The organism is Bordetella tumulicola, from assembly GCF_054779135.1.
This window is the reverse complement of record NZ_BAAGYU010000006.1, coordinates 282,638-339,356: the sequence shown is the minus strand read 5'-3', so window position 1 is coordinate 339,356 and position 56,719 is coordinate 282,638. Positions and strand designations below refer to the sequence as shown.

Annotated in this window: 53 protein-coding genes and 1 tRNA gene (2 of these 54 cut by a window edge); 37 read left to right on the top strand and 17 right to left on the bottom strand. The window is 59.3% G+C overall.

The window, feature by feature from the left end; all coding sequences use genetic code 11:
* From ACYVDM_RS05565 to ACYVDM_RS05545, 5 genes are all read left to right on the top strand, one after another.
* Nucleotides 1-47, top strand: partial view of a hypothetical protein gene (locus ACYVDM_RS05565; RefSeq protein ID WP_415789391.1) — the end only. It extends 349 nt beyond the left edge of the window; only the last 47 of its 396 coding nucleotides appear in the window; the start codon falls outside the window, past its left edge; its stop codon occupies nt 45-47.
* A 65-nt stretch (nt 48-112) separates the two neighbouring features.
* Nucleotides 113-541 carry a hypothetical protein gene (locus ACYVDM_RS05560; RefSeq protein WP_415789389.1) on the top strand — a complete coding sequence of 143 codons (429 nt, stop codon included), beginning with the start codon at nt 113-115 and terminating at the stop codon, nt 539-541.
* A 71-nt stretch (nt 542-612) separates the two neighbouring features.
* Nucleotides 613-927 carry a DUF1153 domain-containing protein gene (locus ACYVDM_RS05555; RefSeq protein ID WP_415789387.1) on the top strand — a complete coding sequence of 105 codons (315 nt, stop codon included), beginning with the start codon at nt 613-615 and terminating at the stop codon, nt 925-927.
* Between the two features lie 229 nt (nt 928-1,156).
* A complete protein-coding gene (locus tag ACYVDM_RS05550; protein WP_415789385.1) occupies nt 1,157-1,723 on the top strand; it encodes a hypothetical protein in 567 nt (188 codons plus the stop codon).
* A 116-nt stretch (nt 1,724-1,839) separates the two neighbouring features.
* On the top strand, nt 1,840-2,244 hold the full coding sequence (locus ACYVDM_RS05545; protein ID WP_415789384.1) for a nuclear transport factor 2 family protein: 405 nt from the start codon (nt 1,840-1,842) through the stop codon (nt 2,242-2,244).
* Between the two features lie 128 nt (nt 2,245-2,372).
* Here ACYVDM_RS05545 and ACYVDM_RS05540 read toward each other — a convergent pair.
* The 3 genes from ACYVDM_RS05540 to ACYVDM_RS05530 all read right to left on the bottom strand — a co-directional run bounded on the left by ACYVDM_RS05540 (nt 2,373) and on the right by ACYVDM_RS05530 (nt 4,188).
* Nucleotides 2,373-2,446 (bottom strand) — tRNA-Cys (locus ACYVDM_RS05540).
* Nucleotides 2,447-2,497: 51 nt separating this feature from the next.
* On the bottom strand, nt 2,498-3,487 hold the full coding sequence (locus ACYVDM_RS05535; RefSeq protein ID WP_415789382.1) for a Bug family tripartite tricarboxylate transporter substrate binding protein: 990 nt from the start codon (nt 3,485-3,487) through the stop codon (nt 2,498-2,500).
* A gap of 23 nt (nt 3,488-3,510) precedes the next feature.
* Nucleotides 3,511-4,188: a Sua5/YciO/YrdC/YwlC family protein gene (locus ACYVDM_RS05530; RefSeq protein ID WP_415789380.1), complete on the bottom strand. Its 678-nt coding sequence runs from the start codon at nt 4,186-4,188 to the stop codon at nt 3,511-3,513.
* Nucleotides 4,189-4,308: 120 nt separating this feature from the next.
* Here ACYVDM_RS05530 and ACYVDM_RS05525 point away from each other — a divergent pair, with 120 nt between their 5' ends.
* Nucleotides 4,309-5,208, top strand: coding sequence for a LysR family transcriptional regulator (locus ACYVDM_RS05525; protein WP_415789378.1), 900 nt, complete (start codon nt 4,309-4,311; stop codon nt 5,206-5,208).
* Here the strand turns inward: ACYVDM_RS05525 and ACYVDM_RS05520 are convergent.
* A complete protein-coding gene (locus ACYVDM_RS05520; protein WP_415789376.1) occupies nt 5,200-5,787 on the bottom strand; it encodes a DUF6097 family protein in 588 nt (195 codons plus the stop codon). The two genes, ACYVDM_RS05525 and ACYVDM_RS05520, sit on opposite strands and share 9 nt — an antisense overlap.
* Before the next feature lie 341 nt (nt 5,788-6,128).
* Here ACYVDM_RS05520 and ACYVDM_RS05515 point away from each other — a divergent pair, with 341 nt between their 5' ends.
* On the top strand, nt 6,129-13,358 hold the full coding sequence (locus tag ACYVDM_RS05515) for a hypothetical protein (RefSeq protein WP_415789374.1): 7,230 nt from the start codon (nt 6,129-6,131) through the stop codon (nt 13,356-13,358).
* 4 nt (nt 13,359-13,362) lie between these two features.
* On the opposite strand, the gene ACYVDM_RS05510 is transcribed toward ACYVDM_RS05515, so the two are convergent.
* Nucleotides 13,363-14,283, bottom strand: a complete 921-nt coding sequence (locus tag ACYVDM_RS05510; protein WP_415789372.1) for a LysR family transcriptional regulator — start codon at nt 14,281-14,283, stop codon at nt 13,363-13,365.
* A 351-nt stretch (nt 14,284-14,634) separates the two neighbouring features.
* Between ACYVDM_RS05510 and ACYVDM_RS05505 the strand changes: the two genes are divergently transcribed.
* The 8 genes from ACYVDM_RS05505 to ACYVDM_RS05470 all read left to right on the top strand — a co-directional run bounded on the left by ACYVDM_RS05505 (nt 14,635) and on the right by ACYVDM_RS05470 (nt 23,049).
* Nucleotides 14,635-16,068 (top strand): alginate export family protein, encoded by a 1,434-nt coding sequence (locus ACYVDM_RS05505; RefSeq protein WP_415789370.1) that lies wholly within the window; start codon nt 14,635-14,637, stop codon nt 16,066-16,068.
* A 224-nt stretch (nt 16,069-16,292) separates the two neighbouring features.
* Entirely contained in the window at nt 16,293-16,976 is a 684-nt protein-coding gene (locus ACYVDM_RS05500; protein WP_415789368.1) for a hydrolase, read from the top strand.
* 120 nt (nt 16,977-17,096) lie between these two features.
* The gene (locus tag ACYVDM_RS05495) at nt 17,097-17,369 is read left to right on the top strand and encodes a XapX domain-containing protein (RefSeq protein ID WP_415789366.1); all 273 of its coding nucleotides are present in this window, start codon (nt 17,097-17,099) and stop codon (nt 17,367-17,369) included.
* A 214-nt stretch (nt 17,370-17,583) separates the two neighbouring features.
* Nucleotides 17,584-19,479: an amidohydrolase gene (locus tag ACYVDM_RS05490; RefSeq protein WP_415789364.1), complete on the top strand. Its 1,896-nt coding sequence runs from the start codon at nt 17,584-17,586 to the stop codon at nt 19,477-19,479.
* Between the two features lie 14 nt (nt 19,480-19,493).
* Nucleotides 19,494-19,934, top strand: coding sequence for a DoxX family protein (locus ACYVDM_RS05485; RefSeq protein ID WP_415789362.1), 441 nt, complete (start codon nt 19,494-19,496; stop codon nt 19,932-19,934).
* On the top strand, nt 19,931-21,547 hold the full coding sequence (locus ACYVDM_RS05480; RefSeq protein ID WP_415789360.1) for an MFS transporter: 1,617 nt from the start codon (nt 19,931-19,933) through the stop codon (nt 21,545-21,547). Before ACYVDM_RS05485 ends, ACYVDM_RS05480 begins: the two co-directional genes overlap by 4 nt.
* A 157-nt stretch (nt 21,548-21,704) precedes the next feature.
* Nucleotides 21,705-22,688, top strand: coding sequence for a LysR family transcriptional regulator (locus tag ACYVDM_RS05475; protein WP_415789358.1), 984 nt, complete (start codon nt 21,705-21,707; stop codon nt 22,686-22,688).
* A 55-nt stretch (nt 22,689-22,743) separates the two neighbouring features.
* Nucleotides 22,744-23,049, top strand: a complete 306-nt coding sequence (locus ACYVDM_RS05470; protein WP_415789356.1) for a DUF4148 domain-containing protein — start codon at nt 22,744-22,746, stop codon at nt 23,047-23,049.
* A 59-nt stretch (nt 23,050-23,108) separates the two neighbouring features.
* On the opposite strand, the gene ACYVDM_RS05465 is transcribed toward ACYVDM_RS05470, so the two are convergent.
* The 3 genes from ACYVDM_RS05465 to ACYVDM_RS05455 all read right to left on the bottom strand — a co-directional run bounded on the left by ACYVDM_RS05465 (nt 23,109) and on the right by ACYVDM_RS05455 (nt 25,480).
* Nucleotides 23,109-23,612, bottom strand: coding sequence for a DoxX family protein (locus ACYVDM_RS05465; protein WP_415789354.1), 504 nt, complete (start codon nt 23,610-23,612; stop codon nt 23,109-23,111).
* A 104-nt stretch (nt 23,613-23,716) separates the two neighbouring features.
* Nucleotides 23,717-24,223: a DUF1097 domain-containing protein gene (locus ACYVDM_RS05460; protein WP_415789352.1), complete on the bottom strand. Its 507-nt coding sequence runs from the start codon at nt 24,221-24,223 to the stop codon at nt 23,717-23,719.
* Nucleotides 24,224-24,493: 270 nt separating this feature from the next.
* The gene (locus tag ACYVDM_RS05455) at nt 24,494-25,480 is read right to left on the bottom strand and encodes a GlxA family transcriptional regulator (RefSeq protein WP_415789350.1); all 987 of its coding nucleotides are present in this window, start codon (nt 25,478-25,480) and stop codon (nt 24,494-24,496) included.
* 86 nt (nt 25,481-25,566) lie between these two features.
* On the opposite strand from ACYVDM_RS05455, the gene ACYVDM_RS05450 reads away from it, so the two are divergent.
* The 6 genes from ACYVDM_RS05450 to ACYVDM_RS05425 all read left to right on the top strand — a co-directional run bounded on the left by ACYVDM_RS05450 (nt 25,567) and on the right by ACYVDM_RS05425 (nt 31,672).
* On the top strand, nt 25,567-26,250 hold the full coding sequence (locus ACYVDM_RS05450) for a DJ-1/PfpI family protein (RefSeq protein ID WP_415789348.1): 684 nt from the start codon (nt 25,567-25,569) through the stop codon (nt 26,248-26,250).
* 50 nt (nt 26,251-26,300) lie between these two features.
* Nucleotides 26,301-27,527: an ABC transporter substrate-binding protein gene (locus ACYVDM_RS05445; protein ID WP_415789346.1), complete on the top strand. Its 1,227-nt coding sequence runs from the start codon at nt 26,301-26,303 to the stop codon at nt 27,525-27,527.
* Nucleotides 27,524-28,288, top strand: a complete 765-nt coding sequence (locus ACYVDM_RS05440; protein ID WP_415789344.1) for an ABC transporter ATP-binding protein — start codon at nt 27,524-27,526, stop codon at nt 28,286-28,288. The genes ACYVDM_RS05445 and ACYVDM_RS05440 overlap by 4 nt, the downstream gene beginning before the upstream one ends.
* Nucleotides 28,289-28,290: 2 nt before the next feature.
* A complete protein-coding gene (locus ACYVDM_RS05435) occupies nt 28,291-29,001 on the top strand; it encodes an ABC transporter ATP-binding protein (protein WP_415789342.1) in 711 nt (236 codons plus the stop codon).
* Nucleotide 29,002: 1 nt separating this feature from the next.
* Nucleotides 29,003-30,913, top strand: a complete 1,911-nt coding sequence (locus ACYVDM_RS05430) for an ABC transporter permease (protein ID WP_415789340.1) — start codon at nt 29,003-29,005, stop codon at nt 30,911-30,913.
* Nucleotides 30,914-30,976: 63 nt separating this feature from the next.
* Entirely contained in the window at nt 30,977-31,672 is a 696-nt protein-coding gene (locus ACYVDM_RS05425) for a DJ-1/PfpI family protein (protein ID WP_415789338.1), read from the top strand.
* 77 nt (nt 31,673-31,749) lie between these two features.
* Here the strand turns inward: ACYVDM_RS05425 and ACYVDM_RS05420 are convergent, their stop codons facing one another.
* From ACYVDM_RS05420 to ACYVDM_RS05400, 5 genes are all read right to left on the bottom strand, one after another.
* Nucleotides 31,750-32,337 carry a DJ-1/PfpI family protein gene (locus tag ACYVDM_RS05420; RefSeq protein WP_415789336.1) on the bottom strand — a complete coding sequence of 196 codons (588 nt, stop codon included), beginning with the start codon at nt 32,335-32,337 and terminating at the stop codon, nt 31,750-31,752.
* 56 nt (nt 32,338-32,393) lie between these two features.
* A complete protein-coding gene (locus ACYVDM_RS05415) occupies nt 32,394-33,353 on the bottom strand; it encodes a substrate-binding domain-containing protein (protein WP_415789334.1) in 960 nt (319 codons plus the stop codon).
* A gap of 68 nt (nt 33,354-33,421) precedes the next feature.
* Nucleotides 33,422-34,411: an ABC transporter permease gene (locus ACYVDM_RS05410; protein WP_415789332.1), complete on the bottom strand. Its 990-nt coding sequence runs from the start codon at nt 34,409-34,411 to the stop codon at nt 33,422-33,424.
* The gene (locus tag ACYVDM_RS05405; RefSeq protein ID WP_415789330.1) at nt 34,377-36,011 is read right to left on the bottom strand and encodes a sugar ABC transporter ATP-binding protein; all 1,635 of its coding nucleotides are present in this window, start codon (nt 36,009-36,011) and stop codon (nt 34,377-34,379) included. The genes ACYVDM_RS05410 and ACYVDM_RS05405 overlap by 35 nt, the downstream gene beginning before the upstream one ends.
* Nucleotides 36,008-36,691 (bottom strand): GntR family transcriptional regulator, encoded by a 684-nt coding sequence (locus ACYVDM_RS05400; RefSeq protein WP_415789328.1) that lies wholly within the window; start codon nt 36,689-36,691, stop codon nt 36,008-36,010. The genes ACYVDM_RS05405 and ACYVDM_RS05400 overlap by 4 nt, the downstream gene beginning before the upstream one ends.
* A gap of 172 nt (nt 36,692-36,863) precedes the next feature.
* Between ACYVDM_RS05400 and ACYVDM_RS05395 the strand changes: the two genes are divergently transcribed.
* Together ACYVDM_RS05395 and ACYVDM_RS05390 are read left to right on the top strand one after the other, a co-directional pair.
* Nucleotides 36,864-38,078, top strand: a complete 1,215-nt coding sequence (locus ACYVDM_RS05395; RefSeq protein ID WP_415789326.1) for an iron-containing alcohol dehydrogenase — start codon at nt 36,864-36,866, stop codon at nt 38,076-38,078.
* Between the two features lie 52 nt (nt 38,079-38,130).
* A complete protein-coding gene (locus ACYVDM_RS05390; RefSeq protein ID WP_415789324.1) occupies nt 38,131-38,967 on the top strand; it encodes an alpha/beta hydrolase in 837 nt (278 codons plus the stop codon).
* A 95-nt stretch (nt 38,968-39,062) separates the two neighbouring features.
* On the opposite strand, the gene ACYVDM_RS05385 is transcribed toward ACYVDM_RS05390, so the two are convergent.
* Together ACYVDM_RS05385 and ACYVDM_RS05380 are read right to left on the bottom strand one after the other, a co-directional pair.
* Nucleotides 39,063-39,551, bottom strand: a complete 489-nt coding sequence (locus ACYVDM_RS05385) for an isochorismatase family protein (RefSeq protein WP_415789322.1) — start codon at nt 39,549-39,551, stop codon at nt 39,063-39,065.
* Between the two features lie 141 nt (nt 39,552-39,692).
* The gene (locus ACYVDM_RS05380) at nt 39,693-40,580 is read right to left on the bottom strand and encodes an MBL fold metallo-hydrolase (protein ID WP_415789320.1); all 888 of its coding nucleotides are present in this window, start codon (nt 40,578-40,580) and stop codon (nt 39,693-39,695) included.
* A gap of 117 nt (nt 40,581-40,697) precedes the next feature.
* Between ACYVDM_RS05380 and ACYVDM_RS05375 the strand changes: the two genes are divergently transcribed.
* From ACYVDM_RS05375 to ACYVDM_RS05365, 3 genes are all read left to right on the top strand, one after another.
* Nucleotides 40,698-41,660 carry a GlxA family transcriptional regulator gene (locus ACYVDM_RS05375; protein ID WP_415789318.1) on the top strand — a complete coding sequence of 321 codons (963 nt, stop codon included), beginning with the start codon at nt 40,698-40,700 and terminating at the stop codon, nt 41,658-41,660.
* Between the two features lie 199 nt (nt 41,661-41,859).
* Nucleotides 41,860-43,542, top strand: coding sequence for a flavin monoamine oxidase family protein (locus tag ACYVDM_RS05370; RefSeq protein WP_415789316.1), 1,683 nt, complete (start codon nt 41,860-41,862; stop codon nt 43,540-43,542).
* 11 nt (nt 43,543-43,553) lie between these two features.
* Nucleotides 43,554-44,357 carry a carbon-nitrogen hydrolase family protein gene (locus tag ACYVDM_RS05365; protein ID WP_415789314.1) on the top strand — a complete coding sequence of 268 codons (804 nt, stop codon included), beginning with the start codon at nt 43,554-43,556 and terminating at the stop codon, nt 44,355-44,357.
* A 169-nt stretch (nt 44,358-44,526) separates the two neighbouring features.
* On the opposite strand, the gene ACYVDM_RS05360 is transcribed toward ACYVDM_RS05365, so the two are convergent.
* Entirely contained in the window at nt 44,527-46,770 is a 2,244-nt protein-coding gene (locus ACYVDM_RS05360; protein WP_415789312.1) for a DUF6351 family protein, read from the bottom strand.
* Nucleotides 46,771-47,089: 319 nt separating this feature from the next.
* On the opposite strand from ACYVDM_RS05360, the gene ACYVDM_RS05355 reads away from it, so the two are divergent.
* Complete coding sequence (locus ACYVDM_RS05355) at nt 47,090-48,016, top strand: LysR family transcriptional regulator (protein ID WP_415789310.1); 927 nt, start codon at nt 47,090-47,092, stop codon at nt 48,014-48,016.
* Nucleotides 48,017-49,005: 989 nt separating this feature from the next.
* Here the strand turns inward: ACYVDM_RS05355 and ACYVDM_RS05350 are convergent.
* Nucleotides 49,006-49,161 (bottom strand): hypothetical protein, encoded by a 156-nt coding sequence (locus ACYVDM_RS05350; RefSeq protein WP_019726331.1) that lies wholly within the window; start codon nt 49,159-49,161, stop codon nt 49,006-49,008.
* 29 nt (nt 49,162-49,190) lie between these two features.
* Here ACYVDM_RS05350 and ACYVDM_RS05345 point away from each other — a divergent pair, with 29 nt between their 5' ends.
* The 10 genes from ACYVDM_RS05345 to ACYVDM_RS05300 all read left to right on the top strand — a co-directional run.
* Complete coding sequence (locus ACYVDM_RS05345; RefSeq protein ID WP_019726332.1) at nt 49,191-49,943, top strand: hypothetical protein; 753 nt, start codon at nt 49,191-49,193, stop codon at nt 49,941-49,943.
* Between the two features lie 118 nt (nt 49,944-50,061).
* On the top strand, nt 50,062-50,274 hold the full coding sequence (locus ACYVDM_RS05340) for an AlpA family transcriptional regulator (RefSeq protein WP_009459729.1): 213 nt from the start codon (nt 50,062-50,064) through the stop codon (nt 50,272-50,274).
* A gap of 42 nt (nt 50,275-50,316) precedes the next feature.
* Nucleotides 50,317-51,192 carry a ParA family protein gene (locus ACYVDM_RS05335; protein WP_009459727.1) on the top strand — a complete coding sequence of 292 codons (876 nt, stop codon included), beginning with the start codon at nt 50,317-50,319 and terminating at the stop codon, nt 51,190-51,192.
* Entirely contained in the window at nt 51,176-51,424 is a 249-nt protein-coding gene (locus ACYVDM_RS05330; RefSeq protein ID WP_019726333.1) for a hypothetical protein, read from the top strand. Before ACYVDM_RS05335 ends, ACYVDM_RS05330 begins: the two co-directional genes overlap by 17 nt.
* Nucleotides 51,417-53,066 (top strand): ParB family protein, encoded by a 1,650-nt coding sequence (locus ACYVDM_RS05325; protein WP_009459725.1) that lies wholly within the window; start codon nt 51,417-51,419, stop codon nt 53,064-53,066. The genes ACYVDM_RS05330 and ACYVDM_RS05325 overlap by 8 nt, the downstream gene beginning before the upstream one ends.
* Nucleotides 53,067-53,081: 15 nt before the next feature.
* A complete protein-coding gene (locus ACYVDM_RS05320) occupies nt 53,082-53,642 on the top strand; it encodes a DUF2857 domain-containing protein (protein ID WP_009459723.1) in 561 nt (186 codons plus the stop codon).
* A gap of 3 nt (nt 53,643-53,645) precedes the next feature.
* On the top strand, nt 53,646-54,872 hold the full coding sequence (locus ACYVDM_RS05315; RefSeq protein WP_009459721.1) for an STY4528 family pathogenicity island replication protein: 1,227 nt from the start codon (nt 53,646-53,648) through the stop codon (nt 54,870-54,872).
* A 318-nt stretch (nt 54,873-55,190) separates the two neighbouring features.
* Nucleotides 55,191-55,970, top strand: coding sequence for a PFL_4669 family integrating conjugative element protein (locus ACYVDM_RS05310; RefSeq protein WP_009459719.1), 780 nt, complete (start codon nt 55,191-55,193; stop codon nt 55,968-55,970).
* Nucleotides 55,967-56,494 (top strand): DUF3158 family protein, encoded by a 528-nt coding sequence (locus tag ACYVDM_RS05305; RefSeq protein WP_009459718.1) that lies wholly within the window; start codon nt 55,967-55,969, stop codon nt 56,492-56,494. The genes ACYVDM_RS05310 and ACYVDM_RS05305 overlap by 4 nt, the downstream gene beginning before the upstream one ends.
* 72 nt (nt 56,495-56,566) lie before the next feature.
* Nucleotides 56,567-56,719, top strand: the start of a protein-coding gene (locus ACYVDM_RS05300) for a single-stranded DNA-binding protein (protein WP_019726334.1). 288 nt of this gene lie beyond the right edge of the window; only the first 153 of its 441 coding nucleotides appear in the window; its start codon is at nt 56,567-56,569; its stop codon lies beyond the right edge, outside the window.

Sequence of the window (56,719 nt, the reverse complement as noted above, 5' to 3'; positions counted from 1 at the left end):
CCACCGGCAACGTGGGCACGATCGGCTTCGGTGGTTGGACCTGGTAAGTCTCCTCGTACCGAACCCTATTGTGCAGGGAGACGATTGTCTCCCTGCACATGGGAGAACCCCAGTGAAATATACGCTTTGTTCCCTCCTGTTGATCTGGGCCATCGGCCTGGTTTTGGTGAGTCATGATGCCCATGCTGCCAAGTCCCGTGCCAATGCGCAGGCGGTACCCGTAGTGGCTTATGTTGAGCCCGAATTGAGCTGCCCGCCGGGTTTCCCACGCGACAAGCCGTTCACGAATGCGTTTCCCGACCTAGCCGCAGATGAGCGGGACTTGTCGTTTGCCGATAGCGCTGGGCAGGGTGAATTTCCTGGCTATCGCGATGGCGCTGGTCGTGGCTTTACTTGCTTTATCTCGCAGGCAACAGATGCCGGCACTTGGGCGAGATCTCGCGATTATTGGCTGGATACATCGAGGCTCGTGCCTAGCTATCCGGTAATGGGAGGCCCGCTTTTTTTATCTACTGGATGGCAATGGATCGATTTTGATTGATATTGCCGTTACATCATTATTTTTAATCATAAAAAATAATGTAACACCAGGCGCATGTGGAGATTCCGAAAATGAATCCAAAACTTGATGAAGAAATCAAGCGGTGGACTGTTCGACGCAAAAGCGCACTGGTCATGGATATTATCCAGGGCAGGACGACGGTGCGCGAAGCCAGCGACGCGTTTGAGTTGCCTGTCTCAGAAATTGAGCGCTGGGTCGAGGAAGGTAGACGCGGAATGGAAAATGCGTTGAGATCCAATCCATTGAATATAAAAGAAATATATGAAAAACAGATAAAAACGCTGCAACAGGCGTACGGCGAGGCCATGCTGGAGCTACGCGTGAAATCCCGGCAAAATCCATCGCCAAACGATGAGGATAATTAGAGCATGGGGTATTTTTTGCTTTAAATCAACGATCTTATAAATATTAAATTTATTTCGCTATTTTTATAAAAAATCCATTTAAAAATCACAAAATGGTAAAGACAAATTTTAATGTAACCATAAAATAAAATTACCGTATTCGTAGTGTTACAGCGTCTTTATTTGGCGAACATACGGCAAAAAATAGTTTTTAACAATATATGGGTGGCTTATTTTCAGGAGAAAAAGCATGAAACGCCTAATATTGGTGACACTGGCCTTATGTAGCTTTGGCGCTAATAGCCAGACTATAAATACAAATGCCGGTGCTTCATCCAACGCAACAGGTAACGCAAATTCGTCGTCCCAGTCGGGCACCTCGCAAGTCGGAGTGAACGCCCAAATGGGAATGGGCAACATCACCTTCGAAGGCTCCTCGCAGCGCGAGCATCAAAGTATCTCGACAACGCCTAACGTCTATATCGCGCCCAGTATGTTTGGCGGTGCAAACAATTGCGGTCAGAGCAACACGATGGGAGTCGGGGTAACCGGATTCGGCATCGGTGGCTCGGTGGCGAGCGAGAGCGACGCATGTAATGCACGCGAAGACACTGCCACGGCCTATAAGCTCGGATACAAAGATGTGGCCGATATGCGGTTTTTCTGCTTTGGCGAAGACGCAAACCGACTCGCCTGGGAGGCAACGGGACGAGCGTGCCCCTCAACCGCGGAGCCCTCCGCACAGATCGTGAGCCGTTATTACGTGGCGACGGGCAACGCAAGTAACGGCCCTTTTGAGGGCTACACTGAGCATTGATAAGGTTTCGGCAACTGCACAAAACAAACGGCCCTGGAAAGGGCCGTTGTCTACTGTAGGCGCAACTCGCCTTAATGCCGCTGGCGATCCCTTCAAGCCCTCTGAGGAAAATGATCATGTCGAAGAACGATATCCGCGTTATCAAGGAGCTTTATGATCGCTTCAATAGGAGAGATATCGACGGCATACTTGTCGCCCTTGCCGATGATGTCGCTTGGGCGAACGGCATGGATGGCGGCCACGTTCATGGGCATGAGGCTGTGCGCGCCTATTGGACACATCAATGGACCCTCGTTAGTCCACACGTTAAGCCGATAGCATTCAGGCAGACAGAGGATGGTGCCGTAGCTGTTGAGGTAATACAGTCAGTATTCGACCTCCACGGGCAGCCCTTGAGTGGCCAGACTCATGGGTTGAAGGATAAGACGGTGACGCACATTTTCCGGATGGATAGTGACAAAATCACGCACTTCGACATTCAGGAGGACCTCGAAGCATCGCGTCCGACTATGCTGGAATGACCGTAGCAACGTTTGATACCCCACTGGGCGTCAAATTTGTAATCTGGACTGTTTGCTACAACCTTGTGAATCCCCGATACACTGCTACAAAAGAAAAAGGCCCTCATTGCTGAGAGCCTGATTTCTAGTGGAGGCGCAAGCCGGAATCGAACCGACGTACACGGATTTGCAATCCGCTGCATAACCACTCTGCCATTGCGCCAAGGCTGATTAAGCCAAGCCCGCTATTATACAGGAATCTGCAGAAAGGTGTTTAGTCTACCGTGATGCCGGCATCTTTGATCGCTTTCGCGCTTTGCGTCATGTCTTGCGCAAGCTGCTGCTCCAGATTTTGCGGCGTTCCTTCGCGTGACTCGTAGCCCTGGTCTTTAAAACGCTGTACCAGCGCAGGATTATTCAGCGCTTTATTGAGGGCGGTGTTCAAGGTATCGATGGCCGCGGGCGACGTTCCGGCCGGTGCAAACAGCCCATACCAGAGCTCGACGCTATAGTCTTTGACACCAGATTCCGCAATAGTCGGCACGTCGGGAAGCAATGGGGTGCGCTTGGCGGTGGCGACGCCCAGCGGACGTAGCCGATCATCCGCAATGAACGCTTTCACCGACGAGAGTGTCAGGATACTGACCTGAGTATGCCCCCCCAGAAGGTCATTGATGGCGGGCCCGCCTCCTTTGTACTGAACGTGCGTGATGTCCGCGCCCGTCATGCTGTTGAAAATTTCGCTGGCCAGGTGGTGTGGCGTACCGGTCCCGGGAGCGCTCCAGTTCAGTGTGCCGGGCTTGTCGCGGGCCTGTGTGATCAGGTCTTGTACGGATTTGATAGGCAGTTTTGCATTGGTGACCAGCACGAGGGGCGCTGTGGCCACCATGCCCACGGGTGTGAAGGATTTTTGAGGGTCAAAGGACAAGTCTTTGTAGAGCGCGGCGTTGATCGCCAGCGTGTTCGAACCGAACAGGATCGTATAGCCATCCGGGGCGGCGCGAGCGACCGCCTCGGATCCGATATTTCCGCCGGCGCCGCTGCGATTATCGACGACGACGGTTTGACCCAGCGCTTCGGCCAGGCGCGGGGCGAGATCGCGCGCCAGAATGTCCGTGCCGCCGCCCACCGAGAACGGCACGATGAGTCTAATGGGCTTGGCGGGAAAGGCGTCTGCGGCCTGGGATGGCGAACAGAGTACCGACAGTGCGGCAACGCCCAGGACAAGACATAGTTGTTGAGATAGATGCGTGGTACGGAACATGGGGTGTCTCCTCTGTATTTCTTTTATTCGGCTGGCGGCAGCTCAACGTCGAAATGGCGTGCCAATACATCCGCGATCAACTCATAGCAGGATCCCACGCGCACGACCTCTAACGTGGCAAAGTTGATGAGCGTTGCCGACCGCTGATAGCGGTGGTATTTGCGTAGGCCGTAATCCACGACGACGTCGGCGATATCCAAAAGTTCAGCCGGAATGTCTTGCACGCGGAACTTGGTACCGGTGTTCGTCAAATTGGCCGAAGAGCCAAAGATTGGATGATTCTCTTCGCGACTCAGTTTGCAGATTTCGCGGTGAAACGGACCGGCATTGATGAGCATTGCCACGGTGCCGTCCTTGGTGCTGCCGACTAGGGCACCCGGGTCCAGCCGCTGGATCAGCGGGTGTTCGGGACGATAGGGAGCGATCGCGCCCAATGGCAATTCATAGCCTTCGGTAATGCAGCGCACCATTTCACTCGCGCGTTCATCGAGCACATGCAACGCGCGATGCGTGGTCATGTCTCCCACCATGGCGTTGAGCTTGGTCGGCGCTCTACCTTTGGCCTTGAAAATACGCGCCAGCGACTCCGCAGACCCCCCGGCGATGGTGTAGCCGACATCGACGGGGAAAATGGCGATACCACCTTGCTGTAGCGCAGTGAAAGCCCTACGTGCGTCGGCGGCAATGTTTGGAAAACTCATTTTGTGCTTGGCTCCTGGTGGGCGAGTGTGACATCGTCCGGCTGATCCGGCAGGGCTAGCGTACGTTTGGTCTATGATTTGGACAATTTTATTGTTCTTATCTATTGATATGATTTTCTTATGCATGTGACTGTACGCCACCTGCGCGCGGCTTTGGCGGTCGCTCAGCGCCGCAGCTTTCGTCGCGCGGCAGAAGATCTGCACGTGTCGCAACCCGCCCTGTCCTTGACGATCCATGAGTTGGAGGTCGCGTTGGGAGCGGTCTTGTTTGATCGCAATTCCCGTTCCGTGTCTATTACCGAACTGGGCCAATTCTTTGTGCAGGGGGCTTCGCGCGTTGTGGCGGATTTCGACCATCTTGTTCAAGAGGTCGGTGATGTCGCGCGCTCAAAGCGTGGCCGGGTCGCCGTCTCTTGTGTGTCATCGGTGGCCGGCCGGGTCATGCCGCAGGCAATTCAGCACTGTGCAATCCATTACCCCGGCGTCGAGATCGTCATCCATGATGATGTGGCGACTCAGGTGCTCGAGCTGGTTCGCTCGGGCATTGCGGATTGTGCGCTGACGATTCAGCCGTCGACGCTAGGCGACGGCATGCTCTTTGAGGCGTTGCTCGAAGACCCGTTTTATGTGGTTTGCGATCAGCAGCACCCATTGGCCTCGCGGACTCAAGTCCCCTGGAAAGCCCTCGACGGCGAAAGTTTGATCGAGTTGTCGACCTCGAGTGGCACCCATCGTATGGTGCGCGAAGAGTTGGCGCGCAGTCATGCACGCCCGAGTCGCTCTACGGCAGTCTCGCATCTATCAACCGTACATGGCTTATTGGAGGCGGGCTTTGGCGTTGCGGTGCTGCCGCGTATTGCGCTTCCCGTGGAAAAGCATCCCACGCTGGTTGCTCGACCGTTGGTGCGGCCCGCGTTGAGCCGCACGATAGGTATTTACCGGCGCCGCGATCGTTCGCTGGCGCCCGCTGCCCAAGCATTCATTGAGTCCGTACGTGCTGTGTTGACGGATTTAGGCTGACACGTTCAGATCCAGATCAATATCCTGGATCTTTATTTGCGTGGCCACCAATTGGGCAATGACATCCGGGGTGCGGCCCGCGACAGGGTGCTTTGCCGCCAGGTCAGGCGCCCAGCGCTGCAGGATCTTGGTCCACAATGTGCTGAGGTTCTTGCCCGCGAGGTTTTTTCCTAGTGAGCGTACATAAAAATGCGCCCCGATAAGGGCGGCCAGCAACAACCCTGCAATGATGTCGATCGCGGTGGAGAAAGGCATTACGCCGGCTGTGAGGCGGTTGGCCGCGTCCAGAATCGTGTCGCTCGCGATCCCAAACTTGAACAAGGCATAAATAATCAGTGCGATAACAAGGATGACGCAGGCCACGATGACCATTTTTTTGGCAGCGTTGTACCGGCGCAGCGATTGCGCATAGGTCTGATCCCCCAGCGCGCGTTCGAGATCGGTAGCCTGCTGCCAGAAGTCGTCTGTTTTTTCGACGGGAATTTGTTGCGCATCAATCAGCGAGTGCATGCCCAGCAGTTGCAGCTTGGCAAATTGGCTGAATGAAAGCGACGCGCCCACGTTGTGCGAAGAACTCACGGCAAACTTTTCCGAAAAAGAGAAGGGCAGTTTAGCCCTTATTGGGCCTGAAATCGGGTCCACCAGGTCGCCGCGACCACGGAGTGACTTGAGTTTCAGGCCTTCAAGCTCGGGGCCATGGCATTTACGCTACCTGGCATTGGCAGAGACGCTGTCGTTGCGAAGCAACTCTCGCCTCGCTCCGCATCTGAAATTTTCCTGAGCGCTAAAGATTATTGATAAGCTGTGTCGCGCATCCGCACAATTAGAAGTCATTAGACGTAACTATTGCAGCTTTTTGGGGTGCAGGATCCCGACTTCCCTGATGTGGCCGCCTACGAGTACGTCGAAAAGGGGCTATCTTGAAACGTCACCTGGTTCCGGGTAGCAAGCATCGCGGGTGGGATTCCATGGCGGACTGGCGTGATGGCGCGGCCAGCGCGGCAGACAGGGAGACCTGCTTTCAGATCCTGAGCCGGCGCAGTCTTCTTCTAAGCCTGCTTGCCACCGCCGCGTCGATCTCGTTGCCGATCCAGGCGCGCGCGCAGGTGACGCCGAGCTGCTCCACCACCGGCACGACCTACAACTGCAGCCTGAGTGGCGCATCGACCGCTTCAGTCGCTATCAGTCCACCCAATCCGTCGGGTCCGCCCTTGAACCTAGCGGTCACGAACAATGCCAATTTCGTTTATGCGGTTCCCTCCAGTGCAGGCTCTGCGCTGGCGCTTTCCGCCGTGGCGGGCGCTGGCCAGAGCGCCCAGGGCATCACGCTTAGCAACCAGGGCAATATCGTTCTCTCGCTGGGGCAGCCGCTGGTCAATGACTATGTCTTCGGCATCTCGGCCCAGCAAATCGGCGGTGGCGGAACCGACGCGGTGCAGGGCATCAGCATCACGAACGATGCCAGCATTACGCTAAATTTGTCCGGTCTGCAGGCCACCGGCGGCGCGGCCATCTGGGCAGCCGACCAGAGCGCCAATGGCAATGATGGCGGGACGCCTTATGGGGTCCAGATTACCAATACAGGAACGATCCAGGCTTCCTTGAGCGGTACATCTGGGTTCGCGGGAATACAAGCCGTGACGATTGGCGGCGACGGCCCCAGCAGCTCGGATTCGGCCGGATACGGCGGCTCAGCGACTGTTACCAACAGTGGTTCGGTGGCACTCAACTGGACATGGCAGAATGCCGGCAGCACCAATAACGGCGTCTGGGGCATTCTGGCTTACTCGCAGGCGGGTAACGGTCTTAATACAAACACCAGTGCCAGTGGAAATAACGGCACTCCCGGTGGCAATGGAGGCCCTGCGACGGTGGTTGTTCTTCCGGGCGGCGACGTCACGGTCAGTGTGCAGGGCACGCCTCCGTCCACCGCTTCCCTGCCTAGTGCGGCGGTCGCGGCCATCAGCGTGGGCGGCGCTGGCGGGTCTGCGCAACAAGGCAACGGCAATAGCGGGGCCTTTGGTGGTAACTCCGGAAATACGCAAATCACTCTTACCGACGCCTCCGTGACAGCCACAGGCGATAACCTGCCCGGTTTGCTGATTTACGCCGCGGCAGGTGCCGGCGGCTATGGCGGTACGCCAGCAGGATCCAGCGAGGGTAATCCTTCCCAGAACGGCGCTTCGAGCACCTGGGTGAACGGGGGCGGCATCACGGTTGCGGCTCAGTCCAGGTCGATAACGATATCGACTGCATCCAATGGCGTTGGCCTGTCGCCCGCGATAGCGGCAACGTTGCAGGGCGGCGCGGGCGGATACGGCGGATACAGCCAAGACTCCGGGTTCTCTACTTCGTATGGCGGAGACGGTGGCAACGGCGCCAGTGTTGGCACAATCAACATCCAGGTTCAGGGCAGTAACGGCAACACCGTCACGCTGGGCACTACTGGCGTCAGTTCGGCCGGCATTTATGCATCGGCCCTGGGCGGCGCCGGTGGCTATGGGGGTGGGGCATACACGGTGATAAGTGGACACGCACACGCTGGTGACGGTGGCGGGGGCGGATGGGGTGGAAATATCAATGTGTCGGTGGGCTCGACGGTCATCCAGACTCAGAATATCCAGTCGCCCGGGATCGTTGCACGATCCGAAGGAGGGGTAGGCGCATCGGGTGGCTTCGCCGATGCGGGTACGGGCACGGCCTACGGCGGCAATGGAGGCTCTGGCGGGGGGACCGGCAATGTGTCCATCCAGACGGACAGCGCATCGTCGATCATCACCCAGGGTACCGATTCCATGGGCATACTCGCTCAGACCGTGAGCGCGGCCGGCGGTAACGCGAACGGCAACAACTCCATCGGCGGGGGGAATGCGGGCGACGCCGGACTGGGCGGCGGTACGGGTAGCGTTACGTTGACCAACGGGGCCTCGATCACGACGATGGGCGCGACCGCGCGCGGCATACTGGTGCAGTCCATAGCGGGTTCCGGTGGCACGGGCGGATCCAGTTGGTCGCTCGCTCATTCGGGCGGTGGCACGGGCGGGAACGGCGGTGGCGCGGGCGTGCTGGACATCACGAACAGCGGCACCATTGCCACGGGCGGAGCCAACGCTCAAGGCATACTCCTGCAGTCGATCGGCGGCGGCGGTGGAGCCGGCGGACAGGCATCCGGCGTGATCTCAAACCTGGGCGGCAGCGGCGGCACCGCCACCAGTGGCGGCGCGCTTACTTTCACCAATAGCGGCGCGATCAGCACCGGCGGTCAGGGCGCGATCGGCGTGCTAGGTCAGTCCATTGGCGGTAGCGGTGGCGATGGCGGTGGCGCATCGGGAATTACGGTCACCGTTGGCGGCACGGGCGGCAGTGCGGCAGAGGGCGGCGCGATCACGGCCAATTTGAATAGCGGTTCTAACGTGATCACCTCCGGTGATGGCGCGCACGGCGTGATCTTCCAATCGATCGGCGGCGGTGGCGGTAACGGTGGTGATGCCGACAGCACGGGCACGTTCGTGTCGGTAGCGGTGGGCGGCAGCGGTGGCTCTGGCGGCGCCGGGGGAACGGTTACCGTCAATACGAGTGGCGCAAACATCTCTGCCGCGGGCAATAAATCCGCCGGCTTGATCGCGCAGTCGATCGGCGGGGGCGGTGGCACCGGCGGGTCGGCGATGGCAACATCCATCGGCGCGGTGTTCGATACGTCGGTCTCGGTGGGCGGGACGGGCGGTAGCGCATCCAGCGATGGCGGGCAGGCCTCGGTCACCCTGGTCGGCGGCGCCATCGCCACTGGCCAGGATCCGCGCCTGACCCAAGGATCCATCGCGGGTCCGTGCCTAGGTTCGTCGAGCTCGACCGGAGCATGCAACGTGCTGCCGGTCGACAGTCATGGCGTGGTGGTGCAGAGCATAGGCGGTGGCGGTGGCAAGGGCGGACAAGCGACTGCTCAGTCGATCGCGGTCGCCACGCCGGTTACACCCGGTGGCTCGCAATTGGCCGTCAGTGCGGCAGTGGCGGTCGGTGGCAATGGCGGCGCGGGCGGTGACGGGGGAACCGCACAGTTTTCCCTATCCAGCGGGGGCACGATCACGACATCGGGCAACGGTGGGGTCGGCGTGCTGGTCCAAAGCATCGGCGGTGGCGGCGGCGATGGCGGTGACTCGTCGGCGATGGCCGCGGCCATGGGTTATGGGTCGAGCCCGGTGCCGTCGGACGGCAAGGCACCAGGCGTCACCCTGACCGCGACCGTAATGAGCAACGGCGGCCAGCCAGGCAACGGGGAGACCGTACAGGTGGCGGTGGGCGGGACGGTGTCGGCGGATGGCACGACGTTCACCTGCGATTGCGACGGCACCTCCACCTTCATCCAGACCTACGGTGATTACGCTTCGGGCATCCTGGCGCAATCCATCGGCGGCGGGGGTGGAAATGCGGGGCAGGGAAGCAGCAGCACGCAGAGTTTCGGTACGGGGTCCAGCACGTCGCTGTCGTTCAATGTCGGGCGCAGAGGCGCATCGGGGGGCAGCGGTTCACCAGGGGGCAACGGCGGTAACGTTACGCTCAACCTGTACCCTGGAAACGGCATCCAGACCTGGGGTGCCGGGGCCGTGGGCGTCATCGCCCAGTCCATAGGCGGCGGGGGAGGAACATCCGAGGGCGGGTCTTTCAGCATCGCGCAGTCGTACCAGGACTCCTCGGGCACGACCCAAAAGCCGGGCATGAACGTCAACCTCGGCAATGAGTCCAGTGACGCTGGCGGCACGGGCCAGACGGTGAGCGTGTCCGTGCAGGCGCCCATCGTGACCCACGGCAACGATGCGACCGGCGTGCTGGCGCAGTCGATCGGCGGTGGTGGTGGCAAGGGTGGTTCGGCCGCATCGGATGGCTCGGCCGATAACCCGGTACTCACGGCATTGGAGGGCCGCGAGTTCGAGAGCAACGTCATCAATTACATCAACAGCGAAGGCAGCTCGTCGCCGCAGTCCAACACGACGATGAATGTCTCTATTGGCGGAACTGGCGGGTCGGGCGGCGCGGCCGGACAGGTGTCAATGACGCTCGCGTCGTCGGTCGCGACATTGGGCAACCCGGTTACGTCGGGAGGCAACCAGCAGGCAAGCACAGGCGATTGGGCGCACGGTATCGTGGCGCAATCGATCGGCGGGGGCGGGGGCAAGGGCGGCTCGGCCATGGCCACGGGCTCGGGTGCCGATCCGGCGGAAGTCAACGTCTTCTACAACATCTCTGTAGGGGGGGCCGGTGGCAGTGGCGGCGCCGGCGGGCAGGTGAATGTCAACTTCCAGGACGGGGCCGCTATACAGACGTCAGGCTACGGCGCCACCGGTGTGATCGCGCAGAGCATTGGCGGTGGCGGGGGCATCGGCGCCGATGGATCCGACGCCGGCGCGGGCAATGTCTCGGTCGGGTTTGGTGGCAGCGGCGGCAGCGCAGGCGTGGCGGGAAACGTCGACTTCGAAAACAGCGCATCTAACGGCTCGATCAGCACGGCCGGAACGTTCGCGGACGGCATGAATCTGCAGTCGATCGGCGGCGGCGGCGGTATCGCTGGTGCAGGCGCGAGCGTGTGGGTCCCCTTGGGGTTGCCGCAAGTGTCCGGATCAATGACCTTCACGGCTGGTGGCGGCACCGCCTCCAGCGGCGCAGGCGGCAACGTCACTGTCAACCAGAACTTCGCGAACAATGCCCCGCTCAACATTAACGTCTCGGGTTATGGCGCGTACGGGATCGTGGCGCAAAGCATCGGCGGTGGGGGCGGCAACCTTATCGTCAACCAGGCTGGCTCGGGCGATCCAAGCATCAAGCTTGGTGGCCTGAGCGGAGACTCGAGCGCTACCGGCGGTTCGGTGCTGGTGCAATTGACCACGCCCTCGACTATCAACGCCAATGGCGTCGCCGGCATCGGCGTGGTGGCGCAATCCGTCGGTAGCGGTGGCGGCATTATCCGGGTCAACGATGGCAACAACAGCACGCCCTCTCTGACCACCGCCTACAACTCGGCCTTCGTGAATCAGAGCAATCCCGGCCCGGCGAACGGCGGGTCCGTGAATATAAACTCCTATGCCACCATCAATGCCAACGGACCCGGCGGCATCGGGATTTTCGCGCAGAGCGTGGGTGGAGGTGGCGGTTTGATCCTGAACGGTTCCACACTGTATGCCGGCGCGCCGTTGCAACAACATAAAGACTGCACGACCAGTTCGTGTGGCGGCGTCTCGGCCGGCAGCGACACTGCCTTCGCAGTGACGGTCTCGGGCGGGTCCGTGTCCGCCACCGGCTCGAACGGTATCGGTATTTTTGCGCAGGCGGCGGGCTATGGCACGCCTGGCGGCGGCACGCCCGACGTGCAGATTGGCAGTTGGGGGCCCACCGCGACGGTTACTGGCGGTACTGGCAACGGCGCTGGTATCTGGATCGATCGGCCCAACGGCACGTCCTCCGACAATGATGCCTGGGTCACCGTCAACGGCGGCGGCGTCGTCACCACGTCGCGACGCTCCGACGGCCTGGCGATGCTGGTAACCGGCGGTGGCATCATCGCCCTGGCCAATTACGGCAACATCACTGGCGCGCTCGAGCTGAACACCTCCCAAGGCATCGTAGGAAATGGGACATGGCATCCCAGCGCGCTGACCAGCCGCGGCGCTCTGCAAAACGACCGCGGCAGCCTGAACAACTATGGCACGTGGACGCCCGGCCCGACGGCCAATGCGGATGTCCTGAACCAGGGGGCGATCCAGTTTGACAACGCCGCAATGACGACTCGTATGAACGGCCATTACATCCAGACGGACAGCGGACGTCTCAGTCCCATGATTGACTCCTTGAGCGGCAAGGCGAGCCTGCTCGATATCAGCGGTAGCGCTTCCGTAGATGGCGTTATCGTGCCCAATGCGACGTCGCTCCTAACCGGTATGGTGACGATATTGAAGGCGGGCGGCCTGACTTCCACCGCGCAGGCGCAGGATTCGTTGCTGTTCGATTGGGATGCCAAAACGCAAGGCACCACCATCAACATCACACCCAACGCGACCTTCAAGCCGGGTGGTGTTTCGCTGACTGCCAGTCAGTCCTCACTAGCTGACTACCATACCCGAGCCTGGAACAACTCCGATCCACTATTCGCCAAGCTGTTTGCCGGCTTGTCGCAGATCGGAGATTCCGGCACTTACAAGTCCGCGTTGAATACGCTCTCGGCCAAGGCCACGCAGGCCCAGTCGATCGCGCTGTCCAATGCCTCGGGCACTATTCTGGGATCCTCGATGAGCTGCCCGGTGTTCGAGGGCAGCACGGTGCGGCTGGGCGAGGACAACTGCGTCTGGGGCAAGATCATTGGGCGCTGGTCGGATCAATCGTCCGGAGGTGACGTCCAGGGCTATCACGTCTCGGGCACTACCTACCGTATCGGCGGCCAGCATCAGGTCGCGCCCGGTTGGTTCCTCGGTGCTTCGGCTGCGGCCGGCCGAAGCTGGGCGCGCATGAGTGGCGGCTCGAGTGGCAATGGCGATATCTACGACGGCTCTATTACGCTCAAGCGCGTGATGGGGCCATGGTCCTTCGCCGGTTCGGTTGCGGCGGCCAGAGGATCGTTTGACACCAACCGCAACGTCAACCTGGGTGGCGTGAATCGCACAATGACCAGCTCGCAGGATATGACCTTGCTCGGTGCGCGCTTGCGGGCAGGCTACGAGTTCACGTTCGATAGCGGCTATATCAAACCGTATAACGATATCGACCTGATCTACACGCACCTGCCGGGATTCAAGGAGTCGGGTAATGAGCCTGGCGCCCTGAAAGTTCGTGGCAGCGACAAGACCAACGTCGTGATCTCGCCGATGATTGAGTTCGGCAAGCGCTTTGACCTCGATCCGAAGACCAGCTTGCGCGCCTATGCAGCCGTGGGTATGAGTTGGCGCCCGGATAGCTCGCGCACGATCCACTCGAGCTTCCTGGGGGCGTCATCGGCTGACGGTACCTTCACCGATTACGTGAAATCCCCTGAACTGCTAGGCAAGATCGATATCGGCGTGCAGATCTTCAGATTGGGCGGCATGGAAATGAAGGCCGGCTACACCGCGGACTTCGGCAACTCGTTCGTGAGCCAGACGGCCAGCGCGCGTTTTGCGTATCACTTTTGAGCCTTCATTCAGCATCCTGCGCCCACGGTTCCTTAGTGACTAGATCGGCCAGGTAATCGATGAGGGCCTGCACACGCGCCGGCCGGCTGCGTCCTGGGGGCGTCACGATGTGCAATGCGATAGGTTCGACCTCCCAATCGCACATGACGGTCTCCAGCGCGCCCGATTGCAAGTCAGGCCAGGCCAGGAACTCTGGCTGTAGTGCCACGCCGAGTCCGGCCAATAGCGCTGGCGTCAACGCCTCAGCGTTATTGACATGCAGATTGGTCGGTATAGTTTGTGTGACCTCGCCATGCAGCGGGTGGCGAAAGCGCCAGGTTGGTCCACGGCGTGCATACACATATTGCAGCGCTTTGTGATTGGCGAGATCGCTCGGATGCCGTGGTCGCCCATGGCGCTCGAAGTAAGAGGGCGAACCGACCAGCAGGATACGGACCCGGCACAGGCGGCGAGCCAACAAGCTGGAATCGACGAGGTTGGCGATTCGCAGCGCCAGATCGAAACGCTCGGCCACCAGGTCTACTTGCTTGTCGTTGAATTGCACGTCCAATTGCACCTCGGGGTGCGCCTGCATGAAATCCGGCAGAATCGGTGCCAGGCGTGCGATGCCAAATGACATGGGTGCCGAAACCCGGATCAATCCACGCAAGCTCGTGGACTGCTCCGCGACCTCTGCCTCGACTGTTTCGCCTTCTTGCAGAATGCGGGTGGCACGGTCTAGTGCGGCATAACCGCTTTCAGTCAATGTCATGTTGCGCGACGTGCGATAAAAAAGCATTGTTTTCATGCGTGTTTCCAGGCGCGTGACCGCCTTTGATACCGTCGCTTGCGACAACGAAAACTCGGCGGCGGCTCGCGCAAACGAGCCGACTTCCGCCACCTTCGCAAATATTGCCCACGCTTCCAGATCTGGTATTTTTTTCATCAAGATTTCCGAAATGACTGGGTTGGACTAATAAATAGTTTTCGCTATTCATTTCTTAAAAAGCGTTCAAGGAACTAACAAGAATGGAAACGATGGAATTCCATATGTCTTGTTCCGAGCGTCTTTGGTTGTCTCTAGACTGAAACGGATCGAACTTTGCTTGCCGCAGGCAGGCATGGTTGAACTCCCGTTCCATCAGCCTCGGCAAAAGCCAGCTGGCCAAAGAGTCTTGCATGACCAAAATGACTGAATTGACATCGCCCCTCACGGGCCAACCTAGCAACGGATTGTTCCCCGCCCCTGCAGCCGTGCCGACGGGATGTGCTGAACGCCCGAACAAACGCCAGTGCAATGAGGGCTGATATCGGGCCATATATCAAAGAGCTTCGCGCGGCCTTGCTTTTGCGCCTGATATTTCTGCTGCTGTTGCCACTGCCCATCTTAGCAGCCAATGATGTGCGCCCCACATTCGAAAAGACCCGCTATGACGAAGACTGGTCGTTGATGCGAGATCCCGCTCAGCGCATCGACTTCCTGGACAGATCGAAATTCATCGCGCTCAACACAGAAGGCACCAACTGGCTGTCGCTGGGCGGCGAGGCGCGCTGGCACTACGATTACATAGACAACCCAGGATGGGGCGATGATCCGCAAGACCCACATGGCGTTTTGCTTGAGCGCTATCTGTTGCACGCGGACCTGCATCTGGGTAGACGCTTGCGGGTGTTTGGCCAACTCTATAGTGCGCGGGAAAACGGCAGGACCGGTGCCCCGGCGCCCATCGACGAGAATCGCCTGGATATGCAGCAGGCATTTGCTGACGTCGTACTCGGAGATGGTGACAATGCCGCGCCGATGCTGCGAATCGGCCGCCAGGAAATGGCCTATGGTTCGTCACGGCTCATCGACGTGCGCGAAGGCCCTAATGTGCGCCGAAGCTTTGAGGGCGCGCGCCTGCTGACCCAGGCTGGAGCGTGGCGCACGGATGTCATTGCGGTGCGACCCGTCCTCGCGCAGGTCGGAAATTTCGATGACAAGAGAGATCCCGATCAGGCTCTCTGGGGCATCTACGCGTCCAATCCCGCACTGACGCAACTTCCATGGGGCAGCGGGCTCGATCTCTACTACCTGGGCTATCGACACCGGTCGGCGAGCTTTGACCAGGGCACTGCCGCAGAGCAACGGCACACGATTGGTGCGCGGCTATGGGGCGATCGCGGAGGCTGGGATTGGAACTGGGAGTTTATTGGGCAAGGCGGGCGCTTTGGCCAGGGCCACATCGCCGCCTGGAGCCTCTCGGCAGAGACCGGCCATACCTGGCCAGAGGCAAAGGGCCTGCCGAGAGTAGGGCTGTCAGTCAATGCAGCCAGCGGCGACAAGGACCCGAACGACGACGATCTTCAATCGTTCAATGCACTGTTTCCACGCGGCAACTACTTTTCCGAACTCGCGTTGTTGGGGCCACGGAACTTCGTGAACCTACGCCCCAGTATCAGCTTCCAGCCTGCTCGCTCCGTCACGATGACAGCAGATGTTGATTTTTTCTGGCGCCTGGAGACACAGGACGGCATTTATTCGCCCAGCGGTGGCCTGCTGCGTAGCGGACAGGGCAGCGGTGCGCGTTTCGTCGGCACGGAACTGTCTTTGAGCACCGCGTGGAACATTAATTCCAGGTGGACCTTGACCGCAATCTATTCGCGCTTCATATCCGGTCGCTTCATTCGGGAAACTGGATCGTCCTCCGACATCGAGTATGTCGAGCTCACCCTGCAGGCAAAGTTCTAAATGTCGCTTTTTTTTGGTTGATCGATTTTCAGAAATGACCATGCCAAAAACAGAAAGCATGCAATTCGATTCGTCGGATTCTGGACAACGAGTACGCGATTTAGACTTCGATTTTCGCTCTGGTAGAGGGGAACCATCGGCACCCTTGCCGCGATTGCGTGACTGCTGTCGTTTCCGCTCCAAGCTTGTAGCCCCTAATTTCGTCAACCAAAGGAGATAGTCGCGTGTCCAACAAATACCTCGAACTTCTGACCCCCCACAACAGCCAGGTCATCTTCATTGACCAGCAGCCGCAAATGGCTTTCGGCGTACAGTCGATCGATCGCCAAGTACTGAAGAGTAACGTCGTGGGCTTGGCCAAGGCGGCCAAAATTTTCAACATCCCGACCACCATCACCACCGTCGAGACGGAAAGTTTTTCCGGCAATACCTTCCCCGAGTTGCTGGCCGTGTTTCCAAAGAACAAAATCCTGGAACGCACTTCGATGAATTCCTGGGACGACCAGAACGTACGCGATTCGCTGGCCGCCGCCGGGCGCAAGAAAATTGTCGTTTCTGGTCTGTGGACTGAGGTGTGCAACCTGTCGTTCTCGCTGGACGCCATACGTGACAGTGACTATGAAATCTATATGGTGGCCGACGCGTCGGGAGGGACTTCTATGGACGCACACAAGTACGCGATGGATCGCATGATTCAGGCTGGCGTGATCCCTGTCACTTGGCTGCAAGTGCTGCTGGAATGGCAGCGCGACTGGGCGCACAAGGAAACCTACGACGCTGTGACCGGCCTGGCGAGGGAACACGCCGGTGCCTACGGCATCGGCATTGACTATGCCGTCACCCACGTACACAAGGGGCCTGAGCGCGTCGAACATGGCGAGCGCGTTGGTCCCAACCCGGCCAAATAGTAAGGCGACTGACGCTGGGCGTGTCGCGGTCACGGCACGCCCAGCGTCAGTGCCTGCGCGGCGCAACGCACTGCGCAGGCATCGTATGCCGCGCATCCCAATACCCTGTTCGAGGTGTGTATGAAGCTCTATGTATTGTCCCTGAGCGCCGGTTTGCTCGTCGGCGTCATTTACAGCATGTTGAGTGTCCGCTCTCCTGCACCACCTCTGGTCGCACTGATCGGGCTGCTGGGCATTCTCATCGGCGAGCAAATCATCCCGGTCAGCAAGCAGTTGCGCAGCGGCGTTGCGTTCAACACCGCCTGCGAGAAGACCCAAGCCACCCATCATGTATTAGGTCAGTTGCCCGGTCGGAACACGGTCGGCAAGGTATCCGAAACAGATCAAGCATAAGCACCACCACGGCAATCCTTCGAGCCTGTGCGTGACGGCGCGTGCTTGGTTGATTGGGCGGGCGAGTGCACTTGAATCATCAACTGGAGTCAAACCGATGATATCCCGGAGAAAAGTTGTCGGTGCCGCAACGTCGCTGGCATCCGCGTTGGCGCTGAACGGCGTCTTGGGCCGCAGTGCGGCAGCTGAAGCATTCAGAAAAGGAGAGTCTTCCATGTCCGATGCTGTTCCCGACATTATTTTCCACAACGCCCAGATCACGACGCTTGATCGCAGCAACCCCGTTGCCAGCGCCGTGGCGATCAAGAACGGTCGGTTTCTTGCCGTCGGCACGGACTCGGATATCCTGCCCTTGGCCGGTTCAGCCACCCGGGTCGTCGATCTCAAGCGCCGCAGCGTGTTGCCCGGTCTGTTCGACAACCACACCCATGTGGTACGCGGTGGCTTGAACTACAACCTTGAATTGCGCTGGGATGGCGTGCGCTCGCTGGCCGATGCTCTAGACATGCTCAGGCGCCAGGTCGCGATCACGCCTGCGCCGCAATGGGTGCGCGTGGTGGGTGGCTTCACCGAACATCAGTTCGTGGAAAAACGCCTGCCGACCATTGCAGAAATCAATGCGATTGCTCCTGACACACCCGTGTTCCTGCTGCACTTGTATGACCGTGCGCTGCTCAATGGCGCGGCCTTGCGCGCCGTCGGTTATACCAAGGACACGCCCGAGCCACCGGGCGGCCAGATCACCCGCGACGGTAATGGCAATCCCACCGGTCTGCTGCTGGCTAAGCCCAATGCGATGATTCTCTATTCCACGCTGGCCAAGGGGCCGAAGCTGCCGTTCGACTATCAAGTCAACTCCACTCGGCATTTCATGCGCGAACTCAACCGCCTGGGCGTGACCGGCGTGATCGACGCTGGCGGCGGTTTCCAGAACTATCCGGACGACTACGAAGTCATCCAGAAGCTGGCCGACGAAGGACAGATCACCGTACGCCTGGCCTATAACCTGTTCACGCAAAAGCCCAAGGAAGAAAAAGAAGACTTCCTGAAATGGACGTCCAGCGTGAAATACAAGCAGGGCGACGACTATTTTCGCCACAACGGCGCTGGCGAGATGTTGGTGTACTCGGCCGCCGACTTCGAGGACTTCCGCGTCGAACGCCCGGATATGCCGCCGCAGATGGAGGGCGAGCTGGAGGAAGTGGTACGCGTGCTGGCGCAGAACCGGTGGCCGTGGCGGCTGCATGCGACCTATGACGAAACCATTACGCGCGCGCTGGATGTGTTCGAGAAGGTCAACGAGGACATCCCCTTGGAGGGCATCAACTGGTTCTTCGACCACGCCGAGACGATTTCCGACAAGTCCATCGACCGCATTGCGGCGCTGGGCGGCGGCATCGCCGTGCAGCACCGCATGGCCTACCAGGGCGAGTACTTCGTCGAGCGCTACGGGGCCCGGGCAGCCGAGGCCACCCCACCGGTCAAGCGCATCCTGGAAAAGGGCGTGAAGGTCTCGGCCGGCACCGATGCTACCCGCGTGGCCTCCTACAACCCCTGGGTGTCGCTGTCGTGGATGATCACCGGCAAAACGGTCGGCGGTCTTGGCTTGTATCCGCGGCACAACCTGCTCGACCGCGAAACGGCGCTGCGTATGTGGACCGAGAACGTGGCCTGGTTCTCCAACGAGGAAGGCAAGCGCGGCCGTATCGAGGCTGGTCAGTTCGCCGACTTGATCGTGCCGAGCAAGGATTTTTTCAACATTCCCGAGGACGAGATTTCCTTCCTGACTTCGCACCTGACCGTCGTGGGCGGCAAGATCGTCTATGGCGATGGCGAATTTGCTGGGCTGGATGACAACCCGCTGCCGCCGGCCATGCCCGACTGGTCGCCCACGCGTACCTTCAAGGGCTACGGTGCCTGGGGCGAGCCAGACGGCGCCGGCAAGAAATCGCTGGCACCACTGCATGCCCAGGCCGTCGCTGCTTGTGGATGCGCCAGCGGCTGCGGTCTACACGGCCATGACCATGCGCGAGCCTGGGCATCCAACGCGCCGGCATCGGATCTGAAAGGATTCTTCGGTGCGCTGGGCTGCTCTTGCTGGGCCGTGTAAAGGAAACCGACCCCATGTCAACTCTCGACCCCTTTGCAAGCAAGCTGGCCGCCGCCGCGCGGCCGTTGTTTGGCAACCGCACCGTTCGCTTCGTCGCCTATCTGGGCATGTGTGCGGCATACCTGCAGGGCGGCCTAGTTAAGCTCACCGATTTTCCTGGTGCGATCGCCGAAATGACGCATTTCGGGTTGTCGCCGGCCCCGCTGTTCGCGGTGGCGGTGATCGCGCTCGAGTTGGTGGCCTCGTTGATGATCCTCACGGGGTGGCTACGTTGGCTTGGGGCGTTGGGGCTGGCCGGCTTTACGCTACTGGCCACCGGTCTCGCCCTGCGTTTCTGGGAGTTGCCAGCCGGGCAGGAGCGCTTCTTCGCTGCCAATTCGTTCTTCGAGCACCTCGGATTGGTCGGCGGTTTTCTGCTGGTGGCATGGCTGGATTTGCAGGAGAAACGGACATGACGGACAAGATCGCTGCGTCGAACGAATCGTCGAGCACCTTCGCGCCCCTGAGGCAAACCCTGTTCGCGGTGCTTTGGGTGGCCACCGTGGTCGGCAATACTGGCAGCTTCGTCCGCGATGTTGCCAGTGCGTGGTTGATGACCGATTTGTCGACTTCCCCTGCGGCCGTGGCACTGGTGCAGGCTGCAGCGACATTGCCCGTGTTCCTGCTGGCGATTCCCGCAGGCGTGCTGGCTGACATTCTCGACCGGCGAAAATTCCTGATCGGCATCCAGTTCCTGCTGGCCGGCACCAGCATCAGCCTGATGCTGCTGTCCGCAGCGGGACTTCAGTCGGTGGGCTCGCTGGTCGCACTGACCTTTCTCGGCGGCATCGGCGCGGCGCTGATGGGGCCAACTTGGCAGGCCATCGTGCCTGAACTGGTTCAGAAGAAGGATTTCAGGAGTGCAGTGGCACTCAATTCGCTGGGCATCAATATTGCGCGTGCCGTCGGTCCGGCACTGGGCGGGCTGATCCTTGCCAGCATGGGTGCGGCCTTCACTTATGGTGTGGATGTCATCAGCTATCTATTCATCGTGGCCGCCCTGTTGTGGTGGCCGCGTCCGAAGGCCCAACAAGATGTGTTATCCGAGAAGTTCGTTGGGGCCTTCCGTGCCGGGTTGCGCTACGCCCGCGCCAGCCGCGAACTGCACGTGGTACTGCTGCGCGCCTTTCTGTTCTTCGCGTTGGCCAGTTCGATCTGGGCACTGCTGCCGCTGGTGGCGCGCCAGTTGCTCGGCGGCGGCGCGGGCTTCTACGGCATTTTGCTCGGGGCGGTCGGCCTGGGTGCGATCGGTGGGGCGGTCATCATGCCACGGCTGCGCGCTCGCCTGGGCGTCGACGGTCTGCTGTTGATGGCCGCGCTGGTGACAGCGGCGGTGATGGCGTTCTTGTCCTTCGCTCCGCCGCAGTGGGCGGCGGTGGCTGCGCTGCTGGTGTTGGGCATCGCCTGGATCACGGCTTTGACCACGCTCAATGGCGTGGCCCAGGCCATCCTGCCGAATTGGGTACGCGGGCGCTCGCTGGCGGTGTATCTGACCGTGTTCAACGGCGCCATGACCTTGGGTAGCCTGAGTTGGGGTGCGGTTGCGCAATGGACTTCGGTGCCGTTCACCCTATTGGCCGGTGCGAGCGGGCTGGTGCTGGTCGGCCTGGTGGCCCACCGGATCAAGCTGCCTACGGGAGAGGCCGACCTCGTGCCCTCGAACCACTGGGCCGAACCGCTGACGGCCACGCCGGTCGAAAACGATCGTGGCCCGGTGCTGATCCAGATCGAATACCGCGTCACCGTGCAGGATCGGCCCGATTTTCTCAAGGCGCTCGCCCGGCTATCCGCCGAGCGGCGGCGCGATGGCGCCTATGCCTGGGGTATCACTGAAGATACCGCCGACCCTGGCCTGATGCTCGAATGGTTCCAGGTCGAGTCGTGGGCTGAACATCTGCGCCAGCACAAGCGGGTATCCAGGGCTGATGCCGATATTCAGGACGACGTACTGCGCTTCCATCAGGGCGAGCAGCGCCCGGTAGTACGCCATTTTCTGGCCTTCAACCATCCGCATGAAGGGCGTGCATAGGAGATTGCCATCCGGCACGTCAATCTCCCCCAGGCTTGGAGTCAGTCCTCTACCCGTCTGAACTGTCAGGCAGAGGTCAGGAAGTTGACAGCGGAGCACGTATAAGTTCGCAGTATGAGCTCAAGCAACAGTCAATATCCGGAAGAACCGCAGAACAATGGCGTCTTATGACCACGCATTCAATTTAAACGACCTAGCCATTTTTGTAGAAATCGCCAAACGGCAGAACATCTCCAAGACGGCGGAAGTGACAGGCGTTCCTTCGTCCACGTTATCGCGTCGTCTGAGTATTCTGGAAGCCCATCTCGGCGTGCAGCTTCTGGCCCGAAGCACGCGAAAAATGGCCCTTACCGAGGCGGGGAAACTCTACTTTGAACGCTGCCGGAAACTTATTGAACTTGCGTTTAACGCGCGTGAAGCGTTGCAGGAGGAGGGACGCCGACCCCGCGGGAAGCTAAAGATCTTGCTGCCCGGCACGCTTGAGTCGCTAAGGGTTATGGAAGTGATCGGCGATATCGTGCGAACTAGTCCCGAGTTGTTCGTCGAGTGCGACTATTACTTTGGCGAAAATTCACTTGCAGACTGCGAGTTCGACGTTGCGCTGAGATGGGGCACTCAGGCGGACACGGATATGGCCGCACGTTTGATTTGGCTCTTTCCCTTCCATCTTTATGCATCGCCAGCATATGTTGCGCGGCATGGGCAGCCGGAAACGCCGGAAGATTTGCAAGCGCATGAATGCCTGGTATTCGACGGTTGTCGCGAATTGCGGATCTGGTCGCTTGGACAAGGGAGTAAGCACCAACTCGTTTATCCGCAAGGGCCTTTGCGGATGAATAGTCTGGATATTACGTATCGCTTTGCCCTGGCCGGTATTGGCATCGCCGCGCTTCCTGCCCATCGCGATAGGCGCGATACGCTCGTGCGAGTATTGGAAGACTGGGCGCTCACGCCCGTTGCGCTTTATGCCACCTATGGCAGTAGCACGCCGTCGGTAAGTGCTCGCGCATTCGTCACGGCACTTATCGAATTGTCCCGAGGATCATGCAATGAGAAGTCCTCACGCGTAGCTGACAAAAATGTTCGGTTGCGGTCATGCTTGGGTCAGCTTCAGGAATCTACAGTGCAGGTGTGGGGTTGACAAGCGCCGCATGACTTGTCAACGCCAACCCGACAATCTCTGAAGGAAATTCATCATGACTACTCGCACTAACATTTCGCGTCTTCTTGCTTGCGCCATTTTGGGCACGGGCTTTGTTTCCGCTACTCAAGCACAAGAGGAAACGCCTGCCCAAACCGCGCACAGCACCAGCACCCGTGCCGAAGTCGTCGCGGACCTGCAAGCTTGGAAAGCAACTGGCATGGACGATGTGTGGCACGGAGAGAACACGCCGGACATTGATAGTCTCACGTATCGCGAGCTTCACGAACGCTACGTTCAAGCGAGCGGAAACGATACGTCAAAACTCGCGCAGCGGACTAACGGCAGTATGCTTCGTTGAGCGTTTCCACCGTCGTGATGGATGGGTGCGCACCTGCACCTATCCATCCGGCGGTGCTACTAGCTCCGGTGGACGTGGCGATGAAGTCGCGAGTCCAATGCATAGGCCCCGCCGCCTCGCGCCACCATATATAGCGCCAGAAATCCCATCAACACCGGAAACTCGATGCCACGGTCGATCCAGGGCCACGTCGGCCCGAGCGCATAGCTGATGGCTACCATTTCCAGGGCAACAAGGCATGCGACGAATCGCGTGCACAGGCCGAGCGCCAGCATGAGGGCACCGCCTGTTTCCAGCAGCATGACCAGGATTCCCAATTGCGGAGCGAATGGCAGCCCCATCACATTCTGGATCAGATTAATCGACCCGGCCATCGGGTCGGCCATGGAGCCGTGTGATGTGCCGAGCGCCTTGGGAAGACCGTGAGTGAACAGCACGGCACCGAAAGCGATGCGTAGCAGGGCGTAAAAGGCGGGTTCACAGCGTTCGCAGTATCGTCGCAGGATCGCAAGCGCACTTGGCGTTGGCTGTCCCATCGAGTTTGCCGTAATTTCCGTCGTCATCATCATTCTCCTTCAATAGCCGTGTGGGATGTAGTCCAAGCGTTGGTGAACGGCATGGCAGCTTTGCTATGGCGCAAGTGGTCTATCAAAAAAACGATGTGAGGTCAGGATGCGGAACCGGCGGGACGAACCGCGCGGACGCGATGCGCCCAGGCATGCGCGAGAAAACCCGCCGTTGCGCCGATCGCTGCGGCCAAGCTGAGGCTGGCGAAGCTATCTGGCGTGGGCGGCAGGTGCGAGGCAAAGTACGACACCAAGCCAAGGAAAAACCCGAGCAGGTTATTCAATACCGGCAGCCGGGCAAGCGACAGCGCAATCACCGTGATAACCATCACCACGGCACCGATTGCGTAGGTCCCCAGATGCGGGCCGAGGGCACCCAGCAGGTGGGCGCCAGCGATGCCTAGCGATAGTCCGATGAGTACGCAGCCCAGGTTGACCAGCCCAGCCTTGAAGTTGAAGCCGCGGGTAAAAAACGAGATCCAACCGATGAACATCGCCCATACCGGCAGCTCCAACACCACCGCACTCAAGGTGGCTGCCGAAGACGCCACGATCGATTCGCCCACTACGATTCGGAAATGCATATTCCAGGAATGACTAGCCGACATGGAACGCCTCCGTATGGATGTGCACACGGAACGGTCGGCGACCGAACGGCGTATCGATCGCGTCGATAAGGGTGGTTTTAAGTGCCGCGTTTGTATTCATGGCGTGCTCCGGATTGAAAGCGGGCGACATACCCGAGGAGCACATTGTTCTTGTTTAGTCTAATGAGATAAATGGGGCTAAATTAGTATATGAATTCAATCAGGAACAACAATACAGATTGGCCGGCTCAGGGCTGGCCCGCGTGGAGCGAGCCTTAAGTTTCGTACCCCTCACCCCGCAGCATCGCAACCACCACGACGGTGCAACTCACGGAAAAGCAGCGGCGACATGCCAAAGCGCCTGTCGAACGCCTTTGATAGCTGCGCCGCGGTGAGGTATCCGACTTTTGCCGCGATCTCCTTGAGCGACATGCCGCTGGCGAGGTAAACACGGGTCTGATCCAGCCGTAGGGTTTCAATGAACCGCGCGGGGGTTTCCCCCATGCTGCGCGCGAAGTGCCTCAAGAACGTGCGCTCCGACATCGAAACTCGCGCGGCCAGTGTGGGCACGTCAAGCTGTTGGGTGAGGTTTTCCCGAATCCATTCGATCAGCTCCGCAAAGGGGGCCTCCGCCTGGCTTTGCGCATTCAATACCGCGCTGAACTGGGATTGATAACCTGGACGTCGCGCGTATAGAACCAGGCGCCGGGCTATCAGGTTCGCAACGGTATCGCCCAAGTCCGCGGCGACCATGGCCAAGCTCATATCGATACCCGTCGTCACGCCGGCAGACGTCCACAAGTTTCCCTCTGTCACGAACACCGCGTTGGCATCCACGATGATATCGGGCCACCGCTCGGCCAGCGTGGTACAGGCCGACCAGTGTGTCGCGACACGCTTTCCGTCCAGCAGCCCAAAGTCAGCCAGCGCGAAGGTGCCCGTGCAGATCGATCCGTAACGGCGGGCGACCTTGCTGGACTTCACCGCCCAGCGCCGGACGGTCTCGTTGGCCGTGAGCAGTTGCAGCCCGGCCTCGTCGCCGCCCGCGACCAGCAAGGTGTCGACCAGAGAGGGGTCCAGCTCGTGGATCGATTTGGTGACCAGCGTTACCGCGCTGCTGGTGTCTATCGGGCCGCCGTCTGCCGAAAGAATGTGCACGTGATAGTGCATGTTTCCGAGCGCGTCGTTCGCCGCCTGAAAGACCATGGCAGGCGCCGTAACGTCCAGCACCTGGCACCTGGGGAAAGCGAGGAGGGCAATGTTGAGCGGCGGTGACATTGGCGGATATTAGCTAGATATTGTCATTTACGCCACCATGCATCGATTCCATAATCGGTCATCGTTTAGGTATCAATGGACACTCCATGCTCACGCCTGTTCAGATCGGATTTCTGGTTTTCCCGCATGTTACGCAGTTGGATCTTATGGGGCCCGCGCAAGTGTTGAGTCGCGTGCCCGGGGCCAAGGTGCACCTTGCTTGGAAGTCGATTACGCCTTTGATGACCGATGTTGGTTTCACCATCAACCCGACGGTCTCGTTCGAACAATCTCCACAATTCGACGTGCTGTGTGTGCCGGGCGGCGCCGGCGTGGTTGAACAGTTGAGTGACGACGAAACCTTGGCCTTCTTGCGCACCCAAGGCCAGGCGGCCCGCTATGTCACGTCGGTCTGCAACGGTTCGCTACTGCTCGGCGCCGCTGGATTGATCGATGGCTACAAGTCGGCCTGCCATTGGATGTGGCGCCACTATTTGCCGCAATTTGGCGCACAGCCGGTGGCAGCGCGCGTGGTGCGGGACCGCAATCGTCTCTCCGGCGCCGGCGTGACGTCCGGCATTGATTTTGCTTTCAGCCTGGCTGAAGAATTAGCGGGCGGCGAGGTTGCGCGGATGATCCAGTTGGGGCTCGAGTATGACCCCCAACCGCCATTCGATTGCGGTTCACCCGAAAAAGCCGGTGCCGAACGGGTAGCTCGGGCGCGCTCGGCACAGGAGGCTTTTCTGAAGGACGTCGACGTCCACGTTGCGCGGGCCGCGTCACGAAGATAAGCCCGCGTCGGACCGTTGGTTTACCCATACATAAAACAAGGGGAAGGTTGATGAAAACCAGCATTCGTACATGGATTTTCGCGGCGGCCTGGGCCGTCACGCTACCGGCCTTTGGGCAGATTTCCGACGACGTAGTGCGGCTCGGAGTGATCAACGATCAGTCCGGACCGTTCTCCGCATTGAGCGGGCCAGGTTCAGCGCTGGCGGTGAACATGGCCGTTGAAGACATGCGGTCGCAACTCGGTGCGATCAAGGTGGAAGTGGTCGTGGCGGACCATCAGAATAAGCCCGACATCGGCTTGACGATCGTCAAGCGCTGGTTCGATGTGGACAAGGTCGACGCGGTACTCGATATTGCGAACTCGGCCGTGGCACTGGGCGTTCAGTCGCTCATCAAAGAGAAGAACAAAATTGCCATGTATGGGCCGATCGGGACTACCGATCTGACCGGCAAGCAATGCGCCAAGACCGGCTTTTCGTGGCAGCACGACTCGTACGCCCTGGTGTCTGGTCCGGTGAGAGCCCTGACCCAAAGCGGACTCGACACGTGGTACTTCGTCGCTGCCGACTTTGCGTTTGGCAAGAACATGGTGCAAGAGGCCAAGGCGCTGGTCGCGGCAAACGGGGGCAAAACGGTGGGCGAGACATACCATCCGATGAATACCTCGGATTACAGCTCGTTTCTGCTGCAGGCACAGGCGTCCGACGCGAAGGTCGTGATGTTCGCCAATGGCGGCGCGCAACTTGTCAATTCGATCAAGCAGTGGAAGGAGTTCGGCATGCAGGACGGCGCGCAACGGCCCGTCGCCGCGCTGCTCACGCTGTCGGACGTGCATGCGGCAAGCTTGGCCGTGGCGCAAGGTCTATCGGCCACCACCGCTTGGTACTGGGACCTGAATGATGATAGCCGCGCCTTCGCGCGACGTTTCTTCGAGCGCTTCAAGGCCATGCCCACGGAGTCGCAGGCCTCGATGTACTCGGCCGCCACCCATTATTTGAAGGCCGTCGTCGCAACCCAGACCGATGCGACCGATCCCGTGGCATCGCACATGCGCAGCACGCCGGTCAATGATATGTACGCGAAGAACGCAGTGTTGCGCGCGGACGGCAAGCTCATGCACGACTTCCTGTTGATCACCGTCAAGTCACCTGCAGAGTCCAAGGAGCCGTGGGATTACTACCGGGTCGATGGCGTCGTGGCAGCGAAAGACGCATTCGCACCCGAGAGCGCGAGTGACTGCCCGCTGATCAATGGTGCCGGCAGCGCAAGCAAATGAACGGGCGCACGCTTGCGGGCACGGCGCCCATTCTTTCCGCACGCGGGTTGACGTGCAGTTTCTCGGGGTTCACGGCGGTCAACAACGTCGACATCACCATTGAGCGCAATACCCTGCACTCCGTCATCGGGCCTAATGGCGCGGGCAAGAGCACCTTGTTCAACCTGCTGACACGATTCCATGATCCGGATTCGGGCAGCATCTTCTACAACGGCGTTGACATCACGCGCACGCTGCCGTCGCAACTGGCCAAACAGGGCTTGGTGCGATCGTTTCAGATATCTGCTGTGTTCCCTCGCCTGACCGTCGCGCAGAACGTCTGCATCCCCTTGCAACGCCTGTCTGGCCTGCAAAAAGTCTTCTGGCGTTCCGCCTCATGCCTGAGCGCGCTAGACGACCGCGTACATGCGCTGTTGCGCCAATTTGGATTGACCGACTGGGCCAATTCCATCGCGGGAGAGTTGCCCTATGGTCGCAAGCGGGCTCTGGAGCTGGCCACTACATTCGCGCTCGACCCCGACATTGTGCTGCTGGACGAGCCCATGGCGGGGCTGGGCATCGAAGATGTGAACCGCGTCGCGGACCTCATCGCGGAACATGCCAGCGACAAGACCATTGTGATGGTCGAGCACAACCTGAAGGTCGTCGAGAGGCTATCGAATATCGTCACCGTTCTGTGCCGGGGCGAGGTACTCGCTGAAGGCTCCTACGACGACGTGGCGGCCGACGAGCGGGTCCTGCAGGCCTACATAGGACACTGATCATGGATAAATCGGCAGCCGTTCTTGAGGTATCGGATTTGTGCGCGGGATACGCCGGCAATCAGGTCCTGGATAACATCAGCTTCCGCTTGCAGCGCGGGGAGATCGTCACGTTGCTTGGCCGCAATGGCGCCGGGAAATCCACGATACTGAAATGCTTGATGGGTTTCGTCAAAGAGAAGGTGGGCTCGATCAATTTCGAGGGTGTATCGATCGCACGGTGCACGCCTGAACAGATCGCTCGGCTTGGTATGGCGTACTGTCCTGAAGAGCGCGGCATCTTCTCGCAACTGAGCGTACAGGAAAATCTGACGCTGCCTCCGGTGATACGAGAGGGGGGGCTTACGCTGGACGAGATTCACCAGCTTTTTCCCAATCTACGCGAGCGCGGAGCCAGCCAGGGTACCAAGCTGTCCGGCGGTGAACAGCAGATGCTGGCGATCGGTCGCATCCTGCGCACGGGTGCCAAATGCCTGCTGCTGGACGAGCCCAGCGAAGGCCTGGCGCCCGTCATCGTGAAGCTCATCGCGCAGACGATGCACGAGCTCAAGCGCCGCGGTTTCACTATCCTGTTGGTGGAGCAGAACCTGCGCTTTGCGAGCGAGCTGGCGGACAGGCACTACGTCATGGAGACCGGGCGCGTGGTCGACATGCTGACACGCGTGGACATGGAACAAGACAACACGCGCGTCCAAGTCTATCTGGGGATTTGACATGATTGAATCACTGGGTCTTTCTCCTGCCCTGTTCGGACAACTGCTCCTCGGACTGATAAACGGCTCTTTCTACGCGATGATGAGCCTCGGGCTTGCCATCATTTTCGGCCTGTTGAATGTCGTGAACTTCATGCATGGCGCCCAATACATGATGGGCGCCTTCACCGCATGGATGCTGCTGCAATGGTTCGGCATCGATTACGCTTACGCGCTCGTGCTGGCACCGCTTATCGTCGGCCTCAGTGGTGTTCTGCTGGAACGACTGTTCGTGCGTCGTCTCTATCATCTGGATCACATCTACGGTTTGCTGCTGACATTCGGGTGCACGCTCATCGTCGAAGGCCTGTACCGCAAGGCGTTCGGCGCCGCGGGCCTACCTTATGCGAATCCCATGCCAGGCGGGTTCCGTACCGCATTGGGCTACCTGCCGTATTACCGGGTCTGGATTCTGGCCGCTTCGCTGCTGGTCTGTGTGGCCACCTGGTATCTGATCGAGAAGACCAAGCTCGGTGCCTACCTGCGCGCCGCGATCGAGCGCCCCGATCTGGTGCGCGGCTTCGGCATCAATGTGCCGCGTATGGTGACGTTGGTCTATGGCTTTGGCGTCGCGCTCGCGGGTCTGGCCGGTGTGTTCGCCGCACCCATCTATAACGTCAGTCCCTCCATGGGCTCCAGCCTGATCGTGGTCGTCTTCGCTGTCGTCGTGATCGGCGGCATGGGTTCTGTCAAAGGCGCCATCGTAACCGGCTATCTGCTGGGGATCGCCGAAGGGTTGACCCGTTTTTACTATCCACCGCTTTCGGATACGGTCGTCTTCATTATCATGGCGGCGGTTTTGCTCATCAAACCCGCAGGCCTGTTTGGCAAAGGCGTCGTCGCCCAACACGCCGGCGCCGTGCTGGACAGCCGCGCCGACGTCGAGCCGAGACTGCGTACACGCCTCAGTTGGGCCATTTTCGTCGTCTGCGCGGCGGCACTGATCGCGGCGCCGTTCGTGGTGTATCCCACGTTTCTGATGAAGGTCATCTGCTTCGCCGCCGCCGCCAGTGCAATCAATCTGCTGCTGGGCTACATGGGCGTGCTGTCTTTTGGTCATGCCATGTTCTTCGGTCTGTCGGCCTACGTTGCAGGATATTTGGCAAAGGGTTGGGGCTGGGCGCCGGAGTGGGCCATCCTTGGCGCCACACTGGTGTCGGTGGTTCTAGGGGGTATTGTCGGCGTCATCGCGATCCGGTTGCGCGGCATCTACTTCGCCATGTCGACGCTGGCATTGGCGCAGATGGTCTACTTCTTCTGCCTGCAGGCGCCATTCACGAACGGCGAAGACGGCATCCAGCAGATACCGCGCGGCATCGCCTTCGGCGTGTGGGATCTGAAGAGCGACGTGTCCGCATACTACTTTGTCCTCTTGATGTGTGGCGCGGCGATCCTGCTGATCGCCAGATTGGTTCACTCGCCGTTTGGCCGTATCATCGCTGCCGTGCGCGATAGCGAGCCGCGGGTGATTTCCCTCGGCTACAACGCCAGTCGCTACAAATGGGCCGTCTTCGTCTTTTCTGCGGGCGTTACGGGCCTCGCGGGCGCGACCAAGGTCATCGCTGTCCAGATCGCCACCCTGACTGACGTGAGCTGGCATATCTCGGGCGAACTGCTGCTCATGACGCTGGTCGGCGGACTGGGCACGATCACCGGACCCATCCTGGGCGCGATTGCTCTCATCGGCATGGAAACCTATATGTCCGAACTGCGGGATTGGGTCATCATTGCCCAAGGCGCCGTCTTTGTTGTCGTCGTGCTCGCCTTTCGTGGAGGTATCGTCGGCAGCCTTGGCAACGCCTGGCGTAGGCACCGGAGCCCCGCACCCAAGCCGCGCGCAGGTCGCCTTATCACGACCGATGCCACACGATAAGCGAGCCAGTGCAAGCAAACCTGATCCTCATCCCTCGCGTATTCCGAAAAAGGATATCCAGACATGACCGACAAACACCTGCAGATCGGTATCATCGTGTTCGATGGTATGACGTCCCTCGATGCTCTCGCGCCATTCGAAGTGCTGGCCCGCACGCCCAACAGTACCTGCCATTTGGTCTGGAAGCATTGTCGACCCATCAAGGGCGATACCGGACTGATCGTGACGCCATCTCTGTCGTTCGATGACGCCACGCAGTTGGATGTCATCATGGTCCCTGGCGGACCAGGACAGAACGATTTGATGGCCGACGAAGAACTGCTGGGTTTCTTGCGCAAGCAGGCCGCCGGAGCCCAATGGGTGACATCCGTGTGTACGGGTTCGCTGCTCCTGGCAGCGGCAGGTCTGCTGAACGGCTATAAGGCGACCAGCCACTGGCTATCTCTGGATTTTCTGCGCCTGTTTCCCGTTGAAGTCGTGCCCGAACGCGTGGTTATCGATCGCAATCGGGTGACGGGGGGCGGTGTGACCTCGGGCCTGGACTTTGCATTCGTCTTGCTGTCATTGCTGCGTGGCGATGAAGCCGCCCGCACGCTTCAGCTCTTGATGGAGTACGACCCGGCGCCGCCGTTTCGTAGCGGACACCCTGATGTGGCCGACGTTGGCACGGTCGACGCGGTCAGGCAGCTTGCGGCCGGCATGCTCGAGAAGCGCCGTGCGGTCTGCCTCGAGGCGGCACGCATACTGGCGCAGCGGTAATACGTCCAGAGGTGCCAAAAGAACGATAGGTGCCCGGGGCCGATGCTGCCAAGCCTCGGGCGCCTCGTGCCTGCGGGCTACGAATGCGTAATGTTCGTCCCCAATACTTTCATGCACTCGCGCATGAAAGCGGCCAGTCCCGTCCAACCTTTCGCTGATACCATGGTGCCATCGACATACGCTTCGTGGGGCTTCACGTCGATGTAGGTGCCGCCGGCAAGGATCACTTCGGGTTCGCAGGCACCTAGCGCCGCTACCTTCTTGCCTCGAACCACGCCCTCTACCGCGACAAGAATCTGTACGCCATGGCAGATGGTGAAGATCGGCTTCTTGGCCTCATGGAAGTGACGCACCATGGCCTGGATCCGCTTGTCCGTGCGGATGTATTCCGGTCCGCGGCCGCCCGCGCAATATACCGCGTCATATTCCTCGACGCGCACCTCGGAGAACGTTTTGTTGATTTCGACTAGATGGCCGAATCGCTCGATATAGGTTTGGTGCCCTTCGAAATCATGCAACGAGCTCTGAATTATTTCACCCGCTTTCTTGTCGGGGCAGATCACATGGACGATATGGCCTACGGCCTCCATGCCTTGCTGGAAAACATAGATTTCATATTCTTCGGTGAACTCACCGCAGAGCATAAGAATTTTCTTGCCTCTCATTTGATCCTCCTTTGGGCTGTTATCACGGCCGGAATGATGGTCCCGGCCAACTATCGTCAGAATGGGCTGTCGGGGAAATAGAACTGGTCGGCGTTCTCGGGTGTGATCAACGGCGCGTCGAGCTTGAAACTTCCACGCATCGGCGCCTGCCCACTGAGCTGGGCTGCCGTCATGTAGATGGCCGATTTGATCATCGAGGGCGGGTAGGGCGTCGAGATAGGAGTGACGGGGTTTTTTGCTTTTACGAGTTCGATCACGTCTTTCATGCCGTTGCCACCCAATGCATATTTGATCTCGGTGCGGCCGGATTGCTTGATCGCTTCCAGCACACCCAGCAGCATGTCGTCGTCATTGGCCCAGACGGCGTCGATCTGAGGATACTTGGCCAGATAGTCCTGCATCAGCGTAAAGGCCTGATCCTGGTTCCAGTTGGCATATTGAATGTCGAGAATCTTGATGTCGGTGCCGTTAATGACGTCGGTGAAACCCTTGATTCGTTCATCGTCAATCACCGTCGGGATGCCGCGCAGCACGACGATTTTTCCTTTTTTACCCAACTTCTCTGCCAGCCATTTCGCGGTGTTTGCGCCCACGGCGATATTGTCGCCCGCGACATACAGATCGTGAATCGTCGGGTCGGTCAGGCCGCGATCGACGACTGCGATAAAGGTGCCTCCCGCCTTTACTTGCGCGACCGGGCCGGTCAGTTCTTCCGAGGTAAAGGGCAGGATGACCAATGCGTCGAGCTTCTGGCTGGCAGACAGATCTTCCAATGCCGATACTTGCGCCGTCGCCGAAGGCGACGTCTTTACCACAACATCGATATTGGGGAATGCGGCCTTTATCTCTTTCGCAGCCTGTTCTGCGTGATAGACAACGCCTCCTGTCCAGCCGTGAGTGGCTGCCGGAATTGAAACGGCGATTGTCTTTTTGGTCTGCGCCAAGGCACTGGTTGCGGTAGCTGCCATCAGACTGAGGGCCAGCATCGCGAGTGCACGCTTGGTTATAGATGTCATTGTTTGTCTCCTGATTATGGTTGTCATGTCATGTCTCCTTTGAAAACCTTCACCCTTTGTCGTGGTGATTATTTGATGAAGCGATGCGCCAACATGGCGAGGATGATGATGACCCCTTGCACGGCTGCGACGAGGTATTCCGAAACCATGTTGGATAGCACCATCAGGTTTGCAATCATCTCCAGAATCAGTGCGCCGGCGACGGTTCCCCAGATCCGGGCCTTGCCTCCCCGAAGTAGCGTGCCGCCAATCACGACGGCGGTAATGACCTGCAATTCCCACAATTGGCCTGTCGTCGGTGTCGCGGCACCGAGCCGGGGGATATAGCAGATCGCCGCAATGGCGACACAGAGTCCCTGTATCACAAAGGCAATGGTGCGTACTTTCGTGACCGAGATGCCCGAGAAGCGCGCCACATCGGCATTCGAACCGGTGGCCATGCAACGGCGTCCGTATTTTGTTCGGTACAGGATGAAGGCTCCGACCAGGGCGACAGCCAACGTGATGGCGACCGGTATCGGAATACCGAGCACATCTCCGAAATAGACCGGCCGGTAGGATTCGCGCAGCTCCCGGGCCATCGGAATCGAGCCGCCATCGGACATCCAGGTAATCAGGGCGCGAAAAATTCCCATCGTGCCAAGTGTGGCGATGAAGGGTTCGATCTTGCCCACGGTCACGATCAACCCATTCAGCAGTCCACAGGCCGCACCGACCAGAAGCCCCACGATCGCGCCGACGAAAATAGCGTTGGCTCCGATCGAGGGTTCAAGCCGGTTCATCGTCAGGATCATGATGCCGGTCACGAAGGCCATCATCGATCCGACCGACAAGTCGAGACAGCGAGATGAAATCACAAAGGTTGCGCCCACCGCGATGATCGCGATGAAGGCCGATCGCGTGACGACGTTCGCCATGTTGGTTCCGGTCGCGAAGTTCGAGTTCAGCATCGTGCCGGCCAACACGACCACTGCCAGTGCGATGAACGGGCCCATGGCCGCCCAGCGGATGCGTCGTGGCGTTTTAATGATCGCGATATTCGTCGTCGCGCTTGTCATTCTGGTCTCCTACCTTATTTATCGTTATAGGGTCTTGCAGGTCTATCTCATGCGCGTTGCCACTGGTGGCCGCATAGACGACGTTATGTTCGGTAATCTGGTCGCCAGTGAGCTCGGCCACGATGCGTCCTCCACGCATCACCAGGACTCTATCTGCGAGGCCGACAAGCTCCGGCAGTTCTGATGAAATCACGATGCAAGCTTTGTTTGATCGAACCAGGCGGTCGATAAAGTCGTAGATCTGGCTTTTGTTGCCGATGTCGATGCCGCGTGTCGGCTCGTCGATAATGACAACTGAAGGGTCGGTCATCATCACCTTTGCCAGCAATAGTTTTTGCTGGTTGCCGCCAGACAGTTGGCCGGCGTTCAGGTGGACTGAATGGACGCGGATGTCGTAGTCGCGAACGGCTTTATCCAGTGCTGCGGCCTCTTTGTCGTGATCCAGCGCAAGACGCGGATGGATTCGGTCCAGCGCCTGCAGGGTCAGGTTCGGGGCTAGCGGCTCGTCCAGCAAGAGGCCCTTTCCCTTGCGGTCTTCCGTCAAATAAACCAGGCCCCGTTCTCGCCAGTCCCTGACTGACAGATGCTCGACCGCGTTACCCGCCAGTTCGATCCGGGTTACCTCGGCGGGCCGCAGACCCATTAGCCCTTCGCACAGTTCGGTGCGACCAGAGCCGATCATGCCGCCGATACCAAGCACCTCGCCACGACGAATCGTCAGACTCGCCTGGATCGCGCCGCGATCGACCGATAACCGTTCAACCACCAATAGCGGGGCGCCCGATGACGGTGGGCGTTTAGGGGGATACAACACGTCGAGCTGGCGGCCGACCATCAGCTCGGCCATGCGGCGCTGCGCCAGGCCTGACGCGGGCCAGGTGCCGATCATCTTTCCGTCGCGCAGTACGGTGACGCGGTCGGCCAGCGCTTGAACCTCGTCCAGGCGATGTGAAATATATAGGACGGCAACCCCTTGTGCCCTTAGTCCACGGACCACCTCCAGCAGTGCGGCGACCTCGTCGTTGGCCAGAACGGCGGTAGGCTCATCGAAAATCACGACCTTGCGCGGTTGCAGCAGCGCCCGGCCGATTTGTACCAACTGCCGTTGTGCCAACGGCAGGTCGCCCACATGGTCGCGCGGGTGGCAGTGGGCTCCGATAGAGGCCATCACGTCGGCAGTGCGTTGGTTCATGGCGCGGTCATCGATCAGGATGCCACGTGATAGTTCACGGCCAAGAAAGAGATTCTCTGCGACCGTCAGATCGGGTGCTAACAGAATTTCCTGATGCACCAGGACGACGCCTGCAGCTTCTGCTGCGGCGGCATCGGCGAAAGCGATCGGCTGCCCTTGCATGAGCAGACGACCTGCTGTGGGGCTTACGTAGCCGGCCAACAGCTTCATCAATGTCGATTTTCCTGCGCCGTTTTCGCCGATCACCGCGTGGACCTCGCCGGCGCGAATATCCAGCGTGACATCGGACAAAACGGTGATCGGGCCATAGGCTTTTGTCAGTCCCGCGGCGGCCAGCGTCGGAACGGAACACGCGTCTACCGCCGCCGGGATGGTGGCCGATAGCGGTGAAGCGTCAGCGGCAATCATTCGAAGGCCGCCATCAGGCGATCACGTGAGCATTGGATATGTTCACGCATGGCGGTTTGTGCGGCCGTCGCGTCCCCCGCACGGAAGGCCGCCAGCAACTTCTCGTGCTCTTGCAGCGCCTCTTGGGTGACGCGGCTATGGAACATCAGGCGGAACAGGTGCAGATGTACGTGCTGATTGAAGAGCGTCGCGCGGATGATTTCGTTCCCGGCAATCCTCATGATCTCGTCGTGAAAATCCGAGTCGATTCGGGCAAAACGAGAATAACGGCTGGTCCGATCCACCGGCGTTCCCCCATCCGCCATGTCGGCCGCAATGTTCTCGATATGGTCAAGTGCGGCGGGGGTCATATTCAGTGTCGCCAGGCGTGCGCCTTCCGGCTCGATCAGCAACCGGAAGTTGAATAAATCCTCGAATTGCTTGCGGCTCAGTTGTGGGGCGGCGCTGTAGCCAATGAGATGTGCCTTGTGAACCAGCCCTTCGCGTTCCAGCCGCGAAAGGGCTTCACGCACAGGGGTCTGCGAGACGTTCAGGTCTCGGGCGATCAAATCGATGGGAATGCGGGCGCCGGGTGCAATGGCAAGCGACATCAGTCGTTCATAGATGCCGTTGTAGACATCATCGACCACGCTTGACCGGCGCACGGCGACACCATTCTGACTTTCTCGTTGCACGGCCATTTCCTCAGGGCGCTCCGTAAGTTCATCTTGACATGCACAAATGGTGGCAAATATCATATCCAATGTCAAATAAAATATCCTATACGATATGATTTATGGGATCGGGTCTATACCAAATAAGCGCGGCCGCATGCTGGCGGTCGTCACGATAAGTACAACGAGGGGACGCTGAATGACGCATTTCGGTGCAATGAGATCGCCGCGCGAAGTGATATTCGGCAGCGGACAACGCAAGGCGCTGGGCCTTGTGGCGAAACGGCTGGGTCGGCGGGCGCTGGTAGTCACGGATCAGCGCCTGGCAGGTGACGCTGATTTCCTGGCTATGGTCATGGACTTACAGGCTAGCGGTCTGGCTGTGCGGATCGAAAGCGGCACCTTGCCAGATGTGCCGGTACCCGCCACGCTCCTCGCCGCTGACGCCGCGCGTGAGTTCGCCGCGGATGTGGTGATTGGGGTCGGCGGAGGCTCTTGTCTGGATATGGCGAAGTGCATCGCGCTGCTGCTGAGCCATGGCGGGCAACCGCAGGATTACTACGGCGAGCTGAAGGTGCCTGGCCCCGTCTTGCCAGTGATCGCCGTTCCGACCACCGCCGGAACCGGCTCGGAGGTCACTCCGGTCGCGGTCCTGTCAGATAACGAGCGAACGCTCAAAGTGGGCATCTCCAGTCCTTATTTGATTCCGATGGTGGCGATCTGCGACCCTGAGCTGACGTTGACTTGCCCCGCTACGCTGACCGCTATCGCCGGCGCCGATGCGCTGACCCATGCGATCGAGGCGTTCACCGCCGCACGTCGCGAGGTCACCCCTGGCTTAACCCAAGATAGAGTGTTCATCGGCAAAAATACGCTATCCGATCAATACGCGCTGACCGCAATCTCGCTGCTGTGGAAAGGACTTGAGGCTGTATGCGCAGACGGCAAGAATCTGGTCGCACGATCTCAGGTGATGCAGGGGGCAATGTTCGCGGGGTTGGCGTTTGGTGTCGCCGGCACGGCCGCGGCCCATGCTATTCAATATCCGGTTGGCGCAGTCACTCACACCGCACATGGGGCGGGTGTGGCTTGCCTGATGCCTTGGGTGATGCAATGGAACCGTCCTGTGATTGGCGCCGAACTAGAACAAATGGCCGCGGTCATGAGCCTGCCAAACGGCGCAGCGGTGATTCCCGCTATCGCGGCGCTGTTCGCCCGTATCGGGATTCCGCCCACGCTGGCCCAGCTTGGGCTGGTCGAAGATCAATTGGATTGGGTGGCGGATCAAGCTTGCGGCATCGAACGGTTGATCCAGAATAATCCCCGCCCGCTCGACCGCAGCGACATGCGAAAGCTTGTCCAAGCCGCTTATTCCGGTGTTGCCGACGTGATGCAGGGCGCGGAGGTGGCGTAATGGGTGTGCTCGAATTCCTGGGGCCAAAATATTTCGCGGTGGACTGTTGAACATGACTCAAGACCTTTATCGCAACCGCGATTTCATCCCGGATTTCGACGAGATCGTCACCGAGACAGCTGTCCGGTCTCGAGAGTTTGCCAAGCGGGTCGAAATACGGCCCAACGTGCCCTATGGTCCGGGACCACGTGAACGGATAGATATTATTCTTCCGCCCCGCATGGCAAAAGGTGCTCCGCTTCATGTGTTCATTCACGGCGGTTACTGGCGCTCGGGCAGCAAAGAGGATCATTGGCTTGTGGCCGCGCCCGTGCTGGCTGTGGGCGGAATTGCTGCCCTTGTCACCTACGACCTGATGCCTGGCACCAGGCTGGGACCTATCGTCGCGCAGGTTCGCGCGGCTGTTCGGCATTTGACCGCGATGGCTCCGGATCTCGGCGCCGACGCTAAGCGCCTCACCGCCAGCGGCCATTCGGCAGGCGCGCATTTGGCAAGCTACCTGGCCGCGGTAGGTGCCGAGGAAGAATGCGCCCCGCCGGATCTGCCCACGCTTGGCGGCCTGCTACTCGTTAGTGGCATTTACGACCTCACAGATATCCCCGGCAGCTTCTTAAAGAGCGAAGCGAGAATGACCCCCGCCGAAGCCTCGGCATGGTCACCTCTGACCTCCCGTCAAATGCGCGGCCCTCGACGTATCGTCATGGTCAGTGAAAGGGATACCGCGCCATTTCACTCTCAGGGCCGACAGTTTGCATCATTGCTGGAGCATACTGTTCATGACGCGCAATTCCGAGTCGAAGCCGGCCTCAACCATCTCACGATCGTCCTTGCATTGGGCGATCCCAAGAGTCCTTCAGGACTTTGTCTTTCAGGTCTGGTTGGCGGCTAAGGTCCTTGGCGATTCATCAGGATATCTGCGAAGGATTGGTCCTGCGCTGGAGGTCCTTGCGCAGGGTTCGAACTCGATAACGACAGTAATTGGTTCTACTCCACGTCGCATCGAGCGCTCAGGCCTTGCAAGGCTAAGTCACTCAAGGCTTGGGCTGGGGCGGCACAGCCTTTAGCGATGATGTGGACGTTCATGTCGAGCGCTTGTGGAGATAGGGCAGTGTGGGTGACGCAATGCTGAGTCATCATGCCAGTGAGATAAATGTCGGTGATGCCTGCTTCGCGCACGATTTTCTCTAAGTTTGTCTCGAAGAAGCTGTCGGCTTCATTTTTTACGACGATTGGAGCGTCACCCAATGCGGCGGCAATGGCACTGTGGATTTTCACGCCTTTGGTGCCGGGCTTGAAAGCGGGTGCGTGCGGAGAGTTGACGTGCTGCACTCCAACAACCAGCCATCCGTCGTGCTTTGCTTGTTCTATGGCCTCCACGGCACCTTTGCATGCTGCATCGGCATTTTCCAATGTAAATGCACCGCCGGGAAAATAATCATTTTGAATATCGATAACGATTAGTGCTTTTTTCATTGGGTTTCCTTATTGAGTTAGAGGCTGCTCAAAATTTGGGCAGCCTTGCTTCATTAGAACTTCATCGCTTCGCCATCGGCTGGCGCGAGAACACGAGAGGGGGCCATGCCTGTTTCGGTGGAAACGCTCATCACCGAACAATCAGAACCTCAAGGTCTCACCATCTTCGGGAATCATCACCCTTTTCTCAATTTTTTGGTCTTGCAAAAAGCCACGCAGCTCTTTGCGGCTGAGTGACATGTGGTTCACTGCATCCATGTGCACAGCCACGATTGCCGCATTAGGTGCTGCCTTTGCGGCTTGCAGTGTGTCCTGCTTGCCCATGATGATGGGATGCTCCTCAAAACCACTCATGATCGCGCTCCCGGTGTTGAGAATCACCACGTCTGGCTTGTACTGCTTCAGTGCTTGATCCACTTCCGGACGCCATACCGTGTCGCCAGCCACGTATACCGTTTTAGCCTTAGGAGCTGAAAACACGACCCCCATGACTGGGCCCATCGCCTCAGCACGTGCGGGGTCTGCAAACCACAAATCAGTGCCATGCTGACCTCCGGTTTTGCTCAGTCTCACACCATTAAATGTGGACGAGGCTTCGAGTACGCGTACATCTTTGAAGCCCTGATTGCGAATGATCTTGGCATCAGCTTCGTTCTGCGTGAATATAGGCAGGTTCTTGGGAATCGCTTTTTGAGCGGCCTCATCCCAATGGTCCGTATGGGTGTGGGTCACAACCACCGCTTCCACACTTTCAAGCACATCCTTCACTGGAAAAGGTAGATCTACCAAAGGATTTCTCAGTTCGCTGCGGTAAGTACCCGGGAAGCCTGGAAACTCCCCTTTGGCCGATAACATAGGGTCTACCAAAAAGGTCGTACCAGAAAAGTCGATTTTGATCGTCGCGTTACGGATCTGTTGCACCTTGACCGAGATGCCGGTGGTAGTTTCAGGGGCTGACCAAGCGGTAGCCGCGAAGGCTCCAAGCGAGAGCGAGACCAGCAAGGGGGCAAAGGCTTTCATCGAGTACATACGTAATCATCAGATTTGAAGTTGTAGAAGCACCTATTGTTGTGCCTGAAGCTTTTTTATAGAATTGACCCATAAGTCAATCTTCGAAAGATTTGGGCCAATTCGCTCTTTAACGCCATGCCAAAGCCACTTCCCCTCGTCGCCCTCGTTACTTACCCCCGCTTCAGCCCGTTTCACTTTGGCGTGCCGTTCTTGATATTCAGCGTCAATTTTCCCGAACACGCGCTGTTCGACCTGAAGATCGTCGCGCCAGGCGGTACAGCACTGGCTGCCGAGCGCGCATTGCTTGTTCAACCTGATGGCGGGCTGGAGTTGCTTGCGCAGGCAGACATCGTGGTGATTCCTGGTTGGCATGATCTAGACGAAAGTCCTGAGCCAGAGCTAATGGCCGCCTTGCTGCAGGCACGCCAGCGAGGAGCCCATGTGGTTGGCCTGTGCTACGGTGCGTATGCACTCGCCTATGCAGGCTTGCTTGATGGCAAACGCGCTTCCACACACTGGATGGCGGAGCAGGATTTCAAACTGCGTTTTCCGCAAGTGCAGTTGGACATGAATGCGCTGTATGTAGATGATGATGGCTTGATCACATCTGCCGGCACAGGGGCCAGCCTGGACTGTTGTCTCTATATCGTACGCAAGTTCTACGGCCAAAAAACGGCAAACAAAGTCGCCCGGATGATGGTCGTGCCGCCTCACCGAGAAGGTGGACAGGCTCAGTTTATTGAACAGCCTGTTGCTTCATCAACGCAAGACGCCAGAATCAACCAGATGATGGACTATCTGCGTGAACACCTGAATCAAGCACATTCGGTGGACGACCTAGCGCAACGTGCAGCCATGAGTCGAAGAACTTTCACACGGCATTTCAATAAGGCAACAGGCATGTCATTCATGGCGTGGCTCACCAACGAACGATTGCAACGCACGAGAGAGCTGTTGGAAAGTACGACGCTCCCGGTGGAGTCGATCGCGGATCTCGTCGGGTTTAAAACGCCGACGTCACTGCGCCAGCACTTCAAGAACAGAAATCAAGTCAGCCCTAGCGAGTGGCGGAAAACCTTTGGACGTCAAAATGAATGAGCTGTTCTGACCGCCACCTGTATAGCGAGCTTGATGAGGATGTCAGGCGCGACGTGGCTTTGTACTGGTACCTATTCCTATAGCCAACGGATTCGTCTCATCACCGACGCGAATGTCCGTTTCGGGCTACGCCCCTTAGAATGTTTGCTATCGCCAACCCAGACATGCGCGCAATTGCATGGCGCCCAGGAGCTGCATCTTGAATAAAGCCAACCGTCACCCGGTCGACGGCAAGAAACCTGTCACGATCTACGGTCCTGATTTTCCGTTTGCATTTGATGACTGGATTGAACACCCGGCCGGGCTGGGAAGTATTCCAACCGAGTGTCACGGCGAAGAAGTCGCCATTGTCGGTGGGGGGATTGCGGGCCTGGTGGCTGCCTATGAATTGATGAAACTGGGCCTCAAGCCAGTTATCTATGAAGCTTCGCGATTGGGTGGTCGTCTGCGCTCCCAAGCGTTCGAAGGGACTGATGGAATCATTGCTGAGCTGGGTGGTATGCGTTTTCCGGTTTCGTCGACGGCGTTCTATCACTACGTGGATAAGCTGGGGCTCGAAACCAAGCCTTTCCCAAATCCGCTGACGAGCGCATCCGGCAGCACGGTTGTCGATCTAGAAGGCGAAACGCACTACGCACAGCAGCTTTCGGACCTGCCGAAGCTGTTTCAAGAGGTCGCAGATGCCTGGGCGGATGCGCTAGAAGAGCGAGCCCATTTCAGTGACATCGAGCACGCGATTCGTGAGCGCGACGTTCCGCGCTTGAAGGCATTGTGGAACACGTTAATACCACTGTGGGACGATCGCACATTCTACGATTTTGTCGCCACCTCGAAATCGTTCGCGAAACTCAGCTATTTGCACCGCGAAGTGTTCGGCCAGGTAGGATTCGGCACAGGAGGGTGGGATTCAGACTTTCCTAATTCGATGCTGGAGATTTTTCGCGTGGTCATGACGCATTGCGATGACCACCAGCACTTGATCGTGGGAGGCGTAGAACAAGTACCCCAGGGGATCTGGCGGCATGCGCCGCAGCAGTGCGCTCACTGGCCGGCCGGAACGAACCTGATTGGTCTGCACAACGGCGCACCACGTTCGGGGGTCAAGAGCATCGCCCGCGCCGAGGATGGCCGACTGGCAGTCACTGACAGCTGGGGTGATACCCGCCACTATGCGGCCGTCCTGACAACCTGCCAGAGCTGGTTGCTGACGACCCAGATCGAATGCGAAGAATCGTTGTTCTCGCAAAAAATGTGGATGGCGCTCGATCGCACTCGCTATATGCAAGCCTCCAAGACATTTGTGATGGTTGACCGCCCCTTTTGGAAAGACAAAGATCCGGAAACCGGCCGTGATGTCATGAGCATGACGCTGACCGACAGGTTGACCCGCGGCACCTACCTGTTCGATAACGGAGACGATAAGCCAGGTGTGATTTGCCTGTCCTATTCGTGGATGAGCGATGCGCTGAAGATGCTGCCGCACCCCGTCGAGAAACGTGTCAAACTTTCTCTGGAAGCACTGAAAAAAATCTATCCGAATGTGGACATCGCTGGCCACATCATCGGGAATCCGATCACGGTTTCCTGGGAGGCCGACCCCTATTTCCTCGGGGCATTCAAAGGGGCTTTGCCGGGCCACTACCGCTATAACCAACGCATGTACGCCCATTTCATGCAGGACAAAATGCCGGTAGAGCAGCGTGGCATATTCATCGCCGGTGACGACGTATCCTGGACTCCAGCCTGGGTTGAAGGCGCAGTGCAGACGTCACTGAACGCCGTTTGGGGAATCATGAATCACTTCGGCGGCAAGTCGCACGCTGAAAATCCTGGCCCGGGTGATGTCTTTGCCGAGCTGGGTCCGATCACACTGGCGGATTAAGGAATGACTTCATGCGCATCGCTCTATTCCAATGTGCGTCTTTGCCACTGGACGTCACGGGCAACCTGGCACGCCTGAGCCACCAGGCTCATGCTGCCGCAGCACGCGGGGCAAGCGTGCTGCTCTGCCCCGAGATGTTCCTGACTGGGTATAACATCGGCGCTGATGCTGTGGCTCGGCTGGCGCAGCCTAAAGACGGTTCCGCAGCCCAATACGTCGCTGACATCGCACGTCGCTCAGGTATCGCGATTGTCTATGGTTATCCCGAGCTGGCCGATGACGAGGGTATCTTCAACAGCGTGCAAATGATCAGTGTGCAAGGCCAGGAACTTGCCAACTATCGAAAGACGCATCTGTTCGGTGACCTGGACAAGCGTATGTTCAGCGCGAGTAGTGATCGCAGCCCGGTTATCGAGTTCAATGGCTGGCGGCTTGGTTTCTTGATTTGCTACGACATCGAATTCCCGGAAAACAGCCGCCAGCTCGCGCTGGCAGGCGCTGATCTGATCCTGGTTCCTACCGCCAATATGCGGCCGTATGACTTCATCGCACAAGTGACTGTCAGAGCTCGCGCTCAAGAGAATCAGTGTTTCGTTGCCTACGCCAATTATTGCGCCACTGAAGCACAGATCCATTATTGCGGGCAAAGCAGCGTGGCTGGCCCTGACGGAAGCGTATTGGGCCTGGCATCGGATAGCCAGGAAGAATTGATCGTCGTCGAACTCGACCCAGCGCTCATTACCACATCGCGTTCTGACACGCCATATCTGCGAGATCGTCGGCCAGCGTTGTACGGCGATCTCTGTAAGGTTTGACTGCGAGTGTAGGCAAGCCCGCCCGGGTTCGGGGCAAACCGACACTGTGTATAAGCCGACGCATCATTACTCTGTTGATATCCCACTCCCGCAAGACTACGGGCTTGCCGTGCCATCGGATTCGCCAGGCCTGCGCAATGGAACTGCGCAGGCCTGAATATCACATCCGTTACGCTGCGGCGTGTGATGTTGGAGCGGGGCCTAGTGGCTTCCCGCCAGGGCCGTCACTGAAGGTTTGCCAGGGGTCTGGCGCCACTTGACCGACACCAGGCTTGCTGTAGTCACATACCCCGCCTGGGAATACGGCGGAGAGTCTGCTCCATTGCGAGTTGGTGAAGTTTGCTTGATAGTCGCCGCGGTTCAGCGGCTTCAGTTGGCACTTCATGATGTCGCTGGCTAACGACTCGCCAGAGGCTACGCGCGTATCGCGAAAGACTGGCCATTCGTCAACGCCGGGTTCAAAGAGTCCGGCTACGACGGTCGAATCCATGTTTGGCGTTGCGCCCGTATTGCAGTATGCAGGATCAGTGCTCCATTGTTCGCTGTCGGAGCGATAGCAGGAGTCGGTAGCGATATCAGGCTTGTTTGCTATGAGCTTTTCTCGCAAGGGTCGATCCGTGGCGTCCGCTTCGGTGCGCATTAGCCAATCATTCATCGCATCGAACCGGCGGGCAGCGAAATCAGGCACACGGGATTTGTGGCGCCAGATCACATGGTTGTCGTAATCATCGTGCACCGCCAAAATGCGATTTCTAATCACCCAGGTGCGGAAATCGTAATGCTCTTCCGTAATGTTGAATTCCACATCAGCGATGATGGCGACGTTGCCTAGATTCTGACCATAAGGAATCCTGCCTGAACCGTGTGCAATTTCTGCTGCGCCAGGGTCAGCTTGCATACGTGAAGGTTGCCATTGGCCGTCGATGTCGTAGCCGCCGACTTGCTCGTTCATGGCGACGAATTGCTCGGCGGATATGGCTCCACTGTTCAGCGCATTGAAACCGTACTGAATGCCAACATTGTCCAGCGGCGATTTGGCGTAACCAGTAGCATCGCGAGGTCCGAATACCGCAATGTTGAAATCCTGGAGCGTGCACCGGCTGCCTGTCGGATTGCTTCGTGACCATTGATCGTCGGGATCTCCGCAGCCCACCGCTGGGTCAATATAAAACGGAACGCGGCTCGCCATGTTGGTGTTGGCAGGGCCTTCGCATACTTGATTCCATCGGTGGCCGGCCACAAGTGCTCGTTGCATGTTTGTCATGTCTAACGATGTGCCTGCCTGGCTGTCGTGATAACGCTTCAATAGGCCGCAGTCCGCGAACTCGCGGCCGGCTGTCCAGGTGTCCTGCCATCCCGCAGCGGGAAGAATGCCCTGCAGTAGGCCCGGGTAATTGGACGCATGCAAGTGTTGTTGGTGAGCGCCTCCCGAACTGCCGTCGGCCATCGTGTATCGAATCGGTCCGTATTTTTCGATAATGTGCTCTTTCATCATGATGACGGTCTCGGCAGAGGTCACGTCGTTGCAGTGCGTGCCGTACTGGGTCATCTCTGACGAAGCAACCATGAAACCTCGGCTTAGCGCCACATAGTCCATGACGTTGCCTGGATTTCCCTGGACGCGTCGGTAGTCGCAACCAGAGCCGAATTTCCAGAATAGCTTTTGGTTCCACGATGCAGGCACGTTCCAGGGTTGCCATGCAGCAGTGGGATCGCTTGGGTCGGCCAGGTAGGCCAGATCGTATTTCCCTCGGTTAATCACGCCGCGTTCGATGCGAACGATATAAGGCACTGTGTGGCCCTGATCTGTCGTGGTTTTTGCAATCGCATCCGCAGCGGGTGGATTGGCAACGTCATACGGCGCAAACCCGCCGGTTAATGTACGGTACTGGTAGCGATACACGGGTGCGGCGATATTGCATTGCGCATCAAGCGGATCACCCAGATCGGGATTATTGGCGGTGGGAGCGGTTACCGTAGTGTCGCAGGTCCAGGGCGTGATCTGAGCGCCAGAGATGACTGGTCCACCAATCGGGTGATTCGTGATCTCGAGTTCAGCACCTTTGCCTGTCGGCGATGCTGCACGCAATAGGTTCCTCCCTTCCGTCAAGCCAGTCACCAAGCCATAGTAGCGGCCATCGGGACGCAGTTCGAATGCATTTGTGACATCGGCGCCATTCACGTCGATCTTTAGCGTAGCGGGGTCGGTACCGGCTGGCGCGACGACTTCTATCAGTGCATCACCGCCGGACACCAGATCCGCTCTGTTGGACAACACTTTCAACTCAGCTACGGGACTTGGATTGGTGCCTCCATTCCCGTCGTCGTCACCCCCACTTCCACCGCCGCAGGCGGCGAGCATACTCGCCATTGCAAGCAGGACGCCTCGTGTAAGCGCCGTTCGTTTATGCATAGCTATCTCCTCGTTGTTCTGAGCCGAAGCTCGGTCCAGATCTCTATGAATCCTTGATTCAGGAACGGCGTTTTGCGAACGCATCTCTATGAGCACCTGTGGCTGCACCAGTCGATGAGAGACTCACACAGCGCGGCACGTCAAACCGACTATTCGGGTTGATGGGCAAAATGTCGTTCGTCAGGTGTCTCCCCAGTCTTTTTGTCTATAGCGCTTTTTTGCTTTTTACTGTCGTTAAGCGGCGTTGATGCGACTGAGTGTAGGGTCTACTATCTATATAGTGAATTCTAAAATTTAGATTAACTTATCTGATATTCAAATGAATGTTTCGCTACGTCCCAACCTTTCGATCCGGCAGATTCAAGCCTTCATCGCACTCTCTGAACAACGAAGCTTCACGAAGGCGGCTGCCACTTGCTTTCTGTCTCAGCCCGCTTTCAGCGCGCTGATTGGCCAACTCGAAGGCACATTGGGGCTTCGTCTTTTTGATCGAAGCACTCGTCACGTGGTACTGACGGCGGAAGGCTCGGATTTCGAAATTTCGGCTCGGCGCTTGCTCGCCGAGTTCGATGCTGCCTTGTTGGGAATGTCGGATTATCTTGCGCGAAAACGGGGTCGTGTATCTATCGCGCTGCTGCCTTCACTTGCCGCCAACTGGCTACCTACCGTGCTTCGCCAGTACCACGAACAACATCCTGGTGTCGCCATCACTGTTGCCGATGTCCTTTCGGAACCCTGCGTTGATCTCGTGCATAGCGGCAAAGCAGATCTTGCGCTGGCTGCAATTCGTGCCGATACCCCGAACTTGTGTGCGGAACCTTTCTGCAATGATGATTTTCACTTGGTGTGCCCCGTTGGTCACCCCCTTGCGCGTCTCAGGGAGGTTCGCCCGCGTGATATCGCCTCATACCCCTTTATTCACATGGCTCGAAATTCTAGCGTCCGCCAGTACTTGGAAATGGCATTGCATCCCTTGCAAATGCAAACGCTGATGGAAGTGGACCAGCTAGCCACGGCCATGGGTATGGTGCGAGCAGGGCTCGGTGTCAGTCTCATGCCTGCATTGACACTCTTTCATTTCGCACAAAAGGGTATCGTGACACGGCCGCTTCCTTGGCCTGAGCTAAAGCGTTCCATCTATCTCGTGCGACGCAGAGAGCGTTCCTTATCTCTTGCCGCTCAATCTTTATATGATCTCTTCATGTCGAGTCGTCCCTTGGAGCATCCCGCAAAGCGCGTTAAGTAATCGGTATCGTTGAAGATCCGGCCAGTCCAGGTTCATCATGCATAAAAAGCCCCGAGCTGAGACCCGAGATTTTTGAACAGAAAAAAAATAGTGTGCGTGTTGGTGCAAGACAACGCCGCTATTGCAGGGGCTGGTAATGACACGCGCGATCATACGGCGTTGACCGGCATAGTGTTATGCATGCCGCTGTTGGTGTTTGTCGCAACGCGGTTATTGCCGTGGCCAATGCCCAGCGGTCGTTGCTGGACGTTATCATTTGTAGCCCTTGAGCATCAAGGTTAGCCGTAACTAGCTAATTTGATGCTCAAGGGCTACAAATTCTCGGGCGCATGCTATTTCTTGCAGACGCAAAAAGGCCCAGATCGAAATCTGGGCCTTTCTAGAATCTGGAGCGGGAAACGAGACGTGTACTAGGACAGTAAGTCGTTGTTTCCCAAACACTTTCTTCGTTGGACTGGCCAGCGAAGACCTCAATTGTAGCCTTGTTTTTCGTCCTCGGCAACAAATTCGTCCAAAGAGTTCCACAGACGTCCAAAGAGCTGCACTCAGTACACCAGACCCACGATCGGTACATCGTCGTAGGCGACTGCCTCGAACTCATCATCCACGCCCGGTTGTCTGCCCCGCATCCATCATCGTGAAGACGATCAGGCAGATGGTTCTGGTGATGGCACAGGTCGGATGCTGGGAACGCCTGCACCACAACTCACAAGGACCTTCTGCTCAAGCTCCTTTGAAAGAACGCGCACGCTGGCCACCGCGTTTCCGCACACGATTCTTTGTCGATATATCAGGATGACGGGGCAAGCATGACAGACGCGGGTTTGCTGCGTCCGGCTGGACATTCGACGACGATTGCGGCCCCTTAACGCCTCCTGAGACCGCTGGCATATCAGGTCATACCTAGACGGTTTTGCAGAAACCGTAACTTCTCACGACCCTGATAGCGTGAGCGTCACTGTCGAGCCTACGTCCCGATGCTCGACCTTCTAATCGATGAATTTTTGCACATCGAGCACACGACGACTACCAGTTGCGCGAACTGGTGAGCAGTATTCAAACCACATGACGAAGCGGCCTTCGGTGCCCACTTCCTGCACAGACGACAGGCCGACCATGAGGTCGGTGACAAAGGAGTCGGTCATGTAGTTCTTCTCCTGGAAGGAGACGGAGCATGCACGAGAACAAGAATGATGCACCAACATCAAAGGTGTTCTATCGCCCGATCGAAGCGTCCATCCGCTGGGCCGGGCTGCTGCGATACGAGCAGGTGATCCTGGCTTCGATTTCGTCGCCAAGGCGCCTGCCGCAGTCGTTGGACTGCCCACGTTGCGCCGAGCTGAGACTTTGCACCGAACGTATCTTCGACGGCATCCTCAATGGAGAACTGCCCTTCGGGCAGAACGGCATCACGACGCGCGATTCCACGCTGATCGACTCCCCTGATCTGACGGTGCGCCACGTCGATCTGAAGCGCTGGATGCGCCAACACTATCCCGAGCAACGACCGGGCTTCCTCTTCTCCCGAAGCGAGCGCATCACCCATCCCTTCATCTCGCTGGAAACTGGGCAGGCGATGCTAGTCGAGCGCCTGGCCCTGAAATCCACCTTGGACCAGTACAAACGCCAACTGCATGAGTTGCAGGAAAAGCACGGGGCGCTTCTCAAGCAGATGGCGCCCTCTGCTGGCGCACAGTGCCTGATCAGTGATCGCGCCGAAGCCACCTACCTGAACATTATCGGCAGCATGCTGGACCTGATGCTCGGCCAGTCGCCTTCGGGCGTGCCGTACTCCAGCTTCAAGACGCAGGAGGCGGTGGTCAGTGCATTGGTCGCCCATCACAGCGGCGCCATGGGGATCGCGGAGCGGACGCTAAACGGCAAGTTCGCCACGGCCAGACGCCGGCTGCGTAGCGCGACAGTCTGAGGTTTTCCATCTTGTATGTGCAATCGCGGAGATTGCATTTGCAATGTCTTTTCCCATCCATGTCTATTGAATGGAGGTCACGCCAACAAACGCCACTGAGCGTTCAGGAGTGACCGCCATGTCGCAAACACCTGCACTGCCCGCAAGCGAGCGCCGCATCCTGCGGCTTGATGAAGTCGAAACCAAGTCCGGTTTCAAACGCGCCCACATCTACAACCTGATGCGCAAAGGCTTGTTCCCGAAGGCGCTGCGCCTGGGCGTGCGCGCGGTCGGCTGGGACTCCATCGAGATCGATCAGTGGATCGCCGAGCGCGTCAACAACCGGGCCTGACCCGTTCTCCAGCGGACTTCCCATCCTCACACGGAGAACGCCATGCAGGTCGTATCCATCATTTCAACAAAAGGTGGCGTCGGCAAGACCACCACGGCCGCGAACCTCGGCGGGCTTGCCGCCGACGCGGGGCTGCGTGTGCTACTGCTCGACCTCGACGTGCAGCCCACCTTGTCCTCGTACTACGAGCTAGGTCACCGCGCACCTGGTGGCATCTACGAGTTGCTGGCCTTCAACGAGCGCGACCTCGGGCTGCTTGTGTCCCGCACGATCGTCGCGGGCCTGGACTTGGTGCTCTCCAACGACCACCGAGGCGAGCTGAACACCTTGCTGCTGCACGCGCCGGATGGCCGCCTGCGGTTGCGCCATCTCTTGCCGGTCCTGGCGCCTCTCTATGACCTGGTACTGATCGACACCCAAGGCGCGCGATCGGTGCTGCTGGAGATGGCGGTACTCGCCTCCAACCTCGCGCTGTCGCCCGTGACCCCGGAAATCCTCGCGGCGCGCGAGCTGCGGCGCGGCACCATGCAGTTGCTCGAAGACATTGCGCCCTACCGGCACCTGGGCATCGAGCCTCCACCTCTGCATCTGCTCATCAATCGCGTCCACCCTGTGTCAGCCAATGCACGGCTGATCCAGCAGGCCCTGCGCGATCTTTTCCAGGACCATGCCGGCATCCGCGTGCTGGCCACCGACGTGCCGGCCATCGAGGCGTATCCGCGTGCAGCTACGCGCGGATTGCCAGTGCATCGGGTCGAATACCGCCAGCCGCCGGGCAGAGTCGCCCCCGCCGCGCTCGACACCATGCGCGGCCTCGCAGACGAACTATTTCCGCAATGGCGGCACCGATTTGCCATGGTGTCCGGCCGTCCGCCACACCCTCTTGATGCCGGGAGGTTCCATGGCGAACGCACATGAGCTTGCCCGAGGCCACAAGCGGCTTCGCGCCCTGATCGAGTTCGCGGTTGGCGAAGGTTGGCACGTCAAACGCACGCCTGGCGGCCACCTCAAGTTCACCAAGCCTGGCTGCGCCGCGATCTACACCAGCTCGACGGCCAGTGACCACCGGGCGACCCTGAATGCCCGTGCGCAAATCCGCCGCGCCGAGCGCGAGGCCCGATACCAAGCGCAGGGAGGCGGCCATGGCTGAGATCACCTCCCAGCAGATGGCTGGCAAGCTGCTCGCGGCCGGGTTCGAGCGCAGCGGCCCGTCAGCCTCGACCTTGAGCGACCCGATCGCCGACACACCCATGGTCGTGACCCTAGATCAGTTGCGCCCCTACGACCACGATCCCAGGAAAAAACGCAACCCGGCCTACGAGGAAATCAAGGCGTCCATCCGCGAGCGCGGTCTGGACGCGGCGCCGGCCATCACTCGCCGACCAGGTGAGGACCACTACATCATCCGCAACGGCGGAAATACGCGGCTGGCGATCCTGCGCGAACTATGGTCAGAGACCAAGGACGAGCGGTTTTTCCGTATATCGTGCCTGTTCCGGCCGTGGCCCAGCCGCGGCGAAGTCGTCATGCTGACCGGCCACCTGGCCGAGAATGAATTACGCGGGGGCCTCACGTTCATCGAGCGCGCCCTCGGCGTCGAGAAGGCACGCGAGTTCTACGAGCAAGAAAGCGGCACTACCTTGAGCCAGTCCGAGCTGGCCCGCCGCCTCGCTGCCGATGGCTTCCCGGTACAACAGTCGCACATCAGCCGCATGAACGACGCGGTGCAGTATCTCCTGCCCGCGATCCCCACCGTGCTCTATGGCGGCCTCGGTCGCCATCAGGTCGAACGCCTGTCGGTCATGCGCAAAGCCTGCATGCTCGCGTGGGAGCGCTACGCCAAGGGCCGCTCCCTGGTTCAGGACTTCGACGAATTTTTCCAGGAAGCGCTGTCGCAATTCGACGTCCAGGCCGACGAGTTCTCCGCGCAGCGCGTACAGGACGAGCTGATCGGCCAGATGGCCGAGTTGCTGGGTGTCAATTACGACGTGCTCGCCCTGGACATGACCGAATCCGAAAGCCGGCAGCGCGCCTTGATCAGCGACCCAACGCCGCCCTCGACGCCGCCTGCGTTGCCGGAGCCGGAGTCGGAAACCATCGCGCGCCCAACTGCCAACACCGCGCCACCCACCGCAGGGGCTGCATCGGCAGCGCCGCCTGCAGGCCGACCTGCGCGCGAGAGCGACACGGATACCAGTCAGGCGGGTCCGGCCAGCCCTGCGGCGGGGAGCGATCTGCTTCGGGAGCACATCGTTTCGCCGGCACCGACGACCGAACGGCTCCAGTCCATCCAGCGCATGGTCGCCGATCAGTTGGGCGATGCGCTGCCTCCCGACTTCTCGGCGAGCGTCTTGCAGTCCATCCCCGTGCAGGCTGGCGGGCTCTATCCGATCTCCGATGTCTGGTACATCGATCCCGGCTTGGATACTGCCGAGCGCTTGCGCATCCACATCGCACAGTTCGCCCGCGAAATCGCGAGCGAGGCAGACCTGGACGAGTGCATTGATGACCGTGCAGAGGGTATCGGTTTCGCCTGCCGGGCCCGCACCCAAAGTCCGGCGCCGCTGGGCCGTTCCGTCCTCGCATTGTTGGCGTGCCTGGCCGGTCAGCGGCCCGCCGACGTCGGTCTGCACGACGGGCAAATCGTCATCGACCTGCCGGCATTGCTGCACGGCCAGGGTGATGCGGCCCAGCGATTGAGCGACACCGCGCTGGTCAAGCTGTTCCGGCTGCTGCGGCTGGCCCGGCGCCTGCTCGATCTTGAAGCCGGCGCTGCGGACCTTGGAACGTGAGCGAGGGAGGCCAGCATGTCCGCACCACACCCACTCAACCAGGCCGTCATCGCGCAGGCCCTCTATGACCTGCGCAATGGGCAACTGCGCCGGTGCAAACTGATGGGGTTTGGTGAGGAAGAACTGGACGCCCTCAAGCATCCCGCGCTGATCAGCGTGCTCGCCAACGCCAACGTCTCCTGGTGCTCGGTGACGGTCAACCGCGAAGTGCTCCGGCGACTACTCAAGCAGGCGCAGGACGTGGAGAAGGAAATCGCCACGGTCGATCGCATGCTCAGGCTGGGTGCGAGCACCGAGATGGTCAGTCGGTTCTATGGCCTGACCCACCAAGAGGTGGCGCTTCGCCGCGAAATCCTCGGCCTGCCCAAGCGCAAGGGCCGCCACCCCGTGCTGGACGAGAAACAGGACACGGATCTGTGGCGGCAATGGAAGGCCGTGACCGGCAGCAGGAATGTCGATCTCGAAGACGAAACCTCCATTCTCGACGCCGCCATGGACTTGGCCGAAGGCATGTCGCTGCCTCTGTCGGTGGTCTGGGCCTCGATCAAGAGCTGGGTCGATCAAGGATTGGGTTGAGCCATGGCCGTGGACGACACCGCACCACGCCGTGGCCCCGTCGCACTCGCGGACCTGTTCGACGCCGCCTTGAAAGACCTCGTGCCCAAGCCCAGTGCGCCAGCACCTATGCCTGCGCCGACGCCCGCCACGTCCGGCGATGCCTTCCTCTTCAGCGGCAACCGGCATGAGACCGTGCCGCGGCGACTGTTCCTCGACCGTCGCCTTACGCCGCTGGAGCGCAACGCCTGGCAGGTGTTCCGGCTGATGCTCAACGACGATGGCGTGACAGCCTTCCCGACGTATGAGCAGCTTCGACCCTGGCTGGCATCGATGCCCTGCGCCGGGCAGGCCTCGCATGAAACCGTGGCCCGAGCGTTGACGCTGTTGCGCCTCACCCGATGGTTGAGCCTGGTGCGGCGACGGCGTGACCCCAAGACCGGCCGCATCCTCGGCAACCTCTACGTTCTGCACGATGAACCGCTGACGCCCTTCGAGGCCATGCAGCTCGACGCCGACTACCTGGCACTGGTCAGCCAGTCCCTCGGCCATTCGGCCAAGGCCGTCCAGATGGTCGGCCTGAACACCCTTAAGGAGATCGCGGAAGATCCGCTGCTCTCCGGGCGCACATTGCCGTCGCGGCTGCAGGTTCTGGCAGAACGCCTCGCCAGCCAAGGCATCACGGCCGCCGCAAGTTATCCACAGGAGGACGCCGCCCACGATTCCGAAGAAGGAGTATCGAGCCTTCTTCGGAATGCGGATGACCCATCTTCGGAATCCGAAGCAGGGGCGAAACCCGTGCCAAACGCCTCTCTTCGGAATCCGAAGCAGGCCCGTACAGTACGTAGTAGTCGTATTAATGAAGTACGTACTACCGCGCAGGCGCGCGCGCTGGGCGATCTGCAATGGCCCAAGCGCTTCACGGAACTGAAGGCAGAGCAGCAGACAGGTGCCAGGGTGGCATTGCAGCAGGTTGATGCCGCGCTGAGACAGGCCGTGCTGGACGAATGGGCCACACGATGCAGCAGTCATGGCATACGCAATCCTGCGGGGTATCTGTTCGGCATCATCCAGCGCGCCATCCATGGCGAGTTCAATGCCTGGGCCAAGAAAGACGCGCCATCGGCATCCGTCCCACCAAACGAGCGACCACCACCAGCACCGCCACCTCAGCCGCAGGGTAAGCCAGTGCCGCCAGAAGTCGCCAAGCAGCACATCGAGCGGCTACGCAATCTGCTCGCCAGCAAATGAGTCGGCATGCCAGGCGGTGAAACTAGATGCCCATGGCCGCCAGTAGAGCTATCCCCTGGGGATAGTTCCGCTGCTGGGCACAACGCCAAGCTGTCGCAGGCCTGGGATCGACCATCTGCCGCAGCATCGGCGTTGTCCCCCCTGATCTCGGCGTGCAGCGTTCGTTAGCGCTCCATGGAGCTATCCCCTGGGGATAGCTCGCGCCGCATGCAACCGCCACGCCCTAAACCGGGGCCCGCCGGGATTCGGATTCTTGACTGACTGCCTTCCGCTTCCTGTCGAAGCTGGCCGCTCCTTTTCCAACAACGAGCAGACACCATGGCAACCAATGAACCTCTGCAACTGAATCTCGGCTCCCTGCGCAGTGCGATGTCGCTGACCCTGCACACCCATCACGCTTCCCGCATCTGGCATGGCCGCGCCGCCGCCGAGGGGCGACCGGGCATCGTCGGCCTGAATGGCTATATCGCTCAGATGAACAAGATGCGGCGGGGCTCAGAACAAGACGATCCGTACTCGGACTGGTGGATGCTGCGCATCGAGGACAAGCTCGACCACACCAAGGTCACGCTGCAATCGCTGCGCGAGCAGGTGGACCAGGCGCTGGCGAGTGTGCCGCCGGCGCTCAGCCTGGGCGAAAACCTCAACGTGCAGCCGGTCAAGCTCCCGCTCTTCGTCAACGCGCAGCTCGGCTTTGCCGCGGTCTATCTCCTGGCCGACTACGACGACATCGCCCGCAAGCTGATCCTCGCCCATCACACCGCGCTCATTGACCGCAGCACCTTGGAACGCTGGCTCAACGAGGGCGCACATTCATTGCGCAGCCTGTTCTCGCTGGCCCAGCAGTATCGCTATTCGGGCTGCACACGCGATGACTTCGCGTCGAAGAATGCCGCAGCGCGGGCAGCGCTGGAGAAGTATGGCGAACTGCCGCAGGACGTGCTGGAAGGCACGCGCCGGTCGAAGTTTGCGCCGCCCATCGTGCGCCGTGGCCTGAAGCAGCGCGGCGACGGTCCTGCCGAAGCATCACTGCTCGGCGATGAAACCACCACCGCAGAGTCGCCCGAAGCCGCAGCCGGCGAGGACGAGCCGGCATGAGCGATCCGAACCCACCGACCCGCTACTTCCGAGGCCTGCAACAGGGTGCCTTCATGCGGCTGGAACACGCGGCCTATCTAAAAGGCCTTTTAAAGCCTTTTAAGGGTAAAGGGGACTTCGAGGCCTGGGCCAGCCAGTGCTTCGCCATGCGCGACGAGTTGATTGCCCTGGCACAGCGACAGGTACTGGAGCAGGCATGCGGGCACCCCTTCCACCTGCTGCCCATCGAACTGGCCCAACAGACCACTGGCGCAGGAACCGTCTTCTTGCGCTGGCGCAGACACGACAGGTCGGCCATGGGCGTGGCGCTGTGGCGGGAGCTGGTCGCCAGCAGCAGCACACCCGTCAACCTGCTGGCCGACCTGCACGCGATCGAGCTGCAGCGCATCACGTTGAACATGCAGATCAGCCTGCTGCACACCTTGGGCAGGCAGGCGCAGGAATGCGCCAGCAAGGCGGCCGAGGCGGACGACGCCTACCTGCGCCGGCTCACGCCCATTCCCGCCGCAATGCGCGATCGGTGATTGCGCCGGGCACCCAGCACGCTCCCGGCGCCGACGAGGCACGGGTATTTCAACCACCACGGAGATCACATCATGAGCACGCATTTTTCCGGCGAAGGCAACATCGGTTCGCCACCGGAGTACCGCGAATTCCCCAACGGCAACGACGAACCCAGTCGCCTGCTACGCCTGAACGTCTATTTCGACAACCCTGTGCCGAAGAAGGATGGCACGTTCGAGGACCGG

What these genes read in the sequence shown, in the direction of transcription:
- ACYVDM_RS05475 (WP_415789358.1), top strand. Translation starts at nt 21,705, where the DNA reads ATGGCGTCTTATGACCACGCATTCAATTTAAACGACCTAGCCATTTTT.
- ACYVDM_RS05490 (WP_415789364.1), top strand. Translation starts at nt 17,584, where the DNA reads ATGTCCGATGCTGTTCCCGACATTATTTTCCACAACGCCCAGATCACG.
- ACYVDM_RS05355 (WP_415789310.1), top strand. Translation starts at nt 47,090, where the DNA reads ATGAATGTTTCGCTACGTCCCAACCTTTCGATCCGGCAGATTCAAGCC.
- ACYVDM_RS05340 (WP_009459729.1), top strand. Translation starts at nt 50,062, where the DNA reads ATGTCGCAAACACCTGCACTGCCCGCAAGCGAGCGCCGCATCCTGCGG.
- ACYVDM_RS05525 (WP_415789378.1), top strand. Translation starts at nt 4,309, where the DNA reads ATGCATGTGACTGTACGCCACCTGCGCGCGGCTTTGGCGGTCGCTCAG.
- ACYVDM_RS05390 (WP_415789324.1), top strand. Translation starts at nt 38,131, where the DNA reads ATGACTCAAGACCTTTATCGCAACCGCGATTTCATCCCGGATTTCGAC.
- ACYVDM_RS05345 (WP_019726332.1), top strand. Translation starts at nt 49,191, where the DNA reads ATGCACGAGAACAAGAATGATGCACCAACATCAAAGGTGTTCTATCGC.
- ACYVDM_RS05315 (WP_009459721.1), top strand. Translation starts at nt 53,646, where the DNA reads ATGGCCGTGGACGACACCGCACCACGCCGTGGCCCCGTCGCACTCGCG.
- ACYVDM_RS05510 (WP_415789372.1), bottom strand. Translation starts at nt 14,283, where the DNA reads ATGAAAAAAATACCAGATCTGGAAGCGTGGGCAATATTTGCGAAGGTG.
- ACYVDM_RS05330 (WP_019726333.1), top strand. Translation starts at nt 51,176, where the DNA reads ATGGCGAACGCACATGAGCTTGCCCGAGGCCACAAGCGGCTTCGCGCC.
- ACYVDM_RS05550 (WP_415789385.1), top strand. Translation starts at nt 1,157, where the DNA reads ATGAAACGCCTAATATTGGTGACACTGGCCTTATGTAGCTTTGGCGCT.
- ACYVDM_RS05450 (WP_415789348.1), top strand. Translation starts at nt 25,567, where the DNA reads ATGCTCACGCCTGTTCAGATCGGATTTCTGGTTTTCCCGCATGTTACG.
- ACYVDM_RS05310 (WP_009459719.1), top strand. Translation starts at nt 55,191, where the DNA reads ATGGCAACCAATGAACCTCTGCAACTGAATCTCGGCTCCCTGCGCAGT.
- ACYVDM_RS05360 (WP_415789312.1), bottom strand. Translation starts at nt 46,770, where the DNA reads ATGCATAAACGAACGGCGCTTACACGAGGCGTCCTGCTTGCAATGGCG.
- ACYVDM_RS05380 (WP_415789320.1), bottom strand. Translation starts at nt 40,580, where the DNA reads ATGTACTCGATGAAAGCCTTTGCCCCCTTGCTGGTCTCGCTCTCGCTT.
- ACYVDM_RS05325 (WP_009459725.1), top strand. Translation starts at nt 51,417, where the DNA reads ATGGCTGAGATCACCTCCCAGCAGATGGCTGGCAAGCTGCTCGCGGCC.
- ACYVDM_RS05505 (WP_415789370.1), top strand. Translation starts at nt 14,635, where the DNA reads ATGAGGGCTGATATCGGGCCATATATCAAAGAGCTTCGCGCGGCCTTG.
- ACYVDM_RS05320 (WP_009459723.1), top strand. Translation starts at nt 53,082, where the DNA reads ATGTCCGCACCACACCCACTCAACCAGGCCGTCATCGCGCAGGCCCTC.
- ACYVDM_RS05445 (WP_415789346.1), top strand. Translation starts at nt 26,301, where the DNA reads ATGAAAACCAGCATTCGTACATGGATTTTCGCGGCGGCCTGGGCCGTC.
- ACYVDM_RS05545 (WP_415789384.1), top strand. Translation starts at nt 1,840, where the DNA reads ATGTCGAAGAACGATATCCGCGTTATCAAGGAGCTTTATGATCGCTTC.
- ACYVDM_RS05420 (WP_415789336.1), bottom strand. Translation starts at nt 32,337, where the DNA reads ATGAGAGGCAAGAAAATTCTTATGCTCTGCGGTGAGTTCACCGAAGAA.
- ACYVDM_RS05365 (WP_415789314.1), top strand. Translation starts at nt 43,554, where the DNA reads ATGCGCATCGCTCTATTCCAATGTGCGTCTTTGCCACTGGACGTCACG.
- ACYVDM_RS05530 (WP_415789380.1), bottom strand. Translation starts at nt 4,188, where the DNA reads ATGAGTTTTCCAAACATTGCCGCCGACGCACGTAGGGCTTTCACTGCG.
- ACYVDM_RS05435 (WP_415789342.1), top strand. Translation starts at nt 28,291, where the DNA reads ATGGATAAATCGGCAGCCGTTCTTGAGGTATCGGATTTGTGCGCGGGA.
- ACYVDM_RS05480 (WP_415789360.1), top strand. Translation starts at nt 19,931, where the DNA reads ATGACGGACAAGATCGCTGCGTCGAACGAATCGTCGAGCACCTTCGCG.
- ACYVDM_RS05425 (WP_415789338.1), top strand. Translation starts at nt 30,977, where the DNA reads ATGACCGACAAACACCTGCAGATCGGTATCATCGTGTTCGATGGTATG.
- ACYVDM_RS05495 (WP_415789366.1), top strand. Translation starts at nt 17,097, where the DNA reads ATGAAGCTCTATGTATTGTCCCTGAGCGCCGGTTTGCTCGTCGGCGTC.
- ACYVDM_RS05405 (WP_415789330.1), bottom strand. Translation starts at nt 36,011, where the DNA reads ATGATTGCCGCTGACGCTTCACCGCTATCGGCCACCATCCCGGCGGCG.
- ACYVDM_RS05415 (WP_415789334.1), bottom strand. Translation starts at nt 33,353, where the DNA reads ATGACATCTATAACCAAGCGTGCACTCGCGATGCTGGCCCTCAGTCTG.
- ACYVDM_RS05440 (WP_415789344.1), top strand. Translation starts at nt 27,524, where the DNA reads ATGAACGGGCGCACGCTTGCGGGCACGGCGCCCATTCTTTCCGCACGC.
- ACYVDM_RS05470 (WP_415789356.1), top strand. Translation starts at nt 22,744, where the DNA reads ATGACTACTCGCACTAACATTTCGCGTCTTCTTGCTTGCGCCATTTTG.
- ACYVDM_RS05555 (WP_415789387.1), top strand. Translation starts at nt 613, where the DNA reads ATGAATCCAAAACTTGATGAAGAAATCAAGCGGTGGACTGTTCGACGC.
- ACYVDM_RS05465 (WP_415789354.1), bottom strand. Translation starts at nt 23,612, where the DNA reads ATGACGACGGAAATTACGGCAAACTCGATGGGACAGCCAACGCCAAGT.
- ACYVDM_RS05385 (WP_415789322.1), bottom strand. Translation starts at nt 39,551, where the DNA reads ATGAAAAAAGCACTAATCGTTATCGATATTCAAAATGATTATTTTCCC.
- ACYVDM_RS05410 (WP_415789332.1), bottom strand. Translation starts at nt 34,411, where the DNA reads ATGACAAGCGCGACGACGAATATCGCGATCATTAAAACGCCACGACGC.
- ACYVDM_RS05375 (WP_415789318.1), top strand. Translation starts at nt 40,698, where the DNA reads ATGCCAAAGCCACTTCCCCTCGTCGCCCTCGTTACTTACCCCCGCTTC.
- ACYVDM_RS05535 (WP_415789382.1), bottom strand. Translation starts at nt 3,487, where the DNA reads ATGTTCCGTACCACGCATCTATCTCAACAACTATGTCTTGTCCTGGGC.
- ACYVDM_RS05455 (WP_415789350.1), bottom strand. Translation starts at nt 25,480, where the DNA reads ATGTCACCGCCGCTCAACATTGCCCTCCTCGCTTTCCCCAGGTGCCAG.
- ACYVDM_RS05460 (WP_415789352.1), bottom strand. Translation starts at nt 24,223, where the DNA reads ATGTCGGCTAGTCATTCCTGGAATATGCATTTCCGAATCGTAGTGGGC.
- ACYVDM_RS05395 (WP_415789326.1), top strand. Translation starts at nt 36,864, where the DNA reads ATGACGCATTTCGGTGCAATGAGATCGCCGCGCGAAGTGATATTCGGC.
- ACYVDM_RS05430 (WP_415789340.1), top strand. Translation starts at nt 29,003, where the DNA reads ATGATTGAATCACTGGGTCTTTCTCCTGCCCTGTTCGGACAACTGCTC.
- ACYVDM_RS05350 (WP_019726331.1), bottom strand. Translation starts at nt 49,161, where the DNA reads ATGACCGACTCCTTTGTCACCGACCTCATGGTCGGCCTGTCGTCTGTG.
- ACYVDM_RS05335 (WP_009459727.1), top strand. Translation starts at nt 50,317, where the DNA reads ATGCAGGTCGTATCCATCATTTCAACAAAAGGTGGCGTCGGCAAGACC.
- ACYVDM_RS05400 (WP_415789328.1), bottom strand. Translation starts at nt 36,691, where the DNA reads ATGGCCGTGCAACGAGAAAGTCAGAATGGTGTCGCCGTGCGCCGGTCA.
- ACYVDM_RS05305 (WP_009459718.1), top strand. Translation starts at nt 55,967, where the DNA reads ATGAGCGATCCGAACCCACCGACCCGCTACTTCCGAGGCCTGCAACAG.
- ACYVDM_RS05485 (WP_415789362.1), top strand. Translation starts at nt 19,494, where the DNA reads ATGTCAACTCTCGACCCCTTTGCAAGCAAGCTGGCCGCCGCCGCGCGG.